The 45,940-nt window shown below is 67.5% G+C and carries 34 protein-coding genes and 1 riboswitch (1 of these 35 only partly in view); of the genes, 23 read left to right on the forward strand and 11 right to left on the reverse strand.

Annotated elements, in window-relative coordinates:
* From EV283_RS10250 to trxA, 4 genes are all read left to right on the forward strand, one after another.
* On the forward strand, positions 1-305 hold the 3' portion of the coding sequence (locus tag EV283_RS10250; protein WP_130324929.1) for a nucleotidyltransferase family protein. 451 nt of this gene lie to the left of the window's left edge; the window shows 305 of its 756 coding nt (coding positions 452-756); its start codon lies beyond the left edge, outside the window; it ends in the stop codon at positions 303-305.
* Positions 298-3,258, forward strand: coding sequence for a double-strand break repair protein AddB (addB, locus tag EV283_RS10255; RefSeq protein ID WP_130324931.1), 2,961 nt, complete (start codon positions 298-300; stop codon positions 3,256-3,258). The genes EV283_RS10250 and addB overlap by 8 nt, the downstream gene beginning before the upstream one ends.
* The gene (gene addA, locus EV283_RS10260) at positions 3,242-6,685 is read left to right on the forward strand and encodes a double-strand break repair helicase AddA (RefSeq protein ID WP_165391740.1); all 3,444 of its coding nucleotides are present in this window, start codon (positions 3,242-3,244) and stop codon (positions 6,683-6,685) included. The genes addB and addA overlap by 17 nt, the downstream gene beginning before the upstream one ends.
* 64 nt (positions 6,686-6,749) lie before the next feature.
* Complete coding sequence (gene trxA / locus EV283_RS10265) at positions 6,750-7,073, forward strand: thioredoxin TrxA (protein WP_055877560.1); 324 nt, start codon at positions 6,750-6,752, stop codon at positions 7,071-7,073.
* A gap of 105 nt (positions 7,074-7,178) precedes the next feature.
* On the opposite strand, the gene argJ is transcribed toward trxA, so the two are convergent.
* Positions 7,179-8,399 (reverse strand): bifunctional glutamate N-acetyltransferase/amino-acid acetyltransferase ArgJ, encoded by a 1,221-nt coding sequence (argJ, locus tag EV283_RS10270; RefSeq protein WP_130324935.1) that lies wholly within the window; start codon positions 8,397-8,399, stop codon positions 7,179-7,181.
* 160 nt (positions 8,400-8,559) lie between these two features.
* On the opposite strand from argJ, the gene EV283_RS10275 reads away from it, so the two are divergent.
* From EV283_RS10275 to EV283_RS10285, 3 genes are all read left to right on the forward strand, one after another.
* Positions 8,560-8,811, forward strand: a complete 252-nt coding sequence (locus EV283_RS10275) for a hypothetical protein (RefSeq protein ID WP_130324937.1) — start codon at positions 8,560-8,562, stop codon at positions 8,809-8,811.
* Positions 8,812-8,909: 98 nt separating this feature from the next.
* Positions 8,910-11,648, forward strand: coding sequence for a preprotein translocase subunit SecA (secA, locus tag EV283_RS10280; protein WP_130324939.1), 2,739 nt, complete (start codon positions 8,910-8,912; stop codon positions 11,646-11,648).
* A 167-nt stretch (positions 11,649-11,815) separates the two neighbouring features.
* Positions 11,816-12,037: a hypothetical protein gene (locus EV283_RS10285; protein ID WP_130324941.1), complete on the forward strand. Its 222-nt coding sequence runs from the start codon at positions 11,816-11,818 to the stop codon at positions 12,035-12,037.
* Positions 12,038-12,086: 49 nt separating this feature from the next.
* On the opposite strand, the gene EV283_RS10290 is transcribed toward EV283_RS10285, so the two are convergent.
* Positions 12,087-13,304 carry a histidine-type phosphatase gene (locus EV283_RS10290; RefSeq protein WP_130324943.1) on the reverse strand — a complete coding sequence of 406 codons (1,218 nt, stop codon included), beginning with the start codon at positions 13,302-13,304 and terminating at the stop codon, positions 12,087-12,089.
* Positions 13,305-13,428: 124 nt separating this feature from the next.
* Positions 13,429-13,538: riboswitch (TPP riboswitch) on the forward strand.
* A 56-nt stretch (positions 13,539-13,594) separates the two neighbouring features.
* Between EV283_RS10290 and EV283_RS10295 the strand changes: the two genes are divergently transcribed.
* The 8 genes from EV283_RS10295 to EV283_RS10330 all read left to right on the forward strand — a co-directional run bounded on the left by EV283_RS10295 (position 13,595) and on the right by EV283_RS10330 (position 24,287).
* Entirely contained in the window at positions 13,595-15,898 is a 2,304-nt protein-coding gene (locus EV283_RS10295; protein WP_130325122.1) for a TonB-dependent receptor, read from the forward strand.
* A 1-nt stretch (position 15,899) separates the two neighbouring features.
* Positions 15,900-17,054, forward strand: coding sequence for a phosphotransferase (locus EV283_RS10300; RefSeq protein ID WP_242615891.1), 1,155 nt, complete (start codon positions 15,900-15,902; stop codon positions 17,052-17,054).
* Positions 17,051-17,641, forward strand: coding sequence for a nicotinamide riboside transporter PnuC (gene pnuC, locus EV283_RS10305; protein WP_130324945.1), 591 nt, complete (start codon positions 17,051-17,053; stop codon positions 17,639-17,641). The genes EV283_RS10300 and pnuC overlap by 4 nt, the downstream gene beginning before the upstream one ends.
* A gap of 55 nt (positions 17,642-17,696) precedes the next feature.
* Positions 17,697-19,652, forward strand: a complete 1,956-nt coding sequence (locus EV283_RS10310; RefSeq protein ID WP_130324947.1) for a glycoside hydrolase family 127 protein — start codon at positions 17,697-17,699, stop codon at positions 19,650-19,652.
* 133 nt (positions 19,653-19,785) lie between these two features.
* A complete protein-coding gene (locus EV283_RS10315) occupies positions 19,786-22,458 on the forward strand; it encodes a TonB-dependent receptor (protein WP_207223079.1) in 2,673 nt (890 codons plus the stop codon).
* The gene (locus EV283_RS10320; RefSeq protein ID WP_130324949.1) at positions 22,458-23,567 is read left to right on the forward strand and encodes a Ca2+-dependent phosphoinositide-specific phospholipase C; all 1,110 of its coding nucleotides are present in this window, start codon (positions 22,458-22,460) and stop codon (positions 23,565-23,567) included. The genes EV283_RS10315 and EV283_RS10320 overlap by 1 nt, the downstream gene beginning before the upstream one ends.
* A gap of 70 nt (positions 23,568-23,637) precedes the next feature.
* A complete protein-coding gene (locus EV283_RS10325) occupies positions 23,638-23,994 on the forward strand; it encodes an ArsC family reductase (RefSeq protein ID WP_130324951.1) in 357 nt (118 codons plus the stop codon).
* A gap of 11 nt (positions 23,995-24,005) precedes the next feature.
* Positions 24,006-24,287 carry a DUF427 domain-containing protein gene (locus EV283_RS10330; RefSeq protein ID WP_056418405.1) on the forward strand — a complete coding sequence of 94 codons (282 nt, stop codon included), beginning with the start codon at positions 24,006-24,008 and terminating at the stop codon, positions 24,285-24,287.
* Between the two features lie 54 nt (positions 24,288-24,341).
* Here EV283_RS10330 and EV283_RS10335 read toward each other — a convergent pair whose 3' ends face one another.
* Positions 24,342-25,250, reverse strand: coding sequence for a neutral zinc metallopeptidase (locus tag EV283_RS10335; RefSeq protein ID WP_130324953.1), 909 nt, complete (start codon positions 25,248-25,250; stop codon positions 24,342-24,344).
* 103 nt (positions 25,251-25,353) lie between these two features.
* Here EV283_RS10335 and EV283_RS10340 point away from each other — a divergent pair, with 103 nt between their 5' ends.
* Complete coding sequence (locus tag EV283_RS10340; protein ID WP_130324955.1) at positions 25,354-26,139, forward strand: 3-hydroxybutyrate dehydrogenase; 786 nt, start codon at positions 25,354-25,356, stop codon at positions 26,137-26,139.
* A gap of 33 nt (positions 26,140-26,172) precedes the next feature.
* Positions 26,173-26,820 (forward strand): DUF4893 domain-containing protein, encoded by a 648-nt coding sequence (locus tag EV283_RS10345; protein WP_130324957.1) that lies wholly within the window; start codon positions 26,173-26,175, stop codon positions 26,818-26,820.
* On the opposite strand, the gene EV283_RS10350 is transcribed toward EV283_RS10345, so the two are convergent.
* The 3 genes from EV283_RS10350 to EV283_RS19135 form a co-directional block, all read right to left on the reverse strand.
* On the reverse strand, positions 26,817-27,467 hold the full coding sequence (locus EV283_RS10350; protein ID WP_130324959.1) for a hypothetical protein: 651 nt from the start codon (positions 27,465-27,467) through the stop codon (positions 26,817-26,819). The two genes, EV283_RS10345 and EV283_RS10350, sit on opposite strands and share 4 nt — an antisense overlap.
* Positions 27,468-27,523: 56 nt before the next feature.
* The gene (locus tag EV283_RS10355) at positions 27,524-28,510 is read right to left on the reverse strand and encodes a cation diffusion facilitator family transporter (RefSeq protein ID WP_130324961.1); all 987 of its coding nucleotides are present in this window, start codon (positions 28,508-28,510) and stop codon (positions 27,524-27,526) included.
* 293 nt (positions 28,511-28,803) lie between these two features.
* Positions 28,804-28,968: a hypothetical protein gene (locus EV283_RS19135; protein ID WP_165391741.1), complete on the reverse strand. Its 165-nt coding sequence runs from the start codon at positions 28,966-28,968 to the stop codon at positions 28,804-28,806.
* Between the two features lie 244 nt (positions 28,969-29,212).
* Between EV283_RS19135 and EV283_RS10360 the strand changes: the two genes are divergently transcribed.
* The 3 genes from EV283_RS10360 (at position 29,213) to EV283_RS10365 (ending at position 32,283) form a co-directional block, all read left to right on the forward strand.
* Complete coding sequence (locus EV283_RS10360; protein ID WP_130324963.1) at positions 29,213-30,595, forward strand: helix-turn-helix transcriptional regulator; 1,383 nt, start codon at positions 29,213-29,215, stop codon at positions 30,593-30,595.
* Between the two features lie 100 nt (positions 30,596-30,695).
* The gene (locus tag EV283_RS19140) at positions 30,696-30,857 is read left to right on the forward strand and encodes a hypothetical protein (RefSeq protein ID WP_165391742.1); all 162 of its coding nucleotides are present in this window, start codon (positions 30,696-30,698) and stop codon (positions 30,855-30,857) included.
* A 160-nt stretch (positions 30,858-31,017) separates the two neighbouring features.
* Positions 31,018-32,283, forward strand: coding sequence for an FAD-dependent oxidoreductase (locus EV283_RS10365; protein WP_130324965.1), 1,266 nt, complete (start codon positions 31,018-31,020; stop codon positions 32,281-32,283).
* Between the two features lie 9 nt (positions 32,284-32,292).
* Here the strand turns inward: EV283_RS10365 and EV283_RS10370 are convergent, their stop codons facing one another.
* The 3 genes from EV283_RS10370 to EV283_RS10380 all read right to left on the reverse strand — a co-directional run bounded on the left by EV283_RS10370 (position 32,293) and on the right by EV283_RS10380 (position 37,929).
* A complete protein-coding gene (locus EV283_RS10370; RefSeq protein WP_130324967.1) occupies positions 32,293-33,738 on the reverse strand; it encodes a glucoamylase family protein in 1,446 nt (481 codons plus the stop codon).
* A 67-nt stretch (positions 33,739-33,805) separates the two neighbouring features.
* Positions 33,806-36,862 (reverse strand): TonB-dependent receptor, encoded by a 3,057-nt coding sequence (locus EV283_RS10375; protein WP_242615892.1) that lies wholly within the window; start codon positions 36,860-36,862, stop codon positions 33,806-33,808.
* Positions 36,859-37,929: a LacI family DNA-binding transcriptional regulator gene (locus EV283_RS10380; protein ID WP_130324969.1), complete on the reverse strand. Its 1,071-nt coding sequence runs from the start codon at positions 37,927-37,929 to the stop codon at positions 36,859-36,861. The genes EV283_RS10375 and EV283_RS10380 overlap by 4 nt, the downstream gene beginning before the upstream one ends.
* A 200-nt stretch (positions 37,930-38,129) precedes the next feature.
* Here EV283_RS10380 and EV283_RS10385 point away from each other — a divergent pair, with 200 nt between their 5' ends.
* Positions 38,130-40,394, forward strand: a complete 2,265-nt coding sequence (locus tag EV283_RS10385; protein WP_130325130.1) for a glycoside hydrolase family 3 N-terminal domain-containing protein — start codon at positions 38,130-38,132, stop codon at positions 40,392-40,394.
* On the opposite strand, the gene EV283_RS10390 is transcribed toward EV283_RS10385, so the two are convergent.
* On the reverse strand, positions 40,381-41,709 hold the full coding sequence (locus EV283_RS10390; RefSeq protein ID WP_130324971.1) for an MFS transporter: 1,329 nt from the start codon (positions 41,707-41,709) through the stop codon (positions 40,381-40,383). The genes EV283_RS10385 and EV283_RS10390 overlap by 14 nt on opposite strands.
* A gap of 143 nt (positions 41,710-41,852) precedes the next feature.
* Here EV283_RS10390 and EV283_RS10395 point away from each other — a divergent pair, with 143 nt between their 5' ends.
* On the forward strand, positions 41,853-42,332 hold the full coding sequence (locus EV283_RS10395; protein ID WP_165391743.1) for a DUF3617 family protein: 480 nt from the start codon (positions 41,853-41,855) through the stop codon (positions 42,330-42,332).
* 142 nt (positions 42,333-42,474) lie between these two features.
* Positions 42,475-43,392 (forward strand): crotonase/enoyl-CoA hydratase family protein, encoded by a 918-nt coding sequence (locus EV283_RS10400; protein ID WP_130324975.1) that lies wholly within the window; start codon positions 42,475-42,477, stop codon positions 43,390-43,392.
* Positions 43,393-43,401: 9 nt separating this feature from the next.
* On the opposite strand, the gene EV283_RS10405 is transcribed toward EV283_RS10400, so the two are convergent.
* Positions 43,402-45,300 (reverse strand): EAL domain-containing protein, encoded by a 1,899-nt coding sequence (locus EV283_RS10405; protein ID WP_165391744.1) that lies wholly within the window; start codon positions 45,298-45,300, stop codon positions 43,402-43,404.
* Positions 45,301-45,940 lie beyond the last annotated feature (640 nt).

The following is a 45,940-nucleotide window of genomic DNA, read 5'->3' on the forward strand; positions in this document are numbered from 1 at the left end:
TGATGGTGCCGCTTGCGCGCGCGCATAATCACCGCGGGCCGGGCGATTTCTATCTCGCTGCCGATGGGCGGATCAGCGGGCGGCGCAAGTCGGGCCGGCTCGCGCCGTTCGCCTATACCGGCATCCAGATCCTCCACCCGCGGCTGATCGCCGACTGGCCGGAGGGGCCGTTCTCGACCAACCTGTTCTGGGACCGCGCGATCGCGGCGGGTCGCGCTTATGGTCAGGTCCATCAGGGCCTGTGGTTCGATGTCGGCACGCCCGCCGCGATTCCCCGGACCGAGGCGATCCTCGCGGATGGCTGATAGCGCCACGGCGGGTCGTCCGACGCTGTACACGATCCCCGCGCACCGGGCGTTTGCCGATGCGCTGGTCGCCGGGCTGATGCGGCAGGCGGGGCGCGATCCGCTGGCACTGGCGCGCGCGCTGGTCGTGCTGCCGAACAACCGCGCGGTGAAGGCGGTGACCGAGGCGTTCGTGCGCGCGAGCGGCGGCGGGCTCGTGCTGCCGCGGCTGGTTGCGCTGGGCGATCCGGAGATGGGCGAGGCGGTCGGCGCCGCGCTCGATCCAGCGGACGATATCGATCCGCCGCTGCCCGCGGTGCCGCCCTATCAGCGCCGCATGATCCTCGCGCGGCTGGTGTCCGAAGAGCGCGCGCGTGAGGGACATCCGGTCGATGCGGCCGAGGCCGTTCGGCTGGCGGGGGAGCTCGCGCGGACGCTCGATCAGCTGCTGGTCGAGGAGGTGCCGCCGACCAGGTTGCGCGATATCGAGCTTGGCCCCGAACTGACCGAGCATTGGCGCCGCGCACTGGCGACGTTCGAGATCGTGCTGCAACGCTGGCCGGGCGAACTCGCGCGGCTCGAGCGGATCGATGCGGCGACGCGGCGCTCGGCGCTGCTCGACCGCCTCGCGCAGCGCTGGCGGAACGCGCCGCCTGCCGGAATCGTGTGTGCGGCGGGTGTGACCGATTCCGCACCCGCGGTCGCACGGCTGCTCCGCTGCATCGCCGACATGCCGCACGGGATGGTGGTGTTCGCCGGGCTCGACCTCGCGCTGCCGGATGAGGAATGGGACGCGCTCGGGCCGCATGACCCGCACCCGGTGACGGGGCTGACGCGGCGCTCGATCGAGACGCATCCGCAGTTCGATGCCAAGCTGATGCTCCTGCGCATGGGCGTCGCGCGCGGCGAGGTGCAGACCTGGCGAGAGGGCGGCGGGCACGACGCCGACGCCGCGCGCGGCCGGGCGATCGCTAACGCGCTGGCACCGGCGGATTTCACGGGCAAGTGGACGCAGATCGCGGCGGAGGATCGCCGCTTGAAGGGGGTCACAGCCGCCGAACTCGCGACGCCGGCGGAGGAGGCTCAGGCGATTGCGCTGGTCCTGCGTGAGGCGCTGGAGGTGTCCGAGCGGACCGCGGCGCTGGTCACGCCGGACCGCGCGCTGGCTCGCCGGGTTGCGGCGCATCTCGGACGTTGGGGGATCGGGATCGACGACAGCGCGGGACGGCCTTTGTCGATCCTGCCACCGGGGACGCTGTTGCTCGCGCTCGCGGAGGCGGCGGCGCAGCGCTTCTCGCCGCTCGCGCTGCTGGCGTTGCTCAAGCATCCGCTGGTGCGCAGCGGCGAGGATCGCTTGCTGTGGCTCGACGGCGCGCGCGCGCTCGACCGACGGTTGCGCGGGCCGCGACCGGCGGCGGGGCTCGACGGGATCGCTGGGCATCTGGAGGAGCGCAAGGGGACGGCGGCGACGTGGTGGGTCGACGTCCAGCCGCTGCTGACGCCGCTGGCCGGCGCGTTCGATCAGGGACCGCAGCCCTTGGCCTCGGTGCTCGCCTGCCTGCGCGAGACGGCGCAGGCCTTGTGCGGCGACAATCTTTGGTCGGGGCTCGCGGGCCGTGCCGCGGCGGAGTTCCTGGCCGATCTGGAAGCCGAAGCGCCCGCCGGACCGCCGCGGGTCGATCCGCGCGAGGTGCCGCAATTGCTGCGGACGCTGCTCGACGAAGTTGCGGTGCGGCCCGCGCCGGGCGGGCATCCGCGGCTGGCGATCTATGGCCTGATCGAGGCGCGGTTGCAGACCGCCGATGTGATGGTGCTGGGCGGGCTGAACGAAGGCGTGTGGCCGGGGCGGCCCGCGCCCGATCCGTGGCTCGCGCCGCGCATCCGCATGGAGCTTGGCCTGCCGGGGCTGGAGCGGCGTGTCGGCACCGCGGCGCATGATTTTGCGCAGGCGCTTGGCGCTCCCCGCGCGGTCGTGACGCGCGCGCGGCGCGATGCGAAGTCGCCGGCGCTGGCGTCGCGGCTCTGGCTTCGGTTGCAGGCGCTGGCGGGCGATCGGTTCGAGCGCGCGTCGGCGCTGGAAGGCTGGACGCGCGCGCTTGACGATCCGGGCGAGCATCTGCCCGCCGATCGGCCTGCACCGTCGCCGCCGGCGCTGCTGCGACCCAGGGCGATTTCCGTCACCGAGGTCGATCGCCTGAAGGCCGACCCCTATGCCTTCTATGCGCGGCGCGTGCTCGGGCTGATGCCGCTCGATCCGGTCGATGCCGATCCGAGCGCGGCGTGGCGCGGGACCGCGGTGCACGACATTCTCGAACAATGGTGGAAGCAGGACGGCTGCACCGTCGACACGCTGCGGTTGCGCGCAAAGGCGATGCTCGACGACGAGCGGACGCATCCGATGATGCGCGCGCTGTGGCAGCCGCGGCTGCTCGAGGCGATCGACTGGATCGCGGGCGCTATCGTTGCGCAGGGAGACGACGGCCGCAGCGTCGCCAGCGCCGAGGGCAAGGGCAAGATCGAGATCGCCGGCGTCACCTTGTCGGGGCGCTACGACCGGATCGACCGGCTGGCCGATGGTCGCCTCGCGGTGATCGACTACAAGACGGGCAAGCCGCCTTCGCCGACCGCGGTACGCGCGGGCTACAGCCTGCAGCTCGGTCTGCTCGGGCTGATCGCCGAGCGGGGCGGGTTCGCCGACGTCTCGGGCACCGCGGGCGCGTTCGAATATTGGTCGCTCGGCAAGAAGCGCGATGCGTTCGGCTATATCGAGAGCCCGGTCGATCCCGAGGGCAAGCGCGACAAGATCCCGACCGCCGAGTTCACGTCGATCGCCGCGCACAACTTCACCGAAGTGGTCGGCGAATGGCTCACGGGCAGCGCGGCGTTCACCGCGAAGCTCGTGCCCGAATATGCCCCCTATGCCGAGTATGACCAGCTGATGCGACGCGACGAATGGTATGGCCGTGAGCGGTGATGCGCTCGCCACGCTGCCCCGGCTGCGGGGCGCGCAGGCCAATGCGAGCGACCCGTCGTCGCATGTCTGGCTGTCGGCGTCCGCTGGCACCGGCAAGACCCAGGTGCTGGCGGCGCGCGTGTTCCGGCTGCTATTGCGCGGCGTCGATCCCGGCGCGATCCTGTGCCTGACCTTCACCAAGGCGGGCGCGGCGGAGATGGCGCAGCGGATCAACGGGCGGCTGGCCGCATGGGTGCGGATGCCGGGGCCGAAGTTGTTCCTGGATTTGCAGGCTTTGGGCGAAGAGGGCAGCCCTGCTCAGCAGGACCGCGCGCGCACGCTGTTCGCCAAGGTGCTCGACGCGCCGGGCGGGGGGCTGCGGATCCAGACGATTCACGGGTTTTGCCAGGGGTTGCTGGCCGCGTTCCCGGTCGAGGCCGGGCTGACGCCGGGGTTCCGGCCGCTCGAGGCGCGCGAAGAGGCGGGGCTCGCGCGCGAGGCGCTGGCGAGCCTGTTGTCGGATGCCGAGCGCGACGGGCGCGAGCGTCCGGTCGAGATCGTCGGCCGCCTCTCGCTGCGGATGGGCGAGGGCGGGGCGGAGGCGTTCCTGCTGGCGTGCGCGCGCGCGCTGCCCGCGCTGGAGGCGCTGCCGGTCGGGATCCAGCCATGGCTGCGCCGCGAACTCGGCCTGCCGTCGGGCGATATCGACGAGGCGATCGCCGAGTGGTGCGATGCGCTGGACCTGAACGCGATCGCGCGGATCGCGGCGGCCAATCGTACGTGGGGGACGGCGACGGGGCTGGCGGCGGCAGCGACCGTGCAGCGCTGGCTCGACTCCGAGGATCGCGCGGCGACCCTGGCCGATCTTGCCGGCGTCGTGCTGACCGGCAAGGGCGAACCGCGCAAGGCGTCGAAGAAGCTGATCGATGCCGATCCCGATTACGAGGTGCTCGCGCGCGATCTGGGCGAGGCGTGCACCGACGTGCTGTCGATGGTGCAGCGCGCGATCTATTGCGATCTGCTTGGCGACGGGCTCGAGGTCGGTCGCGACTATGCGCGCGCCTATGCGCAGGCCAAGCGCCGCGCAGGGGCGGTCGATTTCGACGACCTGATCGCGACGACGGTGGCGTTGCTCGACCAGCCGGGGATCGGCGAATGGGTGCGCTACAAGCTCGATCAGGCGACCGAGCATCTGCTGATCGACGAGGCGCAGGACACCAACGGGCATCAGTGGCGGATCGTGCGTGCGCTCGCGGACGAGTTCTTCGTCGGCCGCGGCATCTATGCGCCGTCGACGCGGACGCTGTTCACGGTCGGCGACTACAAGCAGGCGATCTTCGGGTTCCAGGGGACCGACCCGCTCAATTTCCAGGCGGCCGAACAGTATTTCGGCGGGCGTGCGACCGAGGCGCTGGGCGACGACGACTGGCCCGAGGAGGAGCGCGGGCTGCCCCTCGCGCGGTTGTCGCTGCGGCATTCGTTCCGCTCGACGCGGACCGTGCTGGAGTTCGTCGATGCCGCGATCGACGCGATCGGCGAGCCGGGGCTTGGGATCGCGGGCGAGGTCGAGCGGCATGCCAGCGAAGTCGCCGGGCCGGGCACCGTGACGTTGTGGCCGCCGGTCTCCGCGGGCGGCAGCGAGGATGACGAAGAAGGCTGGGTCGACGACGCGGTGCGCAAGCTCGCCAGCGATATCGCGCGCGCGGTGAAGCGCTGGCTCGCGCCCGACACGGGGCTGATGCTCGAGAGCAAAGGGCGCAGGCTTCGGCCCGAGGACGTGATGATCCTCGTCAAGCGGCGCGGCGACCTCGCCTCGCTGATCGTCGCGCGGCTCTATGCCGAGGGCGTGCCGGTGGCGGGGGTCGACCGGCTGCGGCTTAACGCGCCGCTGGCGGTGCAGGATCTGCTCGCGACGATCCGCTTCGTGTTGCAGCCCGAGGACGATCTGAGCGTCGCGGCGCTGCTCGTGTCGCCGTTGATCGGGTGGACGCAGGACGAGTTGATGGCGGCGGCACCGCGCGAAGCCGGGCCGCTGTGGCGGCATCTGCAACGCACGCAGTCGTCTGCGCGACTCGCGCCGTTGCTGGCGATGCTTGCGCGCGCCGACATCGCGACGCCGTATCAATTCCTGGAGGAGCTGTTGTCGGGGCCGCTCGATGGTCGCCGGAAGCTGATCCGGCGGTTGGGGACCGAGGCGCGCGATCCGATCGAGGAGCTGCTCAACGCCGCGCTGACGTTCGAGAGCACGACGACGCCGTCGTTGCAGCGCTTCCTCGACTGGTTCGATCGCGGCGATGTCGAGATCGTCCGCGATCCGTCCGCGCCGCTCGATGCGGTGCGGGTGATGACGGCGCATGGTGCGAAGGGGTTGCAGGCGCCGCTGGTGATCCTGGCGGATGCGACCGCGGATCCGTCGGCGGCACCGCGATCGATCCTCAAATGGGCGCCCGAGCCCGGCGCCGCGCCGATCCCGGTGTTCCGCCCGCGATCGAACGAGCGTGGGGGGCCGCTGGATGCGGTGGTGTCGGCGGCCGAGCAGCGCGAACTCGAGGAGCATTGGCGACTGTTCTACGTCGCGGCGACGCGCGCGGAGGAACGGCTGGTGATCGCGGGGGCTCTGGGCACGCGGGCGAAGGGCGTGCCGCCGGAGAATAGCTGGTACGCAGCGGCCGATCGTGCGCTGACCGCGCTTGCGGTGCCGCCCTCCGAGGAGGGCAGCGGCGAGGAGCGGCGTTTCGTCGGGGTCGAGCCCCAGCCTGCGGTGAACGCCAAGGCTTCGGCATCGGCGGAACGTCCGGCGGATGCGCATCTCCCGGCCTGGGCGCACGCACCGGCGCCGATCGAGGCGCGTCCGCCGCGCCCCTTGTCGCCGTCCGCGCTGGGCGACGACGCGGTCTCCGATCCGCCGCCTACGCCTGCGATGCGGGTCGCGGCGGAGCGGGGGCGGCTGATTCATGCGTTGTTCGAGCGGCTGCCGGCGGTTGCTGCCCCCGATCGTGCCGATGCAGCCGATCGCTGGCTGGCGAAGGCGGGCGGCGTCGACGATGCCGCGGCGCGCGCGGACATCATGCGCAGCGTCGTCGCGGTGCTCGACGATCCGCGCTTTGCCGAGCTGTTCGGCGCGGATACGCTGGCCGAGGCCCCGATCGCGGCGACCTTGCCGAACGGCATCGTCGTGTCGGGCACGGTCGATCGCCTGCTGATCGAGGCGGACCGCATCCGCGTCGTCGACTTCAAGACCGGGCGGCGCGCGCCGGGCGGGCTGGACGACGTGCCCGACTATCATCTGAAGCAGATGGCGGCCTATGCCGAGGCGCTGGGCGTGATCTTTCCGGGGCGGATCGTCGAGGCGGCGTTGCTGTACACCGCGGGACCGCGCCTCATCGTGCTGAACGATGCGACGCTGGCCGCGAACAAGCCGCACTATCGGCCCACGGAGCAAAGCTAGCGCTTCGGTGGTTGAGCGAACACACGCGCGACCCTAGATTGCGTTCAACGAAGGAGAATTCACGATGGCGACCAAGCAGATTACCGATGCCAGCTTCGATGCAGACGTGCTGAACGCGGACGGGCCCGTGCTCGTCGATTTCTGGGCGGAATGGTGCGGCCCGTGCAAGATGATCGGACCCTCGCTCGAGGAAATCTCCGAGGAGTTGGGCGAGAAGGTGACGATCGCCAAGCTCAACATCGACGAGAACCCCGACGCGCCGGGCAAGTACGGCGTCCGCGGCATCCCGACGATGATCCTGTTCAAGGGCGGTGCGCCCGCCGCGACCAAGGTCGGCGCCGAGCCCAAGGGCCGACTGAAGGCCTGGCTCGAGGGTGAGCTCGCCTAAACTAGAGCCTTCCGTCATCCCAGCGAAAGCTGGGATCTCCCGGTTCGGGCCGCACCCTAGCCAACCGGGATACCCCAGCTTTCGCTGGGGTGACGGACGGGGGTTTCAGCTGCGATAGTCGGCGTTGATCGAGATATAGCCGTGCGTCAGGTCGCAGGTCCACACGGTGGCCCGGCCGTCCCCGAGCGCAAGATCGACGCCGATTTCGACCTCCTGACCCTTCAGATGCGCCGCAACCGGCGCCTCGTCATAACCGCTGAGCGCTAGGCCACCTTCCGCAACCTGCGTATTGCCGAACCGGATCGACAGCGTATCCCGATCGGCGGGTTCGCCGGCCTTGCCGACCGCCATGACGACGCGGCCCCAGTTCGCGTCCTCGCCCGCGATCGCCGTTTTTACCAGCGGCGAGTTGGCGATGCTCATCGCGATGCGGTGTGCGCTGCGGTCGCTCTCGGCGCCGGTCACCTGGATTTCGATCAGCTTCTGCGCGCCTTCGCCGTCCCGGACGACGAGCATGGCGAGCTGATGGCAGAGGTCCGCCAGCGCCGCCCGGAACGCATCGGCGCCGACGCCGTCATCATCCGTGAGCGCCGCGTTACCCGCCTTGCCGGTCGCGAATGCGAGCACGGTGTCGCTGGTCGAGGTATCGCTGTCGACGGTGATGCACGAGAAGCTCGGCACGTTCGCCTTCGAGAGCGCGCCCTGCAGGAACTCGGGCTCGACCGCGGCGTCGGTGAAGATGAAGCCGAGCATCGTCGCCATGTCCGGCGCGATCATCCCCGAACCCTTGATGATGCCGACGAGGGTGACCGTGCGGTCGCCGATCACCGCAGTCGTCACCGCGCCCTTGGTGAATGTGTCGGTCGTCATGATCGTCGCGGCCGCATCCTCCCAGCCGCAAGGCTCGGCGGCGAACGCGGCGTCGAGCCCGGCTTCGGCCTTGTCGATCGGCAGAGGCACGCCGATCACCCCGGTCGAGGATACGAACACGTCCGAAGGCTGGCAGCCGAGATGCGCTGCGGTCCGCGCCGCGATCGCCTCGACCGCCGCCCGGCCCCGCGACCCGGTGAACGCGTTCGAATTGCCCGCATTCACCACCAGCGCACGCGCCTGCCCGAGCGTTAGCGCCGCGCGGCACCATTCCACCTCGGGCGACGGACATTTGCTCGTCGTCAGCACGCCCGCGACGACCGTTCCTGGTTCGAGCGTCACGAAGGTCAGGTCACATCGGTCCCACGCCTTGTACCGCGCGCGCGCGACGTGCAGCGCAACGCCGTCGATGGCAGGCGCGGCGGGGAAGGGCAAAGCAAGGGGGGAGGTCTGCATGCGACCCTCATAGTCGCTGCGTTCCGGCCTGCAAGATAGCCGGTTGCGCGTCACCGCCGCCCGTGAGCCGGTGTCGATGAGCGGCATCACGCGGTCGCCAGTTGCTGCCATCCGACGAACGGTAGATTTTACACGCAAGCTCGCATAAAGCCGGTCCCGCATGAACCTGCTGCTTCTCCTTTCCGCCCTCCTGTCCGCGCTGACCGGCGCGGTACCGGGTGTGCGTGGGCAGTCGGCGCAGGCGGTGGCGCAGGGCAGCATCTGCGCGCAGGCCGCCGTCGTCGCCGTGGCGAAGGTCGCGGAGCGGCCGGTTGCGGCGCTCGCCTCGCTCGAGGACGTTGCCGTCTCCGCGACGTTGCGCACCATAGACGTCGGCAACACCCCGATCTGGGCGGACCGTCGGCGCGAATAGCGTCGGGCGCGTGATCCCTCGGCCTGCGGGCCGCTCCCTATTCTTCCGCGTGCGGGCGCAAAGCGTGCCGCCGCGTCTCATATCCAGGAAATCTGCCCATGTTCGGTGGCCTCGCCAAATCGCTGTTCGGTTCGTCCAACGACCGGTACGTCAAGTCGCTCAACCCGATCCTCGCGAAGATCGCCTCGTTCGAGCCGTCGCTGCAGGCGATGTCGGACGACGAACTCTCGGGCCAGACGGTCAAGTTCCGCGCGCGCCTCGCCGAGGGCGAGAAGCTCGACGACCTGCTCCCCGAGGCGTTCGCGACCGTCCGTGAAGCCGCCAAGCGCGTGCTCGGCCAGCGCCATTACGACGTGCAGATGGTCGGCGGCATCGTCCTCCACCGCGGCGAGATCGCCGAGATGCGCACCGGCGAGGGCAAGACGCTCGTCGCCACGCTCGCGACCTATCTCAACGCACTGCCCGGCGACGGCGTCCACGTCGTCACCGTCAACGACTACCTCGCCGCGCGCGACGCGGAGTGGATGGGGCAGGTCTATACCTTCCTCGGCATGACGATCGGCGTCATCATCCCGAACCTGTCCGACGAGGAGCGCCGCGCCGCCTACGCCGCGGACATCACCTACGGGACGAACAACGAATTCGGGTTCGACTATCTCCGCGATAACATGAAGTATGAGCGCAGCGCGATGACGCAGCGCCCCTTCAACTTCGCGGTGGTCGACGAGGTCGATTCGGTGCTGATCGACGAAGCGCGCACGCCGCTGATCATCTCGGGGCCCACCGACGACAAGTCCGAGCTGTACATGCAGGTCGACGCGGTCGTGAAGCAGCTCGATCCCGCCGACTACGACAAGGACGAGAAGCAGAAGACGATCATCCTTACCGAGGATGGCACCGAAAAGGTCGAGCGGATGCTCGAGGCGGCGGGGCTGCTCGAAGGGCAGAACCTGTACGACTTCGAGAACACGCAGGTCGTCCATCACCTCAACCAGGCGTTGCGCGCGATCGTGATGTTCAAGTCGGACATCGACTACATCGTCAAGGACGGCAAGGTCATCATCATCGACGAGTTCACCGGTCGCATGATGGACGGCCGGCGCTGGTCGGACGGCCTGCACCAAGCGGTCGAGGCGAAGGAGGGCGTCCAGATCGAGCCCGAGAACCAGACGATGGCCTCGATCACCTTCCAGAACTATTTCCGCATGTACCCCAAGATCGGCGGCATGACCGGCACCGCGGCGACCGAGGCGGCCGAGTTCTACGACATCTACAAGATCAACGTCGTCAGCATCCCGACCAACGTCACGGTCAAGCGCGTCGACGAGGAAGACGAGTTCTACAAGGACACCAAGGACAAGTTCGCGGCGATCGCCAAGAAGATCAAGCATCACGCCGATCTCGGCCAGCCGGTGCTGGTCGGCACGGTGTCGATCGAGAAGTCCGAGCTGCTGAGCGAGTTCCTGGTCGGCGAGCAGGTCGAGCACAAGGTGCTGAACGCGCGCTTCCACGAGATGGAGGCGCACATCGTCGCGCAGGCCGGACGCAAGTCCGCGGTGACGATCGCGACCAACATGGCGGGCCGCGGCACCGACATCAAACTGGGCGGCAACCTCGAATTCCGCATGCTCGACGAGCATCCCGAGCTCGTCGAGGGCACGCCCGAATATGCCGCCGAGGCGGCGCGGATCGAGATCGAGATCGAGGCGGAGAAGCAGGCGGTGCTGGCTGCGGGTGGCCTGTTCGTGCTCGGCACCGAGCGGCACGAGAGCCGGCGTATCGACAACCAGCTGCGCGGGCGCTCGGGGCGTCAGGGCGATCCGGGCCTGTCGCGCTTCTATCTGAGCCTCGACGACGATCTGCTCCGGATCTTCGGGCCGGACACGCTGTTCGCAAAGATGATGCGCAACAATATCGAGGATGGCGAGGCGATCGGCAGCAAGTGGCTGAGCAAGGCGATCGAGACCGCGCAGAAGAAGGTCGAAGCGCGCAACTACGACATCCGCAAGCAGGTCGTCGAATATGACGACGTGATGAACGAGCAGCGCAAGGTCATCTACGAGCAGCGCGCGGACATCATGGATGCCGAGACGGTCGGCGACGTGGTCACCGACATGCGCGCGGAAACGGTCAACGTAATCATCGGCGATGCATGCCCGCCCAACTCGTATCCCGAGCAGTGGGACGTCGCGGGGATGAAGGCGCGGCTCGCCGAGGTGATGAACCTCGAGCCGCCGATCGACGCGTGGCTGCTCGAGGAATCGGTCGACCCCGAGATGATCGAGGAGCGAGTCCGCGCGATGGCGGACGAGGCGATCGCGACGAAGGCCGCGGATCTGGATGCGGAGACGTGGACATCGGTCGAGAAGTCGATCCTGCTGCAGAATCTCGACCATCACTGGAAGGAGCATCTGGCCACGCTCGACGCGCTGCGCCAGGTCGTCCATCTGCGTGCCTATGCACAGAAGACGCCGATCAACGAATACAAGCAGGAGGCGTTCTCGCTGTTCCAGCGGATGCTCGAGACGATCCGCGAGGACGTGACAAAGACGATCGCGCATGCGCAGTTCCAGATGCAGGCGCCGGTCGGGCTTCCCGAGCTGCCCGACTTCATCACGACGCATTTCGACCCGTTCACCGGCGAGGACAATTCGAACGACTTCGATGCGGGCACGCGTGGCCACATCACGTCGACGATGCCGCCGCTCCAGATCCCGCAGCCGCAGGAGGCCGATATCGGCGAGGATCCGGCGAATTGGGAAGGCGTGGTCAGTCGCAACGCGCCATGCCCGTGCGGGTCGGGCCGCAAGTACAAGCAGTGCCACGGCGCGGTGTGATCGATTGAACCCGGCCTGTTCGGACGCTTGGGCGTCCCGGGCAGGCCGGAGCGTTGCCTCTCGGATCCGCTCGACGCGACGCCGGAGAACATGAACGAAATCTCACGGAACGTCAGCAAGTTGATCGTGTTTTCTAAGTCCTGATCTCGTCGATAAAGGACTTTGGCATGCGGTATCTTACGCTGGTTGCTCTTCCGTTGCTGGCCATGAGTGCGTCTCCCGTGCTGGCCAAGGGCTGTATCCGTGGCGCGGCGGCGGGCGGCGTCGGTGGCCATTTCGTCGGCAAGGGGCATGCGGTGATGGGCGCTGCGGTCGGCTGTGCCGTAGCGCATCACCATTATGCCAAACAGGCCAAGGCGGAGAAGGCGCGCGCGCGCACCAACGGCTGAGCTAGCTTTTAATACTGTGGCGTCGATGGATCGCCCGCACCACCCAATCCTATGATGGGCGTGGCACGGCGATCCTCGACCGCAGTAGGGTGACGAAGCGGTCGAGCCGGCAGGGCGATGCACAGCCTGGGATCGTTAGCGGCGTCACGACGACGTCGGCCTTCAACGCGCGGATCGCGGCCAGCGGTTGCACGCGGTAATAGAGCCGGACGAACCGCTCCCCCGATCGCGTATCGCGCAAACGTTCTACCACGAGCGCGCCGCCGGGTGCGACGTCGTTGCGGGCAAAGCCCGGCGCGTCGAGATCGACATGCAGCGCGGCGGCGAGCGCCGTCACATTGGTATCGTGGCCGACCATCACGTCCAGCCGTGGGGCGTTGGGCATGGTAAGGGTGTCGATGATCCGCTGGCTGAGAACCGAGGCCTGGTGCGCCGCCATGTAGGGCGAGCGCGTGAACACATCGAACAACGCGGCGTGCACAGCACCGACCTGCGCGATCGTCGCGGGATCGGCGTGGCCCCATCCGACCTGGCGGCGCGGCATGCCCTCGGCCTCTTCGAGCAGCAGGACCTGCGCTGTCCCCGACGCGGCACGGATCGGCCCCGACAGATCGATGCCGTGCCCATCGGCCGATGCGCGGACGGTCGCTGGCGTGACCGGGCTGCACGGGCCAGCGTCGCAGCCGAGCACGGTGTCGATCCGCGCGAGCGCCGTGCGATGGCGGGCGACGAGCGCGTCCATCCCGCCGGTATGGCGATCGATCGAGGCGATCGCCTCGCGCGGCATGAACGCGGTCGCGCGCGCGGAGAGCGGCTCGAAGATTGGATCGGTCTGGTCGACGGGGCGGTGGCCGACCGCGACGCGACAGCCCGGTGCGAACCCCTGCGCATAGGCGTCTCCGCTCGCGATCGTCCGGCTGGCGGTGTTCGTCCAGATCCGGATCGTGCCCGGCACCGGGCAGCTTGCGAGCCCGAGCGGCGCGAGCCAGCGGCGGTCATACTGCCCGAGCAACCGCATTGCGGCGGCGCCGTGCGGGGTCACCTGTCCTTCGGGGACCGGCCAGGTCGGCCAGGGTTGCGCGGTCCGCGTGGCGTCGGGCACTTCGCCCGCCAGCGGCGCTCGCACGCCGTGCCGCATCAGCATCACGACCCGCTCGAGCCGCAGGTCGCGCGACGCTGGGCGCGCTTGCGTCACGCCGGGAATGATCGACAGCGACAGGGCGAGGGCAGCACGGAAGGCAGCCGAGACCGGACGGAGAGCGGGCATAGAACGGGTCCTGGTTCGATAGAAAGCGTCAGACGCCGATCGCCCCCTAGGCACCGCGGGTGTCACTGACGTGACACCATCGTCGCGATAGCGCTTCCCATCGCCTGTCCAACCACTTAAGCGCCGCGCATCCCCGGGGGGCCGCTGATGCGCGGCTGAGAGGTGGGCTGCAGCCCATGACCCGCTGAACCTGATCCGGCTGATACCGGCGTAGGGAGGGTCTGCGGCTGGCCCGTCGTCCCTCCGATTGGAGTGGACGTGACGTTTTTCAGTATCGGTTTTCGCTCGTGATGTCGGCCTCTTGCAACCGCAGGCGGTCGGCGCGCATTGCATTGACGCTGTCGGCGGCGTTCGTCGCCTCCTCGGCCGGGGCGCAGGTCGCGCCCGATCCGGTCGAACCCGCCGAGATCCGGGTGGTCGGCAAGCCCGATCCCGCCGGGTTTCTGCCCGACCAGAAAGTGCCGCGCGCGCAGAGTGCGATCTCCGCTGACTTCATCGTCAAGCAGGCGCCGACGCTCAATGCGTTCCAGCTCGTCACGTTGCTGCCCGGCGCGAACGTCGCGTCGAGCGATCCCTACGGCCTGTCGACCAGCTCCAGCCTGACGCTGCGCGGCCTAGGCCAGGACGAGATCGGCGTGCTGATGGAAGGCGCGCCGCAGAACGACATCGGCTATTATTACGCCTATCCGTCGCAGTTCGCCGATCCGGAAAATTTGAAGCGCATCTCGATCGCGCAAGGCTCGGTCGATATCGATTCGCCGACGCTGGGTGGCGCGGGCGGTCTGTTGTCGCTTGCGCTCGACGATCCGAAGGCGCGCCCCGGTGCGCTCGTCGACCTGTCGCTCGGCAGCTATGCGGCGCGGCGCGGCTTCGTGCGCATCGACAGCGGCACGATCGGGCAAACCGGGCTGAAGGCCTTCCTGTCCTATTCGAACACCCGCGCGGACAACTGGCGCGGGCCCGGCTTCGACACGCGCCAGCACATCGACGCCAAGATCCTGAACGAATGGGGCGCGGGCAACCGTGCCAGCCTCGCGCTGTCGTATAACGACGCGAACACGTCGAGCTATCCCAGCCCGACGCTCGCCGAGTGGACCGCGCAGGGGCGCGGGTTCAACTATGATGCGCGCTACACCGCGGGGAACACGAACTATTGGCGGCTGTACCGCGCACCGTTCCGCAACCTCTACGCCTCCGCCCCGGTACACCTCGCGCTGAACGACCGGCTCGCGCTCGACACCACCAGCTATCTCCAGTTCGGCTATGGCAACGCGCCTTATGGCACGCAGCTGACGACGGAGGGGAATTTCCTCGGCACCGAGGAACTGGCCCAGCCGCTCGCGCTGCCCGGCGCGGTCGATGGCGTGGCGACCGTGCTCGGCAATTATACCGGCGACCAGATGCGCGCGGGCACCGTCGCCAAGCTGACGCTGAAGACCGGCGCGCACACGCTCACCGCCGGCCTCTGGTTCGATTACGGCACCGACCGGGTCACGCAGTCCTACACGTCGATCGATGCCGAGGGGCAGCCAACCGACCGATGGGGGTATCGCGCAAAGGCGATCCGCACCGCCGACGGCCGCCTGCTCGCCTATGAGAACCAGCGCACCGTCACGGTGACCAAGAGCGTCTTCGTCGCCGACAGCATCGCGCTGACGCCGCGGTTGACGATCGAGGCGGGGTTCAAGGGCGTCAACGTGCTGCGCAACGGCCGGACCTATCTGCCCGGACCGCAGGACACGGTGCGCAAGGACAGCTTCGCCGCGCTGCCTCGCGCCGCGATCCACTACCGGCTCAACGATCGCCAGCAGCTGTTCGCCAACATCACCACCAACTTCCGCACGCCCAACGAATTCACGCTCTACAACAGCTATTATGGCGGCGCGGTCGTGGTGCAGGGGACCAACGACCTCAAGAACGAATATTCGGTCTCGCAGGAGATCGGCTATCGCTTCATCGGCGAGCAGCTCTCCGCGTCGGTGACCGGCTTCCACTACAAGTTCCGCAACCGACAGCTTGCGACCGTGATCGATAATGGCGGGGCGCAGGTCAACACGACGATCAACGCCGGCGGGCAGACCTCGTACGGGGTGGATGCGGAGATCGATTACCGCCCGGTGGCAGGCGTCAGCCTCTACCTGTCGGGCGAATATCTGCGTGCGCGGATCGACGACGACCTGCCCGTCGGTACGGACTTCCTGCCGACCCGCGGCCGCCGCGCGGTGTCCAGCCCGACCGTCCAGTTCGGCGCGGGCGGTACATATGACGACGGCCGGTTCTTCGGCAGCGTGGCGTCCAAATATATCGGCGCGCAATATGCGAGCTTCATGAACGACGAGCGTATCAAGGGCTATGCGACGCTCGACCTGTCGGTCGGCATGCACCTGGCGGAATGGCTCGACGGCAAGCGCACCGACCTGCGCGTCAACGCGATCAACGTCACCGACCCGCACGTCCTCGCGGGCGTCCAGTCGGTCAGCACCAACGCGCAGGACACGATCGGCCGCAACGGCACCGTCATCGCCGGCTCGGCGCCCGCTTATTATGTCGGCAGCGGCGCAGCGGTGATGGCGACGATCTCGCGGGCGTTCTGAGATGGTAGCGACCCCCGCGCGCGTCCCTGAGCCCGAAGACCACCGTGTCCACGGCATGGGCACCGAATGGGAGGCGCCAACCTGGCCGGCGATCACCCCGGACGAAGCCGCCGCGGTGCTCGCGCGCTTTCCGGCGGCGGGGGCGGTGACCGGGCTGCACTGGCATTCGCCGCGGCCATTTTCCGCGGCCACGCTGGTCCAGACGACGCGCGGTGTGCTCCTGCTCAAGCGGCATCATCACCATGTCCGCACGCGCGAGGGGCTCGGCGAGGAGCACGCGTTCATCGCACATCTCGCCGCGTCGGGGCTGTCAGTGCCCGACGTCCTGCGCGCGGCCGACGGCGCGAGTGCCGTGGCGTTCGGCGACTGGTCGTACGAACTGCATCGCCAGTCGCCGGGCGCGGACCTGTACCGCGACCGGCTGTCATGGACGCCGTTCCTGTCGCTCGATCATGCGCATGCTGCCGGGGTGGCGCTTGCGGAATTGCACGTCGCGGCTCGCGGGTTCGATGTGCCGGCGCGTCGCCAGCAGCCGCTGGTCGCAAGCTTCGGCATCGTTCCGGCGGCGGACCCTATCGCGGCGATGAGCGCTTATGTCGCCGCGCGGCCCGCAGTGCGCGCATTCCTCGCGGGTCGGCCGTGGCAGGCGCAGTGTGCGCGGCTGTTCGACCGGGCGGGCGCGGACCTGCCGGCGCTGATGGCGCAGCAGCCGCCGCTATGGACGCACAATGACTGGCATCCGTCCAATCTGCTCTGGCGCGAAGACGGGACGGTGCGGACCGCGATCGATTTCGGGCTCGCGGATCGCACGACCGCGGTCCACGACATCGCCACCGCGATCGAGCGGACGGCGATCCGCTGGCTCGACCTGGGGCAGGGCAACGACGACGCGATCGCCGATCCCGCCTCGGCGCTGGCGCTGCTCGACGGCTATGCGACGATCGTGCCGCTGGGGCAGGCCGATGTCGACGCGGTCGTCCGGCTGCTGCCGCTCGTCCATCTCGAATTCGCGCTGTCGGAGGTCGACTATTTCACCGCCGTCGTCGCCGATCCTGCCTCGGCCGCGATGGCGTGGGACGGCTATCTGATCGCGCATGCCGACTGGTTCTTTGCACCCCCCGGCCAGCGCTTCCTGCGCGGGATAGAGCGAGCATGACCGCGTTCGAGATCGTCGCCGTCGTCGTCAGTTTCGCCGGAATCTGGCTGACGGCATCGCGGCGGATGCTGTGCTGGCCGGTCAGCCTCGTCGCCTGCGCGCTGTACTTCAAGCTGTTCCTCGACGTCCGGCTCTACGCCGACATGGTGCTGCAGGCGCTGTTCGGGATCGCCATCCTCTATGGCTGGATCGCCTGGGCGCGCGGCAAGGACGATGCCGGCGAAGTCGTCGTCGCGCCGCTGCGGCCGCTGCGCGCGCTGCTGGGCTTGGCGGCGGGCGCGGCGGGGGCGGTGGCGATCGGGTGGTTCACCAGCCACTATACCGATGCCGCGCTGCCCTGGATGGATGCGGGGCTCAGCAGCTTCAGCCTCGTCGCGCAATATTGGACCGCGCGCCGCCATGCCGAGAGCTGGCTGCTGTGGATCGGAGTCGATACGCTGTATGTCGGGATGTTCCTGGTCAAAGGGCTCGCCCCGACCGCGGGGCTGTATGCGGCGATGATCGTGCTGGCGGTGCTCGGCTATAGGCAATGGCGACGCGCTTCGATCGGTGCTCCGCGAACAGGAGCCGGCGACCCAGTTGCCTGACGGCAGCGAGCATGCTCTACTCGGACAAATATAAAATGTCGAAGAGGATGCCGCGATGCCCGACCCCTGCCAGTGCGGTCCTTCGCGTCGTCATGTCCTGACCGGCGTTGGCAAGGCGGCGTTGCTCACGGGCATGCTGGCCGGGTCTGCGGGCGCCTATGCCGCAGCGCCCGACGCTGCCCCGCAGATCCCGGTCGCGGCGCTCAAGCCCTTCGACCTGGCCGACGTGACGCTGGGCGAGGGGCCGTTCCTGCAGGCGGAGCGCAAGACGTCAGCCTATCTGCTCGCCCTCGAACCCGACCGGATGCTCCACAATTTCCGCGTGAACGCAGGGTTGCCGCCCAAGGCGCGCGTCTATGGCGGGTGGGAGTCGGATCCGGTCTGGGCGGACATCAACTGCCAGGGGCATACGCTCGGCCATTATCTGTCCGCCTGCGCGCTCGCCTATCGCTCGACGGGGGACCGGCGGTTCAAGGCGAGGATCGAACATATCGCGCGCGAGCTCGCCGCGTGCCAGGCGGCGTCGGGTAGTGGGCTGGTCTGTGCGTTTCCCGACGGCGCCGCCGTGGTGGCGGCGCATCTGCGCGGCGCGCCGATCACCGGGGTTCCCTGGTACACGCTGCACAAGGTCTTTGCGGGGCTGCGCGATGCCACGCTGCTGGCGGACAGCGACACTGCGCGCACCGTCCTGCTGCGGCTCGCCGACTGGGCTGTGGTCGCGAGCCGCCCGCTCGACGCGGCGCAGTTCGAGACGATGCTCGATACCGAGCATGGCGGCATGAACGAGGTGTTCGCAGACCTGTACGCGATGACCGGCAGCGCCGACTATGCCGTCATGGCGGAGCGGTTCTCGCACAAGGCGATCCTGGCGCCGCTGGCGCGGAGCCGCGATCATCTCGACGGGCTGCATGCCAATACGCAGGTGCCGAAGATCATCGGCTTTCAACGCGTGTGGGAGATCACGGGGAAGCCCGACTATCGCGACGCCGCTGCGTTCTTCTGGAAGACGGTGGCGCTGACCCGGTCGTTCGCGACCGGCGGGCATGGCGACAACGAGCATTTCTTTCCGGTCGCGGAGTTCGCCAGCCACGTCTTCTCGGCGAAGGGATCCGAGACCTGCTGCCAGCACAACATGCTCAAGCTCACGCGCGCGCTGTTCCTGCACGATCCGCAGGCGCACTATGCCGATTACTACGAGCGGACGCTGTATAACGGCATCCTCGCATCGCAGGATCCGGATACGGGCATGGCGACGTATTTCCAGGGCGCGCGGCCCGGCTATATGAAGCTGTACCACACCCCCGAGACGGCGTTCTGGTGCTGCACCGGCACGGGGATGGAGAACCACGTCAAATATCGCGATTCGATCTATTTCCACGACGATCGCGCGCTGTACGTCAACGCGTTCGTGCCCTCGGCCGTCCGGTGGAGGGACCGCGACGCGGTGCTGACGCAGACGACGACGTTCCCCGATGAGCCCGTGACGAGGCTGCGATGGACGGTGAAGCGGCCGACCGACGTCGTGCTGAAGCTGCGGCATCCCGGCTGGAGCCGTGCCGCGATCGTGCTGGTCAACGGGGTCGAGGTCCTGCGGTCGACCGCGCCCGGCCGTTACCTCGATATCGCGCGCGTCTGGCGGAACGACGACGTGGTGGAACTCCGCCTGGACATGCATCCGGTCGCCGAGCGCTTGCCGGGGGCGCCCAACATCGTTGCGTTCACGGTGGGGCCGCTGGTGCTGGCGGGCGCGTTCGGGCGGGACGGGCTGGCGCCGGGTACGGACATCATCGTCAACGAACGCAAATATGGCGAGTATAATGCGGGGCTATTCGCGACGCCCAAGCTGGCGGGCGATCCCGAGGCACTGGCCGGCGCGATCCGCGCGGGCGACCGGCCGCTCGAGTTCACCATCCCTTCTGCCAGTGGCCAGCCGGTGCGGCTGATCCCGTATCACCGCATCGCGCATGACCGCTACGCGACCTATTGGGACGTGGCGTCCGCAGCAACTTGATCTCCCGCGCCGGACCGGCTGGATCACAATATTACGCTACGTAACGCGACTGTCTCGGAACGTTCGTCCAAATGACGCGGATGATACCTAGTGGCGCCGGGAGTGGCGGCGTTGCCACCGGGGAATATCATCGATGCATATGGGTAAAGGTCTGTTGCTGGCCTCGGTTTCGCTCGTTCTGACATCCGGCGGCATCGCCGCGCAGGCGCAGGATCGCCCCACGACGACCCCCGCGACGCCTGCCTCCGCCACCACCGCGACCACCGACGAAACCGGCGAGATCGTCGTCACGGGCAGCTACGCCCGCAGCCTGCGCGCCGCGACCGAGACCAAGCGTCTCGCGGCGTACGGCGTCGACTCGATCAGCTCGACCGACATCGGCAAGTTCCCGACGCAGAACGTCGCCGAGGCGCTGCAGATGGTCCCCGGCGTGACGATCACGCGGCCGCGCGGCGAGGGGCTGTATGTCAGCGTGCGCGGGCTGGGGCCGCAGTTCCAGACCACCTTGCTCAACGGCAGCCCGGTCGCGCTGAACGACCTGATCGAGAATGGCGGCGCGAACGGTCGCCAGTTCCGGTTCGAGATGCTCCCCGCCGAGTTCACCTCGAGCATCGACGTCGTCAAGACGCCGACCGCGAACATGACCGAGGGCGCGCTGGGCGGCAATATCGACGTCAAGACGTTCCACCCGCTCGACGTCGGCAACAAGACGACGCTCAACCTGCGCGGCACCTATACGAGCCAGACCGACAAGGTGAAGCCGAACGCGACGGTCATCACCAGCGCGACCAACGCGAGCGGCACGTTCGGCATCCTGGCGGGCGCGCAATATTGGCAGAAGGCGGTCCGCAACGATCGCTTCCTCAATTTCGGGTGGAACCTCAACAAGTTCACCGCCCCCGCCTCCGGTGGGCTCGCCGCCGGCCTCTACACGCCGACGCGCACGCGGCCGACGATCGAGACGGAGGATCGCAAGCGCATTTCGGGCATGGTGTCCGCGCAGTGGAAGCCGAACGCCGAGTTCGAGACGACGCTCGACATTCTCGCGACCCGGCTCGACGTCGCCTATGACGAATTCGGGCTCGACATCTATCCCGACGATGCGAGCGTGGCGGGGCATCGTCCGGTGATCGTCCCCGGCAGCGTCAAGCTCGACGGCGATACGGTGGTCGCCGCGACGATCAACGACGTGCGCTTCATGGCGTCGCGCGAATACAGCCTCAACCGCCACGACCTGCTCAATATCGGGCTGCGACAGACCTGGGACTCGGACGCCTGGCATGCGTCGGGCGCGGTGAACTGGTCGAGCGCGCACAGCTATCACCCGAACTATAACGAGGGCACGGTGCGCAGTCGCGCGATGTTCTTCGCGCCGCTGACCTATGACGGATCGGCCGGGTACAAGACGATCCCGACCTTCACGACGCCGGTCGACGCGACCAATCCCGCCAATTACCAGCTATACCAGTTCAATATCGCGCCCAAGGACAGCAAGGACTGGGACTTCTATACGCGCGCCGATCTGTCGCATGATTTCGACGGGTTCGTCACCAAGCTGGCGGCGGGGGGCGAGTATCACTGGCGCAAGCGCGACTATTTCCGGCGCGACTTCAACGTCACCCCGGCCGCCAACACGCCGCTCTCGTCGCTGGGGGCGGGCGCCTACGAACAGCTGCCGTACGACGATTTCCTGAAAGGCGTGGCGGGCAACACGGTGCGCCAGTTCCTCGTCCCCGTGACGCAGGCTTATCTCGACGCGTTCTTCACGCCTGCGGTCCAGGGATCGCCGCTGACCGCGGGCGATCTCCGCTCGTCGTTCGTCGTGAAGGAGAAGATCTGGGGCGCCTATGCCCGCGCCGATTACGGCTTCGACGTCGGCGCGGTGCCGGTCACGGGCAATATCGGCGTGCGCTACGTCCATACCGATCAGGTCGCGAGCGGGACGCTGACGACGGGCAATGTCGCGACGCCGGCAAGCTTTCCCAAGACGTTCAACAACTGGCTGCCGAGCTTCAACCTGCGCGCCGAGCTGACGCACGACCTGGTCGGGCGCCTCGCCGCGAGCCGCGTGCTGACGCGCCCCAACGTCACCGACAGCGCGCCGCGGATCACCGTGTCGACCGACGCGCCGACCGCGAGCGGTGGCAACCCGCAGCTGGTGCCGTTCCTGGCCACGCAGTTCGACGGATCGCTCGAATGGTATTTCAACCGCGCAGGGTCGCTGACGGGCGCGGTGTTCTACAAGGCGATGGACGATTACATCACGCAGCAGAACGTCAATATCGACATCCCCGGTCGCGGCACGGTGCTGCTGTCGACGCAGGTGAACGGCGGCGACGCGAAGGTCTACGGCGTCGAGGCGGCGTATAACCAGGTGCTCACCTTCCTGCCCGCGCCGTTCGACGGGCTTGGGCTTCAGGCGTCGTATACGCACACCTCGGTCAAGGCGAGCTACACCGCGGGCGCGCGGCCGATCCGAGACGAACTGATCGGGCTGTCGAAGAACAGCGCCAATATCACCGGCTTCTACGAGAAGGGGCCGATCTCCACCCGGCTCTCCTATGTGTGGCGTGACCGGTATCTGTCGGGCACCGGCAGCACGACGCAGGCACCGGTCTATACCGCGCCGTTCGGATCGCTCGACGGCAACATCTCGGTCAAGGCGAGCGACCGCGTGACGGTCAGCCTGGAGGCGATCAACCTGTCGGGCGCGCATCTCTACACCTATAACGACAAGGACGTGCGGTTCGGCGAGATCAACTATTGGGGCCGGACCGTGCTGTTCGGCGTGCGGGCGGAATTCTAATGCGGATCGCACACATCGCGCTGCTCGCCGCGCTGTCGATCAGCGGCTCGACCCAGGCCGCCAAGCCTGATGGCGCGCCGGCCCGGATGAACGAGGTCCAGGTCGTCGGTTCGCATAACAGCTTCAAGGCCAAGATCCCGGATGCGGTAATGGCCGAGCTCAGGCGGCGCGATCCGAAGACCGCGGCGGCGCTCGATTATTATCATCTGCCGCTCGACGCGCAGCTCGACCGTGGCGTGCGGCAGATCGAGATCGACATTTTTGCCGATCCCAAGGGCGGGCGTTATGCCGATCCGAAGGGCGAACGCCTCGCACAGGCGGCAGGCGAGACGACCGCGTTCGACCGGACGGCGATGCTGCGACCGGGGTACAAGGTGTTCCACGTCCCCGACATCGATTACATCTCGACCTGCGTGACGCTGCAGCGGTGCCTCGGCGTGGTCGATGCATGGTCGCGCGCGCATCCGCGGCACCTGCCGATCATGATCACGATCAACGCCGCCGATACGCAGGCCTCGGCGCAGGTCGCGGCCCCGTTGCCGCTCGACGATGCCGCGCTGCTCGATGCACTCGATGGTGAGATCCGGCAGGCGATACCGGGGCGGCGGCTGATCGTTCCGGACGAGGTCCGGGGCAGGGCGGCAACGCTGTCCGCAGCGATCCACGAGTCCGGCTGGCCGACGCTGGAGGCCGCGCGCGGGCGGATCTACGTCCTGTTCGACGTCCGTCCCGCGGTCTCCAACGCCTATCGTGCGGGGCATCCGTCGCTGCGCGGGCGCGCGATGTTCGGCTGGTATCCGGATGGCGAGCCCGAAAGCGCGATCCAGATCGTCCAGGATCCACTCGTCGACGCCGCCAGGATCCGCGCCTGGGTGGAGGCCGGCGTGATCGTCCGCACGCGGACCGACGCCAACACCGTTGAAGCGCGCACGCACGACCTGACCAAGGCGAAGGCGGCAGCCGACAGCGGCGCGCAGGCGGTCAGCACCGACTATTATCCGGGCGCGCCCGATCCGCAGGCGTTCGGTTTCGCGGTCACGCTTCCTGGTAGTGCGATGGCGCGGTGCAACCCGGTACTGGTGGCGACGCCGTGCTCGGTCGCACCCTGACTGCCGCTGCCGCGCTCTCGCCACCCCTCCGATGACCGTCTAAGCGTCGGCGATCATGGAGGATGAACGCGTGACGGTCGAACTATACGGAATTCCGAACTGCGACACGATGAAGAAGGCGCGGACCTGGCTCGACGCGCACGGCGTCGCGTACGCCTTTCATGACTACAAGAAAGAGGGCGTCGCGGAGGATAGGCTGCGGCACTGGGTCGGCATCGCGGGCTGGGAAGTGGTGCTCAACCGCAGCGGCACGACGTTCCGCAAGCTGCCCGAGTCCGAGCGCATCGATCTGGACGCCGACCGTGCGGTCGCGCTGATGCTGGCGCAGCCGTCGATGATCAAGCGCCCCGTGCTCGAAGCGGGGGAGGCACTGCTGGTAGGGTTCACGCCCGAGCGGTATGACGCAGCGGGGCTGGGTCACGCTTGAAGGAGATTGGAATGCCTGTCGCTACATGGAATGGCCACGAGATCGCCCGGTCTGACGATACGGTCGTGGTCGAGGGCAATCATTATTTCCCCGCGGACAGCATCGACGCGGCGCTACTCGAGGATAGCGCGACTCACTCGAACTGCCCGTGGAAGGGCGTCGCGAGCTACAAGACGCTGGTCGTCGACGGAAAGCGCAACGTCGATGCGGTCTGGTATTACCCCACCCCGAAATCCGCGGCGGCGGAGATCGAGGGACGCTATGCCTTCTGGAAGGGCGTGACGGTCGCCTGAACCGGTATAGGGCCGACGATCCTACCTCACCCGAGGTAGGATCGCCGGGTCAAATCAGACTGCGCCCGAGAATGTGTCGCACTGCGCAGGGTCGCCACTGTCCAGCCCGCGCTTCAACCACGACTGGCGTTGTGCCGACGATCCGTGCGTGAAGCTGTCGGGCACCACGCGGCCCTGCGATTGCTTCTGCAGCGTATCGTCGCCGATCGCCTGCGCGGCGGTCATGCCCTCCTCGATATCGCCGGCCTCGAGCCGCGACCGGTTCGCCGCCGCCCAGACGCCCGCATAGCAATCCGCCTGGAGTTCAAGCTTCACCGACAGCGCATTGCCCTCGGTCTCACTGGCCTGGCGCTGCGCCTGCTGGACCTGTGCGTTGGTGCCGAGCAGCTTCTGGATGTGATGGCCGAACTCGTGCGCGATCACGTAATCCTGCGCGAAGTCGCCATTGGCCTTGAAGCGAGTCGAGAGCTCGTTGAAGAAGCTCGTGTCGAGATAGATGCCCTGGTCGGTCGGGCAATAGAATGGCCCCATCGCCGACTGTGCCGCGCCGCAACCCGAGCGGCCGTTGCCGTCGAAGAAGACGAGCTTGGGCGCTTCGAAACGCTGGCCGTTCTTCTGGAAGATCGCTTCCCAGGTGTTGTCCGCCGAGCTGAACGCGTTGCACGCGGCCTTGCTCTCGGGCGTCAGGTTGCAGCTCGATGTCGTGTCGGTGCCAGCGCGCGGCGAGCCGCTCTGCGTGGTCGGGGCGGAGGACTGGCCGCCACCGAGCAGCCCGCCGAGCCCGCCCATGCCGCCGAACACCGCCATCAGGATCAGCACGACGACGATGCCGCCGCACCCGAAGCGGCTGCCGATCATCGGCAACAGCCCCATCAGCAGACCGCCGCCAAAGCCGCCGCCGCCGCCGCCCGAGCCGCGCTGGTCCTCGACGTTGATATTCGGATCGTAATCGTCGAGCCGCATGAAAATGCCCCTTTTCGTTTTTGCTTGGGAACGAAATGCGCAAGGTGGCGCTAGAGTTGCACGGCAGCGCGATCAGCTGCGCCAAAGCGATGGGGGAGTGCGCATGTTCCTGAAGGGCAAGACCGCGGTCATCACCGGATCCACCTCGGGGATCGGACTGGCCTATGCCAGGGCGTTCGCGGCCGAAGGCGCCGCGGTGGTGCTCAACGGCTTTGGCGATGCAGCGGCGATCGAGGCCGATCGTGCGGCGCTCGCGCAGACCAGCGGTGCGGCGGCGCTGTACGATCCGGCCGACATGACGAAGCCCGATCAGATCGCCGCGATGGTCGCGCGCGCCGCGTCGGAAACCGGCAGCGTCGATATCGTCGTCAACAACGCGGGCATCCAGCACGTCGCCGGGATCGCGGACTTCCCGGTCGACCGGTTCGACGCGATCATCGCGATCAACCTCTCCTCCGCCTGGCACATGATGCGCGCCGCGGTGCCGCACATGCGCGCGGCGGGCTGGGGGCGGATCATCTCGACCGCGTCCGCGCATTCGCTGGTCGCGAGCCCGAACAAGTCCGCCTATGTCATGGCCAAGCACGCGATCGCCGGGCTGACCAAGACGATCGCGCTGGAGACCGCGACCGACGGCATCACCGTCAACTGCATCTCGCCCGGCTATGTCTGGACGCCGCTGGTCGAGAACCAGATCCCCGACACGATGACGGCGCGCGGCCTCACTCGCGATCAGGTGATGAACGACGTGCTGCTCGCGGCGCAACCGACCAAGGCATTCGTCACGCCCGAACAGGTCGCGGCGTTCGCGCTGTTCCTGTGCCGCGACGAGGCCAAGGCGATCACCGGCGCGAACCTGTCGATGGACGGCGGCTGGACGGCCGCCTGAATATCCGCGTTTTTGTACAGAGGATCAGCGACGATGCGGACCTGGCTGAAGACTGCCGCGGGCAAGACGCTCGTGACGTACGGATCGATCGTCGTCGCCATCGGGTCGGTAGGGGTCGCGCCTGCTTCCGCCCGCGATAGTCGCGACCGTGACATGAACTGGCGCCGCGCCGCGACCGAGGCGGATCGTGGCCGGCTGCGCGGCTGGCGTGCGGCGTGGGTCGCGGCGTTGCCGCAGGTCGATCCGCGCGAGATCGCGCGCGATCCCGTGCTGTTCAACCCCGATCGCTCGCTCGTCGATCCGTTGCCGCCGGAGGGTGCCTATCGGTGCCGGACGTTCAAGCTGGGCGCTCGCTCGGGGATCGGCCCGACCTTCATGGCGTCAGGCTGGTTCGCCTGCCGGATCGGTACGGCGCAAGGCGAGTCGGTGGTCAGCCTGACCAAGCTCGACGGGTCGCAGCGTCCGGTCGGCACGATCTATCCCGATACCGATGCACGCGCGATCTTCCTCGGGACGATGCAGCTCGGCGATGAAAAGCGGCCGATGTCGTATGGCCGCGATGCGAACCGCGACATGGCAGGGCTGATCGAGCGGATCGCCGAGCGGCGCTGGCGAGTCGTGCTACCCTATCCGCGCTTCGAATCGGTGCTCGACGTGGTCGAGCTCGTCCCCGCGGATTAGCGCGCGGTGACCGGCACTGGCGGCGTGGCGGTGGTCGCCACGATGCCGGGTACGGTCGACGGGGCCTGCGCCGCGATCGCCGGTGCGACGGGCCCCAGGCTTGCGAGATAGGCCTTGCCGTGCATCTCGACGGGCGTGACCCGCCCGGCATTGTCGGCAAGGACCGCCTTCAGATAGGATCGCGGCTTCTTCATCAGCTTGGGCTGATCGAGCGCGGTCAAGCCGACCAGCCGCGCCGCCTCCTTGACGAAATGCACGCAATTATGGTCGCCGAGCCGATAGACGCTGTCGGGTTTCCCCTCGCTCCACGCATCGACGAGCTGCAGCACCGCAGTATATTGCGCGTCGGTCATCACGACCGAGAACTGCGCGTCGCTGCCCGCGATGTACGTCGGCCGGGCGATGTCGAGCTTCCCCGCGACCGGGCCCATCAGCAGAGCGGGCGAGACCGACTTCGCGGTGAAACCGAAATTCGCGTCGACCGGTGCGCCGCCTGCATCGGGCACGCCGCGCAACGTGAAGAATGCGTGCGGGAAGCTGTTGCCGAGCTCATGGCTCCAGAAGGTGATCGTCACCGCCGCCTGCGCGGGCAGCGCGTATCCGACGCAAAGGCAGAGCAGGGCGATCAGGCGTAGGAGCGGTTTCATGCGCGGATGCTATCGCCGAATCTTCAATCTTGCCAGTGGGATGCGTCTGATTTGGATCAGCTTGACGTGGTAGTTTTGCCGGCAGCGGGCGTCGCCGTCGTGACCGGGGCGAGCGTCGCGTTTTCGCGCTTTTCGGGGCGGATATAGATGGACGACAGCGTCGGCACTGCGGCGCGGAGTTCGTCCTCCATCGTCTCGATCATCGTCTCGCCATTGCCCATCGTCACCGCATCGTCGAAATCCGCGCTGATCGCGGCGAAGATGCTGTCGGGCGCGGTATGGATCGTGCGGACATGATTGACCGAGATGATCGCCGGGTGCGCAGCGACGATCCGGCGGATCGTGGCGATGATCGCGGGATCCGCGCGCTCGCCGATCAGCAAGCCCTTCGATTCACGGGCCAGCAGCACCGCGACGAGCGCAAGGATCACGCCGATCGCGATCGAGGCGGCGCCGTCGATCCGCGGATCGTTGAACGCGTGGCTCGCCCAGATGCCGATCCCGGCGATCACCAGCCCTGCCAGCGCCGCGGAGTCCTCGAACAGCACGATGAAGCCCGCGGGATCCTTCGACCGGTGGATCGCGTCCCACCAGCCCATGTCGCCCTTGGCCTTCGCAAATTCGCGGACCGCGATCGTCCAGCTGCTGCCCTCGAGCGCGAACGAGATCGCCAGCACGACATAGTTGATCGTTGGGCTGGTCAGTGGTTCGGGCTCCTGAATGTGCCGCCACCCCTCGAAGATCGAGACGCCCGCGCCGATCGCGAAGATCAGGATCGCGACGACGAACGCCCAGAAATACAGCTCGCGGCCATAGCCGAACGGGTGCGCCTCGTCCGCGGGGCGCTTGGCCTTTTTCTGACCGTAGAGCAGCAGCACCTGGTTGCCGCTGTCGACCACCGAGTGGAATCCTTCGGTGAGCATCGACGACGATCCGGTCAGCCCGGCGGCGACGAATTTCGCCACGCCGATCCCCAGATTGGCGGCGAGGGCGCCGTACAGGACGATGTCGTCCTTGATGCGAGCGGTCAGTGTCTTGGCCATCGCGCCGTCCTACACGAGAGGGCCCGGTTGGAAAGGGGCGGCTTCGTAACGGGTTGGGGTATGTGGTCGGGCGCGAAGATCACGATCACTCTGGTCGATCGCCACCCCACTCCGTCATCCTGACGAAAGTCAGGATCCAGAGTAACAGGTGCGGATCTTGTTTGGCTCTGGATCCTGACTTTCGTCAGTATGACGGAATGCGTTTCGGCTCGCCCCGCCAGAAACCGGGAAAGCCCGCCGGTGGACGAACCACCGGCGGACCTCTTTCCTCCCCAGGAAACGGTGTGGAACGGTTAGCCAACCCGGCCGAGGCGGTGGTACAGCGCACTCATCCGCATCAGCCGGGCGTCGTCGATCGAGGTCTTGCTGATCATCTCGCCGAGCACTTCCTTCATCAGCGCAAAATCGTTGGTCGAGAAGACGGCGCGGGCGCGGGGTTGTTCGGTGGTCGTCTGCATGGCTTGCCTCCTTCGATGTAGGGCCGGTGGATCGGCAGGGCTCGCGCGGTTGCCTCCAAGGCACCGGCAAGATCACTTCGTCTCTCTCTTTACAGTATCGGTGCGCCGAGAGAGGCGATGCACGATCAATAGCGGGCGATGCCGCCGGGTTGGAAGGCGGCATTGCACCGCGCCAGCGTCGCGCTGTCCACCCTCCTTGTATATCGCGTGTCGAACTGTAAACATCGTGACAGGAGGCTTTGCGATGGCGGAACGGAAATTGCTGGCGGGGCATGCGATCCGGCGGTTGCGGCGCGGGGCAGGGCTCACCCAGGCGGCGATGGCCGACCGGCTCGCGATCAGCCCGAGCTATCTCAACCTCGTCGAGCGCAACCAGCGGCCCGTATCGGCGACGTTGCTCATCAAGCTGGCGGAGAGCTTCGACTTCGATCCGCGCTCGCTGACCGCGGCCGAACCCGGCGGCGGCGCCGACGCGCTACGCCGGCGGCTGGCGGACCCGATGTTCGCGGATCTCGAGATCGACCGCAACGAGGTCGAGGAATGGCTCGCCAGCGCGCCCGGCGGCGCCGCGGCCTTCGCACGCGTGTTCGACCGGATCGATGGCGGCGCGGTGGTCGAGGCGGGCGACGATCCGGTGACTCTCGTCCGCCGCGAGATCGAGCGTTGGCGCAACCATTTCGCCGATCTCGACGCGACGGCCGAGGCGCTGGCGGACGAGTTGCGGCTGGGCGCGGGCGACCTGTACGGCGCGATCGCCGAGCGGCTGCGCGCCAAGCACGGCCTGACGATCCGGGTCCTGCCCGCCGACGTGCTACCCGATATGTTGCGCCGCCTCGATCTGCATGCGCGCCAGTTGCAGCTGAGCGAGATGCTCGACCCCGCGTCGCGGACCTTCGCGGTCGCGTTTCAGCTCGGGCAGATCGAGGCGAAGGCGGAGATCGACGCGCTGGCGAAAGGTGCGGGCTTCACCGATCGCGCCGCCGAACGGCTGTATCGCCGCCACCTGCTCGGCTATTTCGCCGCCGCGCTGATGATGCCCTATGCGCGGTTCCTGCGCGGCTGCGAGACCACCGGCTACGACATCGAGCTGCTGCAACGCCGGTTCGGCGCAGGGTTCGAACAGGTTGCGCACCGGCTGACGACGCTCCAGCGAGTCGGCGCGCGCGGTCTGCCCTTCTTCATGATCCGGATCGACCGCGCGGGGCAGGCGTCGAAGCGCTATCCCGGCGCGAGCGGTGCCGCGCTGGTCGAGGCGGACGGGCGCTGCCCCTTGTGGCGGCTGCATCACGCGTTCGACCGGCCCGGTAGCCTGGTCGTCCAGCTCGTCGAACTCGAGGACGGCGCGCGCTGGCTGACGATGGCGCGCACCGTGACGCCGCAGGGCAGCCGCTACGGCGCGGTCCATGCCGAATTCGCGATCGGCCTGGGCGTCGCGGCGTCGCAGGCGGGCGATCTGGCGGCGGCGAGCGGGTTCGATCTGGCGGGGCGGGCGATGCCGATCGGCCTCGGCTGTCGCGCCTGTTTCCGTAACGATTGCCCACAGCGCTCGATCGCCCCCGCGGGCCGCGCGCTGCTGATCAACGAACGCGAGCGGCGGACCTCGGCGCTGACGTTCGCGGGCGACTGATACCGGGCGGCAGGCCGGCATCGCGCGAAGCATCGGTTGGCGTGGTGCCCCCTTTCCGCTATATCTTCGGCTCGCGATGCAGAAATGGTAAGCAAATAACATGCGCCTGATCAACATAGACTGGACATCGGACTCGGCGATCTTCCTGATCACTATGTTTGTCGTCATCGCGACGACGCTGATCATGCTCGAAAAGCTGTTTCCCAAGAACCGTGACAAGCGTCGACGCGCCGCGCGCCATCTGCATGAGATCATCGACTAGGCGGGATGGTCGGCGTTACCGGTCTTGGCTGGTGGCGGGCGCCGAGGTGCTGCCTGCGTTGACGAGCCTATGGGTTCGCAATAGCCCATGGCGATGATGTTGGTCTTTCTGTCCGCTTTTGAAGGGGCGACGCGACGCGACGCTCTCGCAGGGGTAGCGCATGCCGGAGCCTGATCGGTACGACGTGCTGATCGTCGGTGCGGGCCATGCCGGCGCGCAGGCGGCGATCGCGTTGCGGCAGCGCGGGTTTGAGGGGACGATCGCGCTGCTCGGTGACGAGCCGTCGCTGCCCTATGAGCGCCCGCCCTTGTCGAAGGAGTATCTGGCGGGGGACAAGCCGTTCGAGCGTATCCTGCTGCGCCCGGCTTCGTTCTGGAGCGATCGCCTGATCACGTTGCTGCCGAGGTGCACCGTCGTTGCGGTCAACTCCGAGGCGTACCGAGTGACCACGGCGCAGGGTGGCGACATCGGCTATGGCACGCTGATCTGGGCGACCGGCGGCGTGCCGCGGCGTCTTTCGAGCATGCCGCCTGCGCTCACTGGCGTGCACAGTGTCCGCACGCGCGCCGACGTTGATCGGATGATCGCGGAGATGCCCGCGGTCGATCGGGTCGTCGTGATCGGTGGCGGGTATATCGGGCTCGAGGCGGCGGCCGTGCTCACCAAGCTCGGCAAGCAGGTCACGGTGCTGGAGGCGCAGGACCGCGTGCTGTCGCGCGTCACGGGCGAGGCGCTGTCGCGATTCTACGAAGCGGAGCACCGCGCGCACGGCGTGGAGATCCGGACCGGTGTCGCGGTAGCGGGAGTCGAGGACGCCGCCGGCACGGTCAGCGGCGTCCGTCTCGTCGATGGCGAGGTCTTGGCGTGCCAGATGGTGATCGTCGGGATCGGCATCGTCCCCGCGGTCGCGCCGCTGCGGGCCGCCGGCGCGACGTGCGTCGGTGCCGAACTAGGTGACGGCGTGCGCGTCGATGATCAGTGTCGTACGACGCTGCCCGATGTCTTCGCGATCGGCGATTGCGCCGCACACGCGAATGCGTTTGCGGGAGGGCGCGTGATCCGGCTGGAATCGGTACAGAATGCCAACGACCAGGCGACGATCGTCGCGAAACTGCTCACCGGGACGTCCGAGCCCTATCACGCGGTGCCGTGGTTCTGGTCGAACCAATATGATCTGAAGCTTCAGACCGTCGGGCTATTGTCGGGATATGACCAGACGGTTGTGCGCGGCGATCCGGACAGCCGCAGCTTCTCGGTCGTGTATCTCAAAGAGGGGCGGGTGATCGCGCTGGACTGCGTCAACCGAGTCCGCGATTACGTGCAGGGCCGTGCGCTGGTCGCCGGATCGGTCGTGGTCGCGCCCGCGCTGCTCGCGGATCTGTCGATCGACCTCAAGACGCTCGGCGCTCCCGCGGTCGAACGCTGACGTCAGTGCTCAGGCCAGCCAGCCCCCCGTGAACCCCGCGCGTTGAAGCCCGCGGCGGATATGCGGGTTGCGCTGCATCGTCGACCAGACGAGTCCGGTCCGCCAATTCTCCATCATGACGACGATCGCGCCCTGGTCGATCCCCAGATAATCGGTGTCGACCCAGCCCAGGCGGGGGTCGACGCTGCCATGCTTCAGCGGCGCGGAGGCGGTCGTCAGCGTCGGGTTGAACGAGTCGAGAAAGCCGTATTTGCCGTAGATCTGTGCGCCGTACTGGCTGTGCATCGTCTCGATCGCGCGCCGCGCCAGCTCGGGCTCGAACGCGATCGAGGCGGCCGCCGCGGTCGGCGCCAGCGTGCCGTCGTCGCGGTCGTCAGGCCCGCGCGCGGAATAGCTGAAGAACTCGCGCTTGCGGCCGCCGATATCGGTGGTGAAGTCGCCCGGGCCGTCGCAGGCGGTCAGGCCCCAGACGTCGGGGCCATAGCCCGTCCACCCGCCCGGATTGGCGATCGCATAGGCCCGCTGCGCGCGCACCGCGCGGCGGCTGTTCTCGAAATAATCGATGCCCTTCTTCGTCATGTAACGATCGCGGATGCCGCGGAAATCGATCCAGCAATGGCTGTATTGATGCACGAACAACGGCGCGAAATGGACGTGCGGCTCGCCCCATTTATCGGTCCACTGCTGGTCGAAGCGATCGGTCCACGCGTCCCAGGTTTCCGCGGGCAACGCATGCGTCGGCGATCCCAGCGCCAGCACGTAGAGCAGCAGAGCCTCGTTATAGATGTTCCAGTCGTGCGGGATGAACCCGCTTTCCGGGTGCCACCCCATCGACAGGAATGGCGGCCGCGGCATGATCCAGCTCCAGTCGATCGCCGCATAAAGCTGGTCCGCCAGCGTGCGGATCCGAAGCTCGCCCGGGTGATCCGAATCGAACCAGCTCTGCGCGAACAGCACGCCGCCGATCAGCAGCGCGGTGTCGATCGTCGACAGTTCCGCGCGCGCGAACCGGTGCCCCTTGGTCGTGCCGAGGAAATGGTAGAACAGCCCCTTATAGCCGCTGTCGTCGCTCTTGCTGTCGCCCTGCGGCGCGGCGGCGAAGAATTCGAGCGTGGCGAGCGTCCGCGTGCGCGCCTCGTCGCGCGTGATCCAGCCATTGACCACGCCGATCGGATAGGCGGTCAGCGCAAACCCGACCGAGGCGATCGACGCGAAGGACGGCGTCGGCCAGCGATCCGGGGCAAGCCCGGTCGCGGGGTCGGTCGTCTCCCAGAAGAAACGGAAACTGCGCTGGTGAAGATCGGCGAGCAGCGCGGTCGGCAGCGCGGTGCCGCTGCTGGTCCCGGTACTGCCGGTCGGGCCGCCGAGCCGAATGGGGGAAGGCATGGCACAACCGGCCATGAGTCCCGCAAGGCCCAGCGTCGTGTGGCCCAGCAACTGCCTGCGATCGATCATGACGTCCTTTGGTTACTGATACGCGAGAGGACGCGGGACGCAGCCGGGGCTGCGTCCCGCCAACATGCTAGAACGAGAAGCCCGCCGACAGCTTGATCGTGCGCGGCGCGTTGCCGCCCGTGCTGTAGGTCGATCGCTGTCCGTAATTCGGATCGAGCGGGCTGTTGTTGAAGTCGGTGTAATTGCGGTCGTTCATGACGTTCAGGATGTCGAGCCGCATGCGAACCCGCGTCTGATCGGTGATGAAGCCGAGCGGGACATATTTGGTGAACGCGAAGTCCAGCTGTCGCCGACCCCAGAGGTCGCCGAGGCTATCCGCCTGCCGCCCGACCAGCTCGCGTGAGAACGGATCGGACCGGTCGACGAACGCCTTGAGATAGATGGGCGATTCGATCTGGAACTTGGTCGAGATCGTCACCCCGATCGGCGTGTCGACGCTACCCGCGATCACGAACCGGTGCCGCGGCACGCCCGACGACCGCAACGTCGGATAATCCGAGAGCTGTGCAAAATCGAGCGCATAGGTTTCCCCGAACTGCCGGTTCTCGTCCGCCTGCGTGTAGGTGTAGGTCGCGTCGATGCTCCACGGCGAGGCCGCCGAATAGGTCTTGGTCAGCTTGAAATAGACCGCATCGGAATTGGTCTTCAGGCCATTGGTGCCGAGGATGATCGAGCCATAGCCGTTTGGCGAGTAGGTGAACGGGGATTGCGGAACGTCCGACACGCTGGCGGGATCGTTGAAGAAGAAGCTCCCGTCCGGGCGGCGATTGCCGAGCAGGAATGCGAACCCGTCGTTGCTCGCGATATGCGTGAATCCGACCTCCAGTTCGACCGGCGAGAAGCGCCCGCGCAGCCCGAGGCTGAACTGGTCCGCATAGGGCAGCTTCAGGTCGTTGTTCATCATGACGATGGCACGCCCGCCGCCCGCGGCCGAGCTCGTGAGCTGCTGGCGTCCGGCTTCGGTCAGATAGACCGGGTCCCAGGCGATACAGGTCTGGCTCGGCACGCACGGATTGAGCGAGTCGTTGCCGATGAAGTTGAAGGTGCGCACCTGATACGCGCCCTGGCTGACCTCCTGTTGCAGGAAGTCGAACTGGTTGCGATCATACGACCGGCCATAGCCTCCGAACATCGAGAAGCGCCCGGTATCGTCGAAGCGGTAGGTGAAGCCGAGCCGCGGCTGCCACGCGCCCTTGAACGCCTTCCGGTTCTTGCCGGTCGAGATATAGTCGTTGATGTCGTAATCGGCGCCGACGAGATTGGTATAGTTGGCCGGCGACACCGCGGCGACGATCTCAGGAGACGTCGTATAGTCGAGATAGGCCGGCGTGCGCTCATAGTCCCAGCGCAGGCCGAGATTGAGCGTCAGATGGCTGGTGACGTCCCAATCGTCCTGTGCGTAGAACCCGATCTGGAAATTGTTCGATCGGACGCTTGCACTGCCCGCCGCACCCGGCGCACCGAACTCGAGTTTATAGGGCAGTGCATCGTTGAAGGCGACGCCGGGGATCGCGTTGACGTCATAGGTGTATTGCGGATTGGTCAGGTTCTGCTCGAGCGTGTTGAGCTTGACCCATTTGGCCTTGGCACCGACTTTGAACGTGTGTCCTTGCAGGCCGGTGAAGGTGAAATCGTCCTGGACGGTCCAGCCCTTCTGGCCCTTGGTCTGGAAATTGCCGCCGGCGCCGGCACGGAGCAGGTCGATGCGCTGCGTGCCCGTGCCGATCCGCTGCGTCGCCTGGTAGAACTGCGTGAGGCCATCGGTCGAAGGCCTTGGCGAGAAGACCACGTCCTCGTACGATACACGCGCGTCGTTGATCCACTTGTCACCGGTATGCTGCCAGCGGAGCAGGCCGCGCTTGTCGACGACCTTGTTCAAAGTCGATGTGCTGGCGGCATTGATTCCGGTCGCGTTCTGCAGCCCGGATTCGTTGCGATACTTGCCCGACAACTCGATCAGGTCGTTGTCGGTCGGGACGATATCGATTTTCCCGAAGTACAGGTCTTCCTTGAACCGCTGCGCGAACGTGCCGAAATTATCCTGATATTGCTGCGGGATGGATGAGATTGGATAGCCGTTCTCTGGCCGCACGTCGTACGGGCTCGAGATGCGCTTGCCTTCGTAGGTGGCGAAGAAGTGCGCCTTGTCCTTGATGATTGGGCCACCCAGCGCTGCGCCGAACTGCTTGTTGCTGGTCTCGACCTTGGGGATCGTGGTCGGGAAGATCTCGCTCGGGCGACGCTCGCGCAGATCCTGGTTGGTGAAGTCGTAAAAGCCCTCGCCGTGGAACTGGTTGGTGCCCGACTTCGTCACCGCAGTGATCGCGACCGAGCTGACCTGGTCGAACTCCGCCTTGTAGTTCGACGACAGCACCTGATACTCGCCGATGCCGAGCTGTGGGAACGGGTTGCCGGGCGAGGAATCCTGGCCGGTGATGCCGTTCTTGAGGACATAGTCCTTCTGGCTGACGCCATCGATGAAGACGTTGACGGTGCGGCTGTCCTGCCCGCCGCCCTGGATGCGCGATGCACCGCTCGCGTCCTCGATGAAGCGCACGCCCGGTGCCAGATCGGCAAAGGCCAGGAAGTTGCGGTTGTTCTGCGGCAATTGCTCGATGAGCCGCGACGAAATGACGCTACCGACCTGGCCACCGGCGAGCGAGCGGATGCGGTTGCCGGTGACGACGATCTCATCGCCGGCGGGGGCCGCGCCCGTCGCGGGCGCATCGGCATCGGGCGTGGCAGCGGGTTCGGCGCCGGTGGTCGCAGCGGGTGCCGTTGCCGCCGACAGGTCGAGATCGAGCCCGGCGACCTGGCCGACGCGCAGCGTGAACGCGTCCGAATTGCGCGTGCCGTTGCGCTGCTTCATCTCGAGGCGATAGGTGCCCGCGCGTAGCGACGCGAAGTTGTACGCACCGTTCGCCTCTGCGGGCACGGTGCGCCGCAAGCCGGTCGAGATCTCGACCGCCGTCACCTCGACGATCGGATTGTCGGCGGGGGCGGTGATCGTGCCGCGCAGCGACGCCTGGCCGACCTGCGCCACCGCCGGCGTCGGCGCGAACAGCAGCCCGCTCGACAGCGCCGTCATCGAGACGATCGCCGCGCGCAACATCATCCTGGTCATGAATATTCCCCTTTTCCCGATTGTTCGGGTGTGTTGTTGTGGACGTTGGAAAGACTGTGGCCGGGTGCGGGATCGGTGCGCGCTGGGCCGGTGGACTCGCGCACCATCACGACCGGGACGCGCTGCTCGATGCCGCCATCGTCCTCACCCGCGATCGCCTTCACCAGCCGCGCGACCGCGCTGGCGCCGAAGCTGGCAATGTCGATGCTGGCCGATGTCAGTGACGGCGAGATGAGCCGGGTCAGCGGAATATCGTCGAAGCCCGCGATCGCGATCCGGTCTGGCACCACGATTCCCGCGCGCCGCAACGCCATCATCGCGCCGATCGCCATCATGTCGTTCGCGGCGAAGATCGCATCGATATCGGCGCCTTCCGCGATCAACGTCGCGGCGGCGGCGGCGCCCGATGGCTCCCTGAAGTCGCCGGGCAGCACACGAAGCGACAGCCCCGCGCGCGCGCACGCATCCTGCGCGCCGCGCAGTCGCTCGTCGGCATCGATATTGCCCGCCGGCCCGGCGATGTGGACCAGCCGGCGCCGCCCGCTCGCGATCAGGTGATCGACCACCGCCGATGCGCCCGCGACATTGTCGATCCGCAGTTCGGCGCGACCCGGCTGTCCCGGCGCGCAGTTCAGCAGGACCGCGGGCATGTCGCGCGGCAGATGCGCGAGCAACTCGTCCGCCGAGACCTGGGGCGCCATCACGACCAGTCCGTCGACGCGGCCACGCATCGCATGCAGTGCCGCGACGCCGCGTTGCGCATCGCCGTGCATCACCATCATCATGCAATACAGGCCGCGCTCGGACGCCTCGCGGTCCATGCCGCGCAGCAATTCGGAGAAGAACTCGCCGTGCAAATCTGGGACGACGACGCCGATCATCCCCGACCGCGCCGAACTCAGGTGGCGCGCGCCGGCATGGGGGACGTAGCCGAGCCGCGCGGCGATGCTCTCGATGTGCGCGCGTAGTTCGGGACGGACGTTGCTGTGCCCGTTCATCGCGCGCGACACGGTCGCCACCGACACCGCGGCTTCGCGAGCGATATCACGGATCGTGGCGTGCGGCATGAAGCGTCAGGGTCCCCTCTGGCACCGGTGTTGCTCACTGCGACCGGCATCTTATTCTTGATGTAACCGGTTACATGATCCAGAAGCGGTGATCAAGAACCTTGCGACGACCGTCCTTTCGGGGGATCGCTACAGGCATGGACAAGGGTGAGCGGATGACGGTGGCAACGAATTCACGGCGGGATATGTCGCGGCGCGCGATGATGATGGGCGCGGCGGCGGTGACTGCCTGGGCGGCCAGTCCCGCGCGCGCGCTGCTCCAGCAGGCGGGCGGCGGGGCGAGTGCGCTGCCCGCGTCGGTCGAGGCGCTGATTGGCCGGATGACGGTGATCGAGAAGGCGGGCCAGCTGACGCTGATGGCAGCGGCCTGGGCAGGGGGGGCAGCGACCTCGCTCAACCCCGCGGGCGGCTCGGCCAGCTTCGATGGTCAGCTCGCCGACGTGCGCGCCGGGCGGCTCGGTGGCGTGTTCAACGGCAATGGCGCGGTCATGGCGCACCGGATGCAGACCAGCGCGATGCGCGAGTCGAGGCTCAAGATTCCGCTGCTGTTCGCCGCCGACGTCATCCACGGCCTGCGCACCGTCTTTCCGGTGCCGCTCGCCGAGGCGGCGAGCTTCGATCCCGAGCTGGCCCGGCGCACCGCGCGGGCGGCGGGGGCAGAGGCGGCGGCGTCGGGGATCGACTGGACCTTCGCGCCGATGGTCGACATCGCGCGCGATGCGCGCTGGGGCCGCGGCGTCGAGGGCGCGGGCGAGGACGTGCTGCTCGGCAGGATGATGGCCGACGCGCGAGTCCGCGGGTTCCAGGGCGAGCGCGGCCTCGCGGCGCCCGACGCGGTCGCGTCCTGCGCCAAGCATTTCGCCGCCTACGGAGCGGCCGAGGCGGGGCTCGACTATAATTCGGTCGACATTTCGGAGCGCACGCTGCGCGAGACCTATTTCCCGGCATTCCAGTCCGCATTCGCGGCGGGATCGCCGACCGTGATGGCGTCGTTCAACGAGATCAACGGCGTCCCCGCCACCGCCAATCCCTGGCTGCTGACCGATGTCCTGCGTCGCGAATGGGGGTTCGGCGGGCTGGTCGTGTCCGATTACACCGGCGACGAGGAACTGATCGCGCACGGGTTCGCCGCCGACGCCCGCGAGGCCACGAAGCTGGCCTTCATGGCCGGCGTCGACATGAGCATGCAGAGCGGCTTCTACCTCAAACACCTGCCCGACCTGGTCGAGTCGGGGGACGTGCCGATGGCGCGGCTCGACGAAGCGGTCCGCCGCGTGCTCGCGCTGAAAGTCCAGCTCGGGCTGTTCGACGATCCGTTCCGCCGGATCGATCCGCGCCGTGAGAAGACGCGCATCCGCACGCGCGAGAGCCTGTCGCTCGCACGGGAGGCGGGCGCGAAATCGATCGTGATGCTCAAGAACGACGGCGGCCTCCTGCCTCTGCCGCGCCAGGGCAAGCGGATCGCGCTGATCGGCCCGTTCGCCGCGGGGCAGCATGACCTGATCGGTCCGTGGAACGTCTATGGCACCGATGCCGAGGCGGTCGACCTTGCGACCGGCGTGCGCGCGACCGTCGCCGATCCGTCGCTGGTCAGCGTCTCGCCCGGCTCGGGCATCGACGAACCGCTGGCCGGCGGCATCCCTGCCGCGGTCGCCGCCGCGCGCGCGGCCGACATCGTCGTGCTCGCGATCGGCGAGAGCCAGCGCATGTCGGGCGAGGCGCAGTCGCGCGTCGACATCGTCGTTCCGCCCGCGCAGATGGCGCTGGCCGAGGCGGTCGCCGCGACCGGCACGCCGATCGTCGTCCTGCTCCGCACCGGCCGCGCGCTCGCCCTGCAAGGGGCCGTGCTCGACGTCCCCGCGATCCTCGTCACCTGGTTCCTCGGATCGCAGGACGGGCCCGCGATCGCCGACGTGCTGTTCGGCAAGACAGGCCCCTCGGCACGCCTGCCGGTCTCGTTCCTGCATGCGACCGGGCAGGCGCCCTATCATTATGATCACAAGAGCACGGGGCGCCCCAACGCACCGGGCCCGCTCACCGAATACAAGGCGCATTATCGCGAGTTCGCCAACGACGCACTGTTCGCGTTCGGCCACGGCCTGACCTACGGCACGATCGGCTATACCGATCTCGATGTCGGGACCGGACGGATGGCGAGCGACGGCGCGCTCACCGTGCACGCGACGATCGCCAACACCGGCACGCGCCCCGCCGAGGAGGTGGTGCAGCTCTACATCCGCGATCTCGCGGCGAGCATCACCCGCCCGGTGCGCGAACTCAAGGCGTTTCGGAAGATCGCGTTGAAGCCCGGCGAGCGCCAGCGCGTGTCGTTTACGCTCCGCCGCAGCGACCTGCTGTTCGTCGGCCGCGATCTGCGGCCGACCGTGGAGCCGGGCCGGTTCCAAATCTGGATCGCTCCCTCGGCGCAGGCCGAAGGCGTCTCGGGCGCGTTTACGCTCGCCTGAGCCGCCGCAATGTATCGCGGCGAAGCGGGATGGCGATCACCGCCACCAGCATCGCCGCGATCAGCACCGCAGGGCTGGCCAGCATCAGCCACCGTATCGCGCGTAGGCTGGTCGCGCCCTGCAACGCGCCCGCGACGAACCCGCTCGCCTGGTAGATCGCGCCGATCGCAAACCCAGCGCCGGCCAGCGCGATCTTCTGCACCAGTGCGAAGGTGCCGAACGCGAGCGCCTCGACGCGCTTGCCGGTCCGCGCTTCGTCCCAGTCGACCGCGTCGGGCAGCAATGTCCACGCGGCGAGCGCGAACCCGACGAACGCCGCCTGCATCGCGAGCAGGAACGCGGCCGTTCCCGCGCTGCCGGGATCGCGGACCAGCGCGAAGACGCCGGGCACCGCCAGCGCCAGCGCCCCCGCGCCGATCCACGCCGCCCGCGCGCCCCGCGCGCGAGCAAGCGCGGTCCAGACCGGCACCGCGACAAGGCTGCCGAGCGCCATCCCGGCCAGCGCGCGCGGTCCGCCGGGAGTATCGAGCAGCACGTACCGGAAATAATAGAGCACCGACTGCGTCGTCAGCGCGGTCGCGGCGCCACCCAGTGCCGCCGCAACGTTGAGCGCGACGAACGCCCGGTTGCGCGCGAGCGTCACGAGGCCGGCGAAGATCGCAGGAGCCTCGATGCGCGGGGCAGGGAGGCTCGGTTCGGGGACGCGCCACGCCATGATCGCGAGCAGCGGCACGCCAAGTACGGCGAGCAGCGCGCTGGCCGCGCCATAGCTCCCCGTCGTCTCCGCCAGCTCCGGCAGTGCCAGCGCCACCAGCGCCGCGGCGGCCGATCCGAACCCCATGCGAAGCCCGGCCACCAGCGACCGGTCCCGGCTCGTCTGCGCCACGCGCGTCGTCCACGCCGCATAGGGAATGTTGGTGAACGCATAGAGCGTCCGGAACAGGATCTGCGTGGCGAGCGCCCAGATTGCCGCACCCGCGGGCACGGCGAACATTGCGGCGAATGCAAGCCCCAGCGGCAGCGCGCCCCATCCGACCATCCGCCGATACGACAGCCGCATCCGCTCCGCGGCCGCACCCGCAAGAAAGTCGGCGGCACCGTCCCAGATCGCACCGATCATGAAGATCAGCCCGGCAGTGGCGGGCGGCAGCGCGAGCGCATTCATGTAGAAGAAGAGCAGATAAAGGCTGATCGCCTGCCAGTAGAGATTGAACGCGAAGTCCCCGGCGCTGAACAGAACCAGAGTCGCGCGGGCGGGAGGCTGGACCTGGTTCAGCGGGGCAGGCGCTTCGGGCGGCTCGTCACGCACGGCCATGTACCGTGAGAGCGGAGGGAGGAGGTGAGGGGCGTCGGGTACTCGGAACCATGGCGCGTTCTCGCGGCTTGTCGCGACCAAGGCAACGATACACCGCGCCACTCGGCGCTGGCGCCCGCAAAGATCGGCGTATAAACAAGCGCATGCCCCGATCCCCCGCGTCCAAATCCCTCGCCCCGTCCTGTGCTGCGGCACTTGGTGTCGCGCTCGTCCTGGTGCCGTGTGCGGCGATGGCGGCGGGGCCGGTGCTGGCCGCCGGACGCTGGGACGTCACCTCCACCGTCACCGACATCGCCGTTCCCGGCGCGCCCGGGTTCATCCTGCGGATGATGCGCGGCAAGTCGAAGGCGGAGCACAAGCGGCTGCCCGCGGCGCAGGGGGTCGAGGCGTTGCTCGTCCCCGATCCGAAGGCAGGATGCCGGGTCGACAGTCAGCGGATTGCCGACGGTCGCTACGCGCAGACGCTCAGCTGTCCGCAGAAGCGCGGTGCGCCGATGCAGATCGTGCGCGCGGGCAGCTATGACGCGACCGGGTTCGTCGGGCAGGCGACCGTTACCGGCACGACACCCAAGGGCGGGATGCGGATCGTGCTGAACCAGCGCGCGGCGCGCATCGGCGACTAGGACTCGGCCAAGGTCGGGCGGAACGAAATCTGCGCGCGGCAAAGTTTTCGCGGAGTCCGTGCATCGCGTGATCGGTCCTGTGTTCAGTTCAAACTAGACTTCGCCCGCAGCACCTTTGCTGCGTGTGCAGAAGGACGTCGTAATGACCCTCGAATACCCCGCCGCCGTGCCGGCCGACCGCCACGAAATCCACAGCGATTCGCCGCCAGCACATCGTGCACCGCCGCGCCGGCCCTTCGAAGCCATCGACCTCGACTCCCAGTTCGATCCCATCACCGACACGCTCTGGACGTATATGCGCCAACGCAGCCGCCCGAGCTTCAACCCGGGGCTGCTCGCCGAATTCCGCCAGTGGCAGGACGATATCGTGACCGCGCAATCGTCGGGATCGATGCCGATCCGGTATGTCGTCCTTGGATCGCGGTTTCCCGGCGTCTTCTCGCTGGGTGGCGATCTGGACCTGTTCGCTGCGCATATCCGCAACGGGGATCGCGACGCGCTGGTCCGCTACGGTCGCGCCTGCGTCGAGATCCTGCATCGCAACATGCGAAGCCTCGACCGGCCGATCATCACGATCGGACTCGTCGAGGGCGATGCGCTCGGCGGCGGCTTCGAAGCGCTGTTGTCGTTCAACGTCGTCATTGCCGAGCGCGGCACGCAATTCGGGCTGCCCGAAACCAATTTCGGGCTGTTCCCCGGGATGGGCGCGCACTGCTTCCTGTCGCGCCGGCTCGGTGCGGCGCGGGCGGAGCACATGATCCTGAGCGGGCGTTCGTACAGCGCCGAAGAGCTGTATGATCTTGGCATCGTCCACGCGCTCGCCCATCCCGGCCAAGGGCGCGCCGAAGTCGAAACGTATATCCGCCAGAACCGGCGCCGTCACAGCGGGCATTGCGCGATCTACGAGGCGTCGCGCTCGGTCAACCCGCTGCCCCTGTCCGAGCTTCAGGCGGTCGTCGACCTGTGGGCTGACGCCGCCTTGCGGCTCAGCGAGGCGGACCTGAAGCTCATGCGCCGGCTGGTCGGCGCACAGACCAAGTTGCTCGACAAGGCGGCCTGATCGCGGCGGTCATGACCGTCCTTGTATCTTGATACCGTCGCCGGCGAGCATGGTCGCGACCATGCTCGCCGGCATCGGCCGTGCGAGGAGATAGCCCTGGACCGCATCGCAGCGAGTCCGCCGCAACTGGTCGAGCTGTGCTTGCGTCTCGATTCCCTCGGCCACCGTTCGCATGCCGAGCTTGGCCGCGAGATCGATGACCGTCTGCACGATCGCCACCGACGCCGGGCTCTGCTCGAGATCGGCGATGAACGACCGGTCGATCTTGAGCGTCTGGAACGGGAATTTGGTCAAATAGCTGAGCGACGAATAGCCGGTGCCGAAATCGTCGAGCGTCGTGCGGACATGGAGGCGGTTGATCGCATCGAGCGCCGCGAGCGATGCCTCGATATCGTCCAGCAGCACCGACTCGGTCACTTCGAGTTCGAGCCGCTCCGCATCCAGCCCGCTCGAGGCCAGCGCGCTCATGATGACCATCGGCAGGTTGGTCGCGCGCAACTGGACCGGCGACAGGTTGACCGCGATCTTCACATCGGCCGGCCAGCTGCTCGCCGTCCGGCAGGCCTCGCGAATGACCCAGCTGCCGATCGGCACGATCAGCCCATTGTCTTCGGCGATCGGAATGAATTCGGCTGGCGAGATCGATCCGTGCCGTCGATTGGTCCAGCGCAGCAGCGCCTCGCACGACAGAATGCGCTGGCCCGCAAGATCGAAGATCGGCTGAAACATCAACTGAAACTCCCCGCGTTCCAACGCCCCCTGAAGTTCGCTGGCAAGATCGCGGCTGCGCTCGACCTTTTCGTCCATCAGGGGTTCGTAGAAGCACATCTGGCCGCGCCCGCTGTCCTTCGCGCGGTACAGCGCGAGGTCGGCATTCTTGAGCAACGTGTCAGCGTCGGTGCCGTCGACGGGCGCGATCGCGATACCCAGCGAGGCACCGACATGCAGCAGCCGTCCGTCATAATGAACCGGCTGCTCGACAAGATCGATGATCTTGCGCCCGATCGAGGCCGCGTCATCGCGGTGCTCGACGTCGCATACGACCGCGAACTCGTCGCCGCCCAGGCGCGCGACGATCCCCGTGCTGCCGAACGCCTCGTTCAGCCGGCGTGCGACTCCGGCCAGCAGCGCATTGCCCGCCAGATGCCCGAACGAGTCGTTGATCTCCTTGAAGCGATCCAGATCGATCCAGTGGATCGTCAGCCAGCGTTCGGCGGTGCACAGCGTGCGCAGCCGCGCCTCGAACTGCTCGCGGAACGCGGTGCGATTGGCGACGCCCGTCAGATCGTCGCGGCGCGCGACCGCGGCATGATATTCAGCCAGCGCCACCTTCTCCCGGGAAACCGTGGTCGCCTGCAGGATCACGCCATAGGTCTGCAGCGTGATGTCCATCATCGCCACGACGAACAGCATGATCACCACGGCGAGCGCGATCTTCAGCGGGTCGAACGACAGGATCAGCCCAAAGGATAACGGAAGCGAGGCGAAGCATAATTGCGACAGTGCGATCCACGGGCGGCCCGCATTGCGCCCCGCGATACCCGCCGCATAGCCGATCGTCGTGGTCACCGCGAGCAGCTGGAGCACGGCTTCGTCGGTATAGACCAGCGCCAGCAGCCCGAACACGCCGAGTAGCGCGGAGTAGGATAGCGCGCCGAACCGGTAGAGCATCTCCTTGTCGGCAAGCTGCGACGCGGTGGCGGCGCCGCGCCGTGCTGATCGCGGCCATATCCCGATCGCATCGCTAACCCGGATGCCGGCGACGATCAGGATCGCCACGGCGCACAGGATCATCGATCGACTGCCACTGACGAGCGCGACCACGCCCATCATTCCGCTTGAGGTGATCGCACCGATCACGAGCGATTGCGGCGACGCGTAGAGCGAGCCGACAAGCGTCTCGCGCACAGAGGCGGCGATAGCGTGATCAGAGTGCCGGAGCTGCGTCAGGCGGGATATCAGACCAGTCATGAACACCGCCATGAACGACACAAGTGTATAAGCAACAAACAAAATCCTGAAAGCTGGTCAAACGGTCGCGATTCCAAACGCTCGGCCCGTAACATCGGTCGCATAACGGCACGAACGCTTTGGCAAGCTGAACGACGGACGCGAACACACGGGTCAGACATGAGATTTGCGTATCGCCGGTCCGCGTTTCCGGGCCGGTGCCTCCACCGCGGACGCCAGGCGTCATACGTCGCGGGCATGAAGGCTATGGCGTCATCTGCTCGATCGGGTCGGTGACCGCTGATCCATCTCCGTGCGCAATGTCCGGGACTGGGCCATTCCAATCGCTTGGCTGACGCCCGCGTGCGTGGGTTTAGGGCACAGAACGCGCGAGCGGCGATAAATTGCCACAAAAATGCAAGAAAGTGTTTGACGGGCATGTGGGTCGGCCGTAGAGGGGTGTCACCGCAGCGGAGTGCCTCACGGGCTTCTGCAGCGGTCGTAAAAAACCAGATGCTGCAAGCTTCCTGCTAGGGAGGTTATGCGAGTGTCGGTATTTTTGTCGGCTCTTTGACATTGTAGGTTTAGATGAAGGGAC

The sequence above is a fragment of the Sphingomonas sp. BK036 genome (assembly GCF_004216825.1).
In the GTDB taxonomy this organism is placed as follows: domain Bacteria; phylum Pseudomonadota; class Alphaproteobacteria; order Sphingomonadales; family Sphingomonadaceae; genus Sphingomonas.

Excerpts from the sequence above, each read along its gene's own strand:
- addB (WP_130324931.1), top strand. The coding sequence starts at position 298 with ATGGCTGATAGCGCCACGGCGGGTCGTCCGACGCTGTACACGATCCCC.
- addA (WP_165391740.1), top strand. The coding sequence starts at position 3,242 with ATGGCCGTGAGCGGTGATGCGCTCGCCACGCTGCCCCGGCTGCGGGGC.
- trxA (WP_055877560.1), top strand. The coding sequence starts at position 6,750 with ATGGCGACCAAGCAGATTACCGATGCCAGCTTCGATGCAGACGTGCTG.
- argJ (WP_130324935.1), bottom strand. The coding sequence starts at position 8,399 with ATGCAGACCTCCCCCCTTGCTTTGCCCTTCCCCGCCGCGCCTGCCATC.
- EV283_RS10275 (WP_130324937.1), top strand. The coding sequence starts at position 8,560 with ATGAACCTGCTGCTTCTCCTTTCCGCCCTCCTGTCCGCGCTGACCGGC.
- secA (WP_130324939.1), top strand. The coding sequence starts at position 8,910 with ATGTTCGGTGGCCTCGCCAAATCGCTGTTCGGTTCGTCCAACGACCGG.
- EV283_RS10285 (WP_130324941.1), top strand. The coding sequence starts at position 11,816 with ATGCGGTATCTTACGCTGGTTGCTCTTCCGTTGCTGGCCATGAGTGCG.
- EV283_RS10290 (WP_130324943.1), bottom strand. The coding sequence starts at position 13,304 with ATGCCCGCTCTCCGTCCGGTCTCGGCTGCCTTCCGTGCTGCCCTCGCC.
- EV283_RS10295 (WP_130325122.1), top strand. The coding sequence starts at position 13,595 with ATGTCGGCCTCTTGCAACCGCAGGCGGTCGGCGCGCATTGCATTGACG.
- EV283_RS10300 (WP_242615891.1), top strand. The coding sequence starts at position 15,900 with ATGGTAGCGACCCCCGCGCGCGTCCCTGAGCCCGAAGACCACCGTGTC.
- pnuC (WP_130324945.1), top strand. The coding sequence starts at position 17,051 with ATGACCGCGTTCGAGATCGTCGCCGTCGTCGTCAGTTTCGCCGGAATC.
- EV283_RS10310 (WP_130324947.1), top strand. The coding sequence starts at position 17,697 with ATGCCCGACCCCTGCCAGTGCGGTCCTTCGCGTCGTCATGTCCTGACC.
- EV283_RS10315 (WP_207223079.1), top strand. The coding sequence starts at position 19,786 with ATGCATATGGGTAAAGGTCTGTTGCTGGCCTCGGTTTCGCTCGTTCTG.
- EV283_RS10320 (WP_130324949.1), top strand. The coding sequence starts at position 22,458 with ATGCGGATCGCACACATCGCGCTGCTCGCCGCGCTGTCGATCAGCGGC.
- EV283_RS10330 (WP_056418405.1), top strand. The coding sequence starts at position 24,006 with ATGCCTGTCGCTACATGGAATGGCCACGAGATCGCCCGGTCTGACGAT.
- EV283_RS10335 (WP_130324953.1), bottom strand. The coding sequence starts at position 25,250 with ATGCGGCTCGACGATTACGATCCGAATATCAACGTCGAGGACCAGCGC.
- EV283_RS10340 (WP_130324955.1), top strand. The coding sequence starts at position 25,354 with ATGTTCCTGAAGGGCAAGACCGCGGTCATCACCGGATCCACCTCGGGG.
- EV283_RS10345 (WP_130324957.1), top strand. The coding sequence starts at position 26,173 with ATGCGGACCTGGCTGAAGACTGCCGCGGGCAAGACGCTCGTGACGTAC.
- EV283_RS10350 (WP_130324959.1), bottom strand. The coding sequence starts at position 27,467 with ATGAAACCGCTCCTACGCCTGATCGCCCTGCTCTGCCTTTGCGTCGGA.
- EV283_RS10355 (WP_130324961.1), bottom strand. The coding sequence starts at position 28,510 with ATGGCCAAGACACTGACCGCTCGCATCAAGGACGACATCGTCCTGTAC.
- EV283_RS19135 (WP_165391741.1), bottom strand. The coding sequence starts at position 28,968 with ATGCAGACGACCACCGAACAACCCCGCGCCCGCGCCGTCTTCTCGACC.
- EV283_RS10360 (WP_130324963.1), top strand. The coding sequence starts at position 29,213 with ATGGCGGAACGGAAATTGCTGGCGGGGCATGCGATCCGGCGGTTGCGG.
- EV283_RS19140 (WP_165391742.1), top strand. The coding sequence starts at position 30,696 with ATGCGCCTGATCAACATAGACTGGACATCGGACTCGGCGATCTTCCTG.
- EV283_RS10365 (WP_130324965.1), top strand. The coding sequence starts at position 31,018 with ATGCCGGAGCCTGATCGGTACGACGTGCTGATCGTCGGTGCGGGCCAT.
- EV283_RS10370 (WP_130324967.1), bottom strand. The coding sequence starts at position 33,738 with ATGATCGATCGCAGGCAGTTGCTGGGCCACACGACGCTGGGCCTTGCG.
- EV283_RS10375 (WP_242615892.1), bottom strand. The coding sequence starts at position 36,862 with ATGACCAGGATGATGTTGCGCGCGGCGATCGTCTCGATGACGGCGCTG.
- EV283_RS10380 (WP_130324969.1), bottom strand. The coding sequence starts at position 37,929 with ATGCCGCACGCCACGATCCGTGATATCGCTCGCGAAGCCGCGGTGTCG.
- EV283_RS10385 (WP_130325130.1), top strand. The coding sequence starts at position 38,130 with ATGATGATGGGCGCGGCGGCGGTGACTGCCTGGGCGGCCAGTCCCGCG.
- EV283_RS10390 (WP_130324971.1), bottom strand. The coding sequence starts at position 41,709 with ATGGCCGTGCGTGACGAGCCGCCCGAAGCGCCTGCCCCGCTGAACCAG.
- EV283_RS10395 (WP_165391743.1), top strand. The coding sequence starts at position 41,853 with ATGCCCCGATCCCCCGCGTCCAAATCCCTCGCCCCGTCCTGTGCTGCG.
- EV283_RS10400 (WP_130324975.1), top strand. The coding sequence starts at position 42,475 with ATGACCCTCGAATACCCCGCCGCCGTGCCGGCCGACCGCCACGAAATC.